Origin of the sequence: Thermosynechococcus sp. GLH187 (assembly GCF_031583395.1) — a bacterium.
Lineage (GTDB): Bacteria > Cyanobacteriota > Cyanobacteriia > Thermosynechococcales > Thermosynechococcaceae > Thermosynechococcus.
On record NZ_CP134175.1, the window covers coordinates 113,565 to 171,235 of the forward strand.

At 51.1% G+C, this 57,671-nt stretch carries 53 protein-coding genes, 1 tRNA gene, 1 pseudogene and 1 other annotated feature (2 of these 56 cut by a window edge); of the genes and pseudogenes, 22 read left to right on the forward strand and 33 right to left on the reverse strand.

Annotated elements, in window-relative coordinates:
- A protein-coding gene (locus RHI63_RS00545; RefSeq protein WP_206200612.1) for an HAD family phosphatase crosses the window boundary here: on the reverse strand, positions 1–4 show its 5' end (the start). The gene continues 689 nt to the left of window position 1, outside the view; 4 of the gene's 693 nt are visible here — the first part of the coding sequence; the start codon lies at positions 2–4; the stop codon falls past the left edge of the window.
- 263 nt (positions 5–267) lie between these two features.
- Here RHI63_RS00545 and RHI63_RS00550 point away from each other — a divergent pair, with 263 nt between their 5' ends.
- Positions 268–2,742 carry an ATP-dependent Clp protease ATP-binding subunit gene (locus RHI63_RS00550; protein ID WP_149817189.1) on the forward strand — a complete coding sequence of 825 codons (2,475 nt, stop codon included), beginning with the start codon at positions 268–270 and terminating at the stop codon, positions 2,740–2,742.
- A 14-nt stretch (positions 2,743–2,756) separates the two neighbouring features.
- Complete coding sequence (locus RHI63_RS00555) at positions 2,757–4,478, forward strand: transglutaminase domain-containing protein (RefSeq protein ID WP_310821700.1); 1,722 nt, start codon at positions 2,757–2,759, stop codon at positions 4,476–4,478.
- A 6-nt stretch (positions 4,479–4,484) separates the two neighbouring features.
- On the opposite strand, the gene RHI63_RS00560 is transcribed toward RHI63_RS00555, so the two are convergent.
- Together RHI63_RS00560 and lepA are read right to left on the reverse strand one after the other, a co-directional pair.
- Complete coding sequence (locus RHI63_RS00560; RefSeq protein WP_206201713.1) at positions 4,485–4,640, reverse strand: hypothetical protein; 156 nt, start codon at positions 4,638–4,640, stop codon at positions 4,485–4,487.
- 10 nt (positions 4,641–4,650) lie between these two features.
- On the reverse strand, positions 4,651–6,462 hold the full coding sequence (gene lepA / locus RHI63_RS00565; protein WP_310821701.1) for a translation elongation factor 4: 1,812 nt from the start codon (positions 6,460–6,462) through the stop codon (positions 4,651–4,653).
- A gap of 103 nt (positions 6,463–6,565) precedes the next feature.
- On the opposite strand from lepA, the gene RHI63_RS00570 reads away from it, so the two are divergent.
- Together RHI63_RS00570 and RHI63_RS00575 are read left to right on the forward strand one after the other, a co-directional pair.
- Positions 6,566–6,639 (forward strand) — tRNA-Pro (locus RHI63_RS00570).
- Between the two features lie 87 nt (positions 6,640–6,726).
- Positions 6,727–8,088: a TrkH family potassium uptake protein gene (locus RHI63_RS00575; RefSeq protein WP_315863476.1), complete on the forward strand. Its 1,362-nt coding sequence runs from the start codon at positions 6,727–6,729 to the stop codon at positions 8,086–8,088.
- Here the strand turns inward: RHI63_RS00575 and RHI63_RS00580 are convergent.
- Both RHI63_RS00580 and RHI63_RS00585 read right to left on the reverse strand, forming a co-directional pair.
- Positions 8,085–9,161, reverse strand: coding sequence for an isocitrate/isopropylmalate dehydrogenase family protein (locus tag RHI63_RS00580; RefSeq protein ID WP_206200615.1), 1,077 nt, complete (start codon positions 9,159–9,161; stop codon positions 8,085–8,087). The genes RHI63_RS00575 and RHI63_RS00580 overlap by 4 nt on opposite strands.
- A gap of 199 nt (positions 9,162–9,360) precedes the next feature.
- Complete coding sequence (locus RHI63_RS00585; RefSeq protein WP_149817201.1) at positions 9,361–9,660, reverse strand: 30S ribosomal protein PSRP-3; 300 nt, start codon at positions 9,658–9,660, stop codon at positions 9,361–9,363.
- Between the two features lie 91 nt (positions 9,661–9,751).
- Between RHI63_RS00585 and RHI63_RS00590 the strand changes: the two genes are divergently transcribed.
- Positions 9,752–10,549 carry a TIGR01548 family HAD-type hydrolase gene (locus tag RHI63_RS00590; RefSeq protein ID WP_206200616.1) on the forward strand — a complete coding sequence of 266 codons (798 nt, stop codon included), beginning with the start codon at positions 9,752–9,754 and terminating at the stop codon, positions 10,547–10,549.
- Here the strand turns inward: RHI63_RS00590 and rnhA are convergent.
- The 7 genes from rnhA to secE all read right to left on the reverse strand — a co-directional run bounded on the left by rnhA (position 10,482) and on the right by secE (position 14,396).
- Positions 10,482–10,961, reverse strand: a complete 480-nt coding sequence (rnhA, locus tag RHI63_RS00595) for a ribonuclease HI (protein WP_206200617.1) — start codon at positions 10,959–10,961, stop codon at positions 10,482–10,484. The genes RHI63_RS00590 and rnhA overlap by 68 nt on opposite strands.
- 79 nt (positions 10,962–11,040) lie before the next feature.
- Positions 11,041–11,439: a 50S ribosomal protein L7/L12 gene (gene rplL / locus RHI63_RS00600; protein WP_149817205.1), complete on the reverse strand. Its 399-nt coding sequence runs from the start codon at positions 11,437–11,439 to the stop codon at positions 11,041–11,043.
- 75 nt (positions 11,440–11,514) lie between these two features.
- A complete protein-coding gene (rplJ, locus tag RHI63_RS00605; protein ID WP_206200618.1) occupies positions 11,515–12,042 on the reverse strand; it encodes a 50S ribosomal protein L10 in 528 nt (175 codons plus the stop codon).
- Positions 12,043–12,060: 18 nt separating this feature from the next.
- Positions 12,061–12,193 (reverse strand) — a sequence feature (ribosomal protein L10 leader region).
- A gap of 32 nt (positions 12,194–12,225) precedes the next feature.
- Complete coding sequence (rplA, locus tag RHI63_RS00610) at positions 12,226–12,942, reverse strand: 50S ribosomal protein L1 (protein ID WP_190278287.1); 717 nt, start codon at positions 12,940–12,942, stop codon at positions 12,226–12,228.
- Between the two features lie 84 nt (positions 12,943–13,026).
- A complete protein-coding gene (rplK, locus tag RHI63_RS00615; RefSeq protein ID WP_206200619.1) occupies positions 13,027–13,452 on the reverse strand; it encodes a 50S ribosomal protein L11 in 426 nt (141 codons plus the stop codon).
- A 14-nt stretch (positions 13,453–13,466) separates the two neighbouring features.
- Positions 13,467–14,150 (reverse strand): transcription termination/antitermination protein NusG, encoded by a 684-nt coding sequence (nusG, locus tag RHI63_RS00620; RefSeq protein WP_149817215.1) that lies wholly within the window; start codon positions 14,148–14,150, stop codon positions 13,467–13,469.
- Between the two features lie 30 nt (positions 14,151–14,180).
- Positions 14,181–14,396 (reverse strand): preprotein translocase subunit SecE, encoded by a 216-nt coding sequence (gene secE, locus RHI63_RS00625; RefSeq protein WP_149817217.1) that lies wholly within the window; start codon positions 14,394–14,396, stop codon positions 14,181–14,183.
- Positions 14,397–14,491: 95 nt separating this feature from the next.
- Here secE and RHI63_RS00630 point away from each other — a divergent pair, with 95 nt between their 5' ends.
- Entirely contained in the window at positions 14,492–15,373 is an 882-nt protein-coding gene (locus RHI63_RS00630) for an alpha/beta hydrolase (protein WP_310743201.1), read from the forward strand.
- 6 nt (positions 15,374–15,379) lie between these two features.
- Here the strand turns inward: RHI63_RS00630 and RHI63_RS00635 are convergent, their stop codons facing one another.
- On the reverse strand, positions 15,380–16,174 hold the full coding sequence (locus RHI63_RS00635) for a hypothetical protein (protein ID WP_310800328.1): 795 nt from the start codon (positions 16,172–16,174) through the stop codon (positions 15,380–15,382).
- Positions 16,175–16,350: 176 nt separating this feature from the next.
- On the opposite strand from RHI63_RS00635, the gene RHI63_RS00640 reads away from it, so the two are divergent.
- Positions 16,351–19,359: a glycoside hydrolase family 38 C-terminal domain-containing protein gene (locus tag RHI63_RS00640; protein WP_310828263.1), complete on the forward strand. Its 3,009-nt coding sequence runs from the start codon at positions 16,351–16,353 to the stop codon at positions 19,357–19,359.
- Positions 19,360–19,516: 157 nt separating this feature from the next.
- Here RHI63_RS00640 and RHI63_RS00645 read toward each other — a convergent pair.
- The 7 genes and pseudogenes from RHI63_RS00645 to pseF all read right to left on the reverse strand — a co-directional run.
- Positions 19,517–19,855, reverse strand: a pseudogene (locus RHI63_RS00645) (transposase); the annotation flags it as partial.
- A 7-nt stretch (positions 19,856–19,862) separates the two neighbouring features.
- Positions 19,863–20,315, reverse strand: coding sequence for a hypothetical protein (locus RHI63_RS00650; protein WP_206200624.1), 453 nt, complete (start codon positions 20,313–20,315; stop codon positions 19,863–19,865).
- A gap of 36 nt (positions 20,316–20,351) precedes the next feature.
- The gene (locus RHI63_RS00655) at positions 20,352–21,506 is read right to left on the reverse strand and encodes a hypothetical protein (protein WP_206200625.1); all 1,155 of its coding nucleotides are present in this window, start codon (positions 21,504–21,506) and stop codon (positions 20,352–20,354) included.
- Between the two features lie 7 nt (positions 21,507–21,513).
- Positions 21,514–22,194, reverse strand: a complete 681-nt coding sequence (locus tag RHI63_RS00660; RefSeq protein WP_206200626.1) for a bifunctional 2-polyprenyl-6-hydroxyphenol methylase/3-demethylubiquinol 3-O-methyltransferase UbiG — start codon at positions 22,192–22,194, stop codon at positions 21,514–21,516.
- Between the two features lie 56 nt (positions 22,195–22,250).
- Positions 22,251–23,306, reverse strand: a complete 1,056-nt coding sequence (gene pseI / locus RHI63_RS00665) for a pseudaminic acid synthase (protein ID WP_149817230.1) — start codon at positions 23,304–23,306, stop codon at positions 22,251–22,253.
- A gap of 25 nt (positions 23,307–23,331) precedes the next feature.
- Positions 23,332–24,423, reverse strand: coding sequence for a UDP-2,4-diacetamido-2,4,6-trideoxy-beta-L-altropyranose hydrolase (gene pseG, locus RHI63_RS00670; protein WP_206200627.1), 1,092 nt, complete (start codon positions 24,421–24,423; stop codon positions 23,332–23,334).
- A 79-nt stretch (positions 24,424–24,502) separates the two neighbouring features.
- On the reverse strand, positions 24,503–25,210 hold the full coding sequence (gene pseF / locus RHI63_RS00675; RefSeq protein WP_206200628.1) for a pseudaminic acid cytidylyltransferase: 708 nt from the start codon (positions 25,208–25,210) through the stop codon (positions 24,503–24,505).
- Between the two features lie 151 nt (positions 25,211–25,361).
- Here pseF and RHI63_RS00680 point away from each other — a divergent pair, with 151 nt between their 5' ends.
- The gene (locus RHI63_RS00680) at positions 25,362–26,321 is read left to right on the forward strand and encodes a histone deacetylase (protein WP_310744684.1); all 960 of its coding nucleotides are present in this window, start codon (positions 25,362–25,364) and stop codon (positions 26,319–26,321) included.
- Here RHI63_RS00680 and RHI63_RS00685 read toward each other — a convergent pair.
- From RHI63_RS00685 to RHI63_RS00705, 5 genes are all read right to left on the reverse strand, one after another.
- A complete protein-coding gene (locus RHI63_RS00685) occupies positions 26,251–27,522 on the reverse strand; it encodes a glycosyltransferase family 4 protein (protein ID WP_310744685.1) in 1,272 nt (423 codons plus the stop codon). The genes RHI63_RS00680 and RHI63_RS00685 overlap by 71 nt on opposite strands.
- Positions 27,519–28,349 carry a class I SAM-dependent methyltransferase gene (locus RHI63_RS00690; protein ID WP_310744686.1) on the reverse strand — a complete coding sequence of 277 codons (831 nt, stop codon included), beginning with the start codon at positions 28,347–28,349 and terminating at the stop codon, positions 27,519–27,521. The genes RHI63_RS00685 and RHI63_RS00690 overlap by 4 nt, the downstream gene beginning before the upstream one ends.
- Positions 28,350–28,468: 119 nt before the next feature.
- Positions 28,469–29,425: a glycosyltransferase family 2 protein gene (locus RHI63_RS00695; RefSeq protein WP_310821704.1), complete on the reverse strand. Its 957-nt coding sequence runs from the start codon at positions 29,423–29,425 to the stop codon at positions 28,469–28,471.
- Positions 29,426–29,433: 8 nt separating this feature from the next.
- Positions 29,434–29,700, reverse strand: a complete 267-nt coding sequence (locus RHI63_RS00700; protein WP_310743216.1) for a hypothetical protein — start codon at positions 29,698–29,700, stop codon at positions 29,434–29,436.
- Between the two features lies 1 nt (position 29,701).
- On the reverse strand, positions 29,702–31,192 hold the full coding sequence (locus RHI63_RS00705; RefSeq protein WP_310821705.1) for a DUF354 domain-containing protein: 1,491 nt from the start codon (positions 31,190–31,192) through the stop codon (positions 29,702–29,704).
- 234 nt (positions 31,193–31,426) lie between these two features.
- Here RHI63_RS00705 and pseB point away from each other — a divergent pair, with 234 nt between their 5' ends.
- From pseB to RHI63_RS00735, 5 genes are all read left to right on the forward strand, one after another.
- Positions 31,427–32,464, forward strand: a complete 1,038-nt coding sequence (gene pseB, locus RHI63_RS00710) for a UDP-N-acetylglucosamine 4,6-dehydratase (inverting) (RefSeq protein WP_399378977.1) — start codon at positions 31,427–31,429, stop codon at positions 32,462–32,464.
- Positions 32,465–33,628: a UDP-4-amino-4,6-dideoxy-N-acetyl-beta-L-altrosamine transaminase gene (pseC, locus tag RHI63_RS00715; RefSeq protein WP_206200636.1), complete on the forward strand. Its 1,164-nt coding sequence runs from the start codon at positions 32,465–32,467 to the stop codon at positions 33,626–33,628.
- A gap of 370 nt (positions 33,629–33,998) precedes the next feature.
- Positions 33,999–35,741 carry a M48 family metalloprotease gene (locus RHI63_RS00725; protein ID WP_302678589.1) on the forward strand — a complete coding sequence of 581 codons (1,743 nt, stop codon included), beginning with the start codon at positions 33,999–34,001 and terminating at the stop codon, positions 35,739–35,741.
- A gap of 24 nt (positions 35,742–35,765) precedes the next feature.
- A complete protein-coding gene (locus RHI63_RS00730; RefSeq protein WP_206200638.1) occupies positions 35,766–37,193 on the forward strand; it encodes a YdiU family protein in 1,428 nt (475 codons plus the stop codon).
- Positions 37,190–38,380, forward strand: coding sequence for a lipid-A-disaccharide synthase-related protein (locus tag RHI63_RS00735; RefSeq protein WP_310821706.1), 1,191 nt, complete (start codon positions 37,190–37,192; stop codon positions 38,378–38,380). Before RHI63_RS00730 ends, RHI63_RS00735 begins: the two co-directional genes overlap by 4 nt.
- Before the next feature lie 77 nt (positions 38,381–38,457).
- On the opposite strand, the gene psbC is transcribed toward RHI63_RS00735, so the two are convergent.
- The 3 genes from psbC to RHI63_RS00750 all read right to left on the reverse strand — a co-directional run bounded on the left by psbC (position 38,458) and on the right by RHI63_RS00750 (position 41,420).
- Positions 38,458–39,843: a photosystem II reaction center protein CP43 gene (gene psbC, locus RHI63_RS00740; protein ID WP_310821707.1), complete on the reverse strand. Its 1,386-nt coding sequence runs from the start codon at positions 39,841–39,843 to the stop codon at positions 38,458–38,460.
- The gene (gene psbD, locus RHI63_RS00745; RefSeq protein WP_149818344.1) at positions 39,827–40,885 is read right to left on the reverse strand and encodes a photosystem II D2 protein (photosystem q(a) protein); all 1,059 of its coding nucleotides are present in this window, start codon (positions 40,883–40,885) and stop codon (positions 39,827–39,829) included. Before psbD ends, psbC begins: the two co-directional genes overlap by 17 nt.
- Positions 40,886–41,270: 385 nt before the next feature.
- On the reverse strand, positions 41,271–41,420 hold the full coding sequence (locus RHI63_RS00750; protein ID WP_310453105.1) for a hypothetical protein: 150 nt from the start codon (positions 41,418–41,420) through the stop codon (positions 41,271–41,273).
- Between RHI63_RS00750 and rbfA the strand changes: the two genes are divergently transcribed.
- Positions 41,419–41,805 (forward strand): 30S ribosome-binding factor RbfA, encoded by a 387-nt coding sequence (gene rbfA / locus RHI63_RS00755; RefSeq protein ID WP_149820016.1) that lies wholly within the window; start codon positions 41,419–41,421, stop codon positions 41,803–41,805. The genes RHI63_RS00750 and rbfA overlap by 2 nt on opposite strands.
- Here rbfA and RHI63_RS00760 read toward each other — a convergent pair.
- From RHI63_RS00760 to RHI63_RS00770, 3 genes are all read right to left on the reverse strand, one after another.
- The gene (locus RHI63_RS00760; RefSeq protein ID WP_302676999.1) at positions 41,802–42,689 is read right to left on the reverse strand and encodes a sulfite exporter TauE/SafE family protein; all 888 of its coding nucleotides are present in this window, start codon (positions 42,687–42,689) and stop codon (positions 41,802–41,804) included. The two genes, rbfA and RHI63_RS00760, sit on opposite strands and share 4 nt — an antisense overlap.
- 3 nt (positions 42,690–42,692) lie before the next feature.
- Positions 42,693–43,235, reverse strand: a complete 543-nt coding sequence (locus RHI63_RS00765; protein WP_310821708.1) for a rhodanese-like domain-containing protein — start codon at positions 43,233–43,235, stop codon at positions 42,693–42,695.
- Positions 43,236–43,298: 63 nt separating this feature from the next.
- Entirely contained in the window at positions 43,299–43,997 is a 699-nt protein-coding gene (locus RHI63_RS00770) for an MBL fold metallo-hydrolase (RefSeq protein WP_024124642.1), read from the reverse strand.
- 187 nt (positions 43,998–44,184) lie between these two features.
- Here RHI63_RS00770 and RHI63_RS00775 point away from each other — a divergent pair, with 187 nt between their 5' ends.
- From RHI63_RS00775 to RHI63_RS00795, 5 genes are all read left to right on the forward strand, one after another.
- Positions 44,185–45,648, forward strand: a complete 1,464-nt coding sequence (locus RHI63_RS00775) for an FAD-linked oxidase C-terminal domain-containing protein (RefSeq protein ID WP_206200643.1) — start codon at positions 44,185–44,187, stop codon at positions 45,646–45,648.
- Positions 45,649–45,652: 4 nt separating this feature from the next.
- A complete protein-coding gene (gene cobW, locus RHI63_RS00780; RefSeq protein ID WP_206200644.1) occupies positions 45,653–46,669 on the forward strand; it encodes a cobalamin biosynthesis protein CobW in 1,017 nt (338 codons plus the stop codon).
- 6 nt (positions 46,670–46,675) lie between these two features.
- Positions 46,676–49,000, forward strand: a complete 2,325-nt coding sequence (locus RHI63_RS00785; RefSeq protein WP_310821709.1) for an NAD-binding protein — start codon at positions 46,676–46,678, stop codon at positions 48,998–49,000.
- A gap of 288 nt (positions 49,001–49,288) precedes the next feature.
- A complete protein-coding gene (locus RHI63_RS00790; RefSeq protein WP_206200646.1) occupies positions 49,289–49,942 on the forward strand; it encodes an FHA domain-containing protein in 654 nt (217 codons plus the stop codon).
- Positions 49,942–50,844, forward strand: coding sequence for an MnmC family methyltransferase (locus RHI63_RS00795; RefSeq protein WP_310743224.1), 903 nt, complete (start codon positions 49,942–49,944; stop codon positions 50,842–50,844). Before RHI63_RS00790 ends, RHI63_RS00795 begins: the two co-directional genes overlap by 1 nt.
- Here the strand turns inward: RHI63_RS00795 and RHI63_RS00800 are convergent.
- Together RHI63_RS00800 and infC are read right to left on the reverse strand one after the other, a co-directional pair.
- Positions 50,837–51,580, reverse strand: coding sequence for a M50 family metallopeptidase (locus RHI63_RS00800; protein ID WP_302677006.1), 744 nt, complete (start codon positions 51,578–51,580; stop codon positions 50,837–50,839). The two genes, RHI63_RS00795 and RHI63_RS00800, sit on opposite strands and share 8 nt — an antisense overlap.
- A 17-nt stretch (positions 51,581–51,597) precedes the next feature.
- Positions 51,598–52,092, reverse strand: a complete 495-nt coding sequence (gene infC / locus RHI63_RS00805) for a translation initiation factor IF-3 (protein WP_225901679.1) — start codon at positions 52,090–52,092, stop codon at positions 51,598–51,600.
- Positions 52,093–52,368: 276 nt separating this feature from the next.
- On the opposite strand from infC, the gene RHI63_RS00810 reads away from it, so the two are divergent.
- From RHI63_RS00810 to RHI63_RS00820, 3 genes are all read left to right on the forward strand, one after another.
- Complete coding sequence (locus RHI63_RS00810) at positions 52,369–53,577, forward strand: efflux RND transporter periplasmic adaptor subunit (protein ID WP_310743225.1); 1,209 nt, start codon at positions 52,369–52,371, stop codon at positions 53,575–53,577.
- A 6-nt stretch (positions 53,578–53,583) separates the two neighbouring features.
- Positions 53,584–56,718, forward strand: a complete 3,135-nt coding sequence (locus tag RHI63_RS00815; RefSeq protein ID WP_310821710.1) for an efflux RND transporter permease subunit — start codon at positions 53,584–53,586, stop codon at positions 56,716–56,718.
- Positions 56,719–56,781: 63 nt separating this feature from the next.
- Positions 56,782–57,671 carry the 5' end (the start) of a DNA topoisomerase (ATP-hydrolyzing) gene (locus RHI63_RS00820; protein WP_310821711.1) on the forward strand. The gene runs 1,546 nt beyond the window's last position, so 890 of the gene's 2,436 nt are visible here — the first part of the coding sequence; the start codon lies at positions 56,782–56,784; its stop codon lies beyond the right edge, outside the window.

A 57,671-nucleotide genomic window follows, 5' to 3' on the forward strand; every position in this document is an offset into this window, starting at 1 on the left:
CCATTGAAGAAAAGCCAGCAGCCAGCAAGTGTAGTGTATCGTTTTTTCTCCCAAAGGGTGCTAGGAAGTTTTTTAGGAACCGCTGACCAGTCTATCGAAAGTGGTCACGGCACAGCCAAGGAAATTTCAACTAAAATACGGGCAACCGCACCTGCACAAAAATGAGTCAACATCTACAGTAATAGTAAGTTGGCAGACAAAAACACGCCAAAGTGAACATGTTAAGATGGGTGTTACCAGCACGCAGGAGCCATTAGGGGAAGGGTCATGTTTGAACGGTTTACAGAAAAAGCCATTAAAGTCATCATGCTGGCACAGGAAGAGGCTCGCCGCCTCGGCCACAACTTTGTCGGTACCGAACAAATTCTCCTCGGACTAATTGGCGAAGGTACCGGTGTGGCGGCAAAGGTGCTACGTTCCATGGGGGTGAACCTCAAGGATGCCCGCATCGAAGTGGAAAAAATTATTGGCCGTGGGTCTGGTTTTGTGGCGGTGGAGATTCCCTTTACCCCCCGTGCCAAGCGAGTGTTGGAACTCTCCCTCGAAGAAGCCCGCCAACTGGGACACAACTATATTGGTACTGAGCACCTTCTTTTAGGTCTGATTCGCGAAGGGGAAGGGGTAGCAGCACGGGTCCTTGAAAATCTCGGCGTTGACCTGTCGAAAGTGCGCACCCAAGTGATTCGCATGCTGGGTGAAACCGCAGAAGTGGCTGCCGGTGCCAGCCAAGGGCGTACCAAAACACCGACGCTGGACGAATTTGGTGCCAACCTCACCCAGATGGCCATTGATGGCAAGCTAGATCCCGTGGTGGGTCGGCAAAAAGAAATTGAGCGGGTGATTCAAATCCTTGGCCGCCGCACCAAAAATAATCCTGTGCTGATCGGTGAACCGGGGGTAGGTAAAACCGCTATTGCTGAAGGCCTTGCCCAACGCATTGCCAATAAAGATGTCCCCGATATTCTGGAAGACAAGCGGGTGGTCACCCTCGATATTGGCCTGTTGGTGGCGGGCACGAAGTACCGCGGTGAGTTTGAAGAGCGGCTGAAGAAGATCATGGATGAGATCCGCCAAGCCGGTAACGTGATCTTGGTGATTGACGAGGTACACACGTTGATTGGGGCTGGGGCCGCTGAGGGTGCCATTGATGCGGCGAATATCCTCAAACCCGCCCTAGCTCGTGGTGAGTTGCAGTGCATTGGTGCCACCACGTTGGATGAGTACCGCAAACACATTGAGCGGGATGCTGCCTTGGAGCGCCGCTTCCAACCGGTGATGGTGGGTGAACCCTCCGTTGAGGAAACCATTGAGATCCTCTACGGCCTGCGGGAACGCTACGAGAAGCACCACAAGCTGAAAATTTCCGATGAAGCCCTTGAGGCGGCAGCGAAGCTGTCTGATCGCTACATTAGCGATCGCTACCTGCCCGACAAAGCCATTGACCTCATTGACGAAGCTGGCTCACGGGTGCGCCTGATTAACTCGCAACTACCGCCTGCGGCCAAGGAACTGGATCGCGAATTGCGGCAAGTGCTCAAAGAAAAAGACGATGCCGTGCGTGCCCAAAACTTTGACAAAGCGGGTGAATTGCGCGATCGCGAGATGGAACTGAAAGCGCAAATCCGTGCCATTGCCCAGCAGAAAAAATCCGAAAGCGCCAATGGTGAAGAGGAAACCCCCGTCGTTACCGAAGAGGACATTGCCCACATTGTTGCCTCTTGGACAGGTGTGCCTGTCAGCAAGCTCACCGAAAGCGAATCGGAAAAACTGCTGCACATGGAGGAGACCCTGCACCAGCGGGTCATTGGCCAAGATGAAGCGGTGAAAGCCATCTCCCGTGCCATTCGCCGTGCCCGTGTCGGTCTAAAAAATCCCAACCGTCCCATTGCTAGCTTTATCTTCTCTGGGCCAACCGGTGTGGGTAAAACCGAGCTAACGAAAGCCTTGGCCGCCTACTTCTTTGGTTCTGAAGAGGCGATGATCCGCTTGGATATGTCCGAGTACATGGAGCGGCATACCGTCTCCAAGCTCATTGGTTCGCCCCCCGGCTATGTCGGCTACAACGAGGGCGGTCAACTGACCGAAGCCGTGCGGCGGCGTCCCTACACGGTGGTGCTCTTTGACGAAATCGAGAAAGCCCATCCCGATGTCTTTAACCTGCTGCTGCAAATCCTTGAGGATGGTCGCCTCACTGACTCTAAGGGGCGTACCGTTGACTTCAAGAACACCCTCTTGATCATGACCTCGAACATTGGCTCGAAGGTGATTGAGAAAGGCGCTGGCGGTCTTGGCTTTGAGTTTGGCACTGAGGATGCTGCTGAATCGCAATACAATCGCATTCGCTCCTTGGTGAATGAGGAACTGAAGCAGTACTTCCGTCCAGAGTTCCTCAACCGCGTGGATGAGATTATTGTCTTCCGCCAGCTGACCAAAGACGAGGTCAAGCAAATTGCTGACATCCTCTTGAAGGAGGTCTTCTCACGCCTGACCGAGAAAGGAATCACCCTAGAAGTGACGGATCGCTTCAAGGAGCGACTCATTGAAGAAGGCTACAATCCCAGCTACGGTGCGCGACCCCTGCGGCGGGCCATTATGCGCCTCTTAGAGGACACCTTGGCTGAGGAAATGCTCTCTGGCCGTATTCGTGAAGGGGATACTGCCCTCATTGATGTGGATGAATCAGGTCAAGTGAAGATCCAAGCTCAACCTCGGCGTGAGCTACTGCCCCAAGCGGTTGAGTAGGGTATTGACTTCCTATGCCAGACACACCGCAAGAGGTTTATGGGGACTCCCTCAGCTCCCGAGCGCTGGATCACGACTGGCACACCATTTATCCCTTGGGTGCTTACCAAATCCACGGTCTGGCATGGGTCGATCCCCAAGCCCTGTGGCTACGTCAATTGCCCCGTTTGCCCTTTTGCCAAGCAACCCTTGGCGCCAGTTTTTTGGCCTTGGACCGGGTACGGGGCTTTATTTTGCTCATCAATGGCGAAAATGACCACAGTGAGATTCTCAATCCCTACGATCTAGAGGCATTTCTCGATGCCGATGGCCTCTGTCTCCATCGCGAAACCCTCTGGTTTTGCCGGGACACATGGCTCTATCGCTGTCATCTGCCTGACTGGCATGTAGAAAAGGTGTTGGCGTGCCGCTATCCCATTTACGGTGTGGCGGTGGATGACACAGGCATCTATGTGGCCTGTCAAAAATCGGGTTACATTCACTGTTTTGACGAGACGGGTCGAGAGCAGTATCGCCTCAGTGCGCCGGGCATTGGCTGTGAAAATTTAGCCCTTAAGGATGGCTATCTGTGGGTGAGCGATCGCTTAGAGCAATCCATCTATTGTCTCGATCGCCAGAGTGGCCGTGTTGAATGGGTGGCCTTGACGCCCTTTGCCCAGCCAACGGCGTTTACCTTTGATGCGACGGGGCGACTGTGGGTAGCCTATGGCGGCGAAGAACCCTATTTGCGGGATAACCCCAACAACCGCGAAGCCCCCCTCGAAATTGATCATCGCGATATTTGCCTGATTCATCCTCTGCTCTATCAGACCCACAAAGAGCAGCATTACACGGTCTCCAATGGCTATCTGATTGAGATGGCCTACGTGGAGGAAATGTCTCCCCTTGAGGCGCTGCACCTAGATAACCTAGAGTGGCGAATTGCTCTGCCCGCCAATTCCCTGCGCCAAAAATTGCTGCGGGTTGAACCCGTCGGTACCCCCTTTCACTTGGAAACGGTGGGTGATCAGCAGGTGGCGGTGTTTGATTTTCCTGAAGTGCGTCCCTACGAAGCCCGTCTTTTTGGTTGGCGTGCTTGGCTAGAAGTGAGAGGTATCAAGTACCATCTCAGCTTTGACGACATTGATGAGACGCTACCGCTGCCACCAGAATTTGCAGCACAGTATCTAGTGGATAACGATGAGTTGGCGATGGATCAACCCATTGTCCAAGAGGCGGCACGGCAAGCTGTGGGCACAGAGACCAATATCCTGCGTAAGATGCTCAAGATTCGTAACTATGTGTACGATCGCCTGAGCTATGCCATGCGACCCACGATTGAAACCCCCGATTTGGTTTTGAAACGGGGAACGGGGTCCTGTGGTGAGTACGTGGGGGTGCTCCTTGCCTTGGCGCGATTAAATGGCATTGCCTGCCGTACGGTGGGTCGCTACAAATGTCCCCCCCATCCCCAAAAGCGGGGTATTCCCCTCCAACCCACCTATAACCACGTTTGGTTGGAGTTTTATGTGCCGGGGGTTGGCTGGTTGCCCATGGAGTCCAATCCCGATGATGTCGTAGAGCGCGGCCCTTATCCAACGCGGTTCTTTATGGCACTGCCTTGGTACCACGTGGAAGCGGGTAAAGGGATTCGCTTTGAGAGCATGAATTATCGCGATCGCGGACTACGCCTTGGAGATTTAGCCCTCAATCATGTGCGCTTTACCATTCATAGTGAGCTGCCCCCAATTGCCTAAACAGTTCTAAGACAGGAGCACTCGCAGTAATCCCAAAGGAGCCGGCTGCCAATCGCCGCGCCAATCCAAAAGCTGTACTAACACCAAGTAGCCAATTCCCAATAACAGGGAAATGACACCGGTGACGATCGCCACCCATTTGCCCGATGACCGTTGAGACACCCTGAGCCTCCTATTCATTCTTGAGTCGCAATACTGCCATAAAGGCCTCTTGGGGGACATCCACCCGCCCGATCGCCTTCATCCGTTTTTTACCCGCTTTTTGTTTTTCGAGGAGCTTGCGTTTACGGGTCACATCGCCGCCGTAGCACTTGGCCAAGACATCTTTGCGTAAGGCGGGAATACTTTCACTGGCAATCACCCGTGAGCCAATGGCCGCTTGAATGGGAATTTTGAACTGGTGGCGTGGGATCAAATCCTTGAGTTTGCTGACAAGGGCACGTCCCACATAGTAGGCCTTATCGCGGTGAACAATCGCTGCCAAGGAATCCACTGGGTCGTTATTGATCAGGATATCCAGTTTCACCAGATCATTAGGACGGTAGCCAATCAGGTGGTATTCCATACTGGCATAGCCCCGCGATCGCGACTTCATTTCATCGAAAAAGTCCGTCACAATTTCCGCCAAGGGCATTTCATAGACCAATGTGGTGCGCCCTTGGGTGAGGTAGCGCATATCCTTAAAGATGCCCCGCCGCGACTGCGCCAACTCCATCAGCGTTCCCACATAGGTTTCGGGGGTAATCATTTCCAGTTGAACGTAGGGTTCCTCAATTTTTTCGCGGTATTGGGGTTCCGGTAGCAGGCTGGGGTTATCAATCGTCAGCACCTCCCCTTTCACCGTGGTCACGCGATAGACCACCGAAGGGGCAGTAATGATTAAGTCCAGATTGTATTCCCGCTCTAGCCGCTCTTGGATAATTTCCATGTGCAGCAGCCCCAAAAAGCCACAGCGGAACCCAAAGCCCATGGCACTGGAGGTTTCCGGCTCGTAGTGGAGCGAAGCATCGTTGAGCTTCAATTTTTCAAGGGCTTCCCGCAGATCCTCAAACTGATCGGCATCGGTGGGAAAAAGACCACAAAAGACCATCGGTTTGGCCTCGGTGTAACCCGGAAGAGGTTCCTTGGCTGGGTTTTGTGCCAATGTAATCGTGTCGCCGACACGGGCATCGCCAACGGCTTTAATGGCGGCTGCGAGGTAGCCCACTTCCCCGGCATGGAGACTGTCCACGGGTTTTTGGTTGGGGGCGAGGACGCCGAGTTCATCAATTTCGTATTCTTTGCCAGAGGCCATCAAGCGAATGCGATCGCCCTTGCGAACCACACCATCCATGACCCGAAAATAGACAATCACCCCTCGGTAGGCATCGTAGTAGCTATCAAAAATCAATGCCCGCAGGGGTTGATCTACCGTATCCCGAGGCGGCGGCACCAAATGCACAATCGATTCCAGAATTTCCTCAATGCCAATCCCTTCCTTGGCGGACGCTAGAACCGCTTGGGAGCAATCGAGACCAATAATCTCTTCGATTTCGGCCTTGACGCGATCGGGTTCAGCACCGGGTAGGTCAATTTTGTTGAGGACCGGAATAATCTCTAAATTATGCTCCAATGCCAGATAGACATTGGCCAGTGTTTGCGCTTCTACCCCTTGGGAGGCATCCACAACGAGGAGTGCCCCTTCACAGGCAGCCAGCGATCGCGACACCTCATAGGAAAAATCCACGTGGCCGGGGGTGTCAATCAAATTCAAAATATACGTTTCGCCATCGCGACTGGTGTAGGTCATGCGGGCAGCTTGCAGCTTAATCGTAATTCCCCGCTCCCGCTCCAGCTCCATATTGTCAAGAAACTGTTCCTTCATTTCACGGGGATCCACCGTGCCTGTAAATTGCAGCAGGCGATCGGCAAGGGTCGATTTGCCGTGATCAATGTGGGCAATGATCGAGAAATTGCGAATGTGGGAAACGGGGACGTCGGTCATACCAGCGAGGACAACCTTAACAAAATGAAAAACTCCTTTCTTGATTCTAAGCGTCCCTGTCCGATTGTGCTGAGAATTCGGTGGTAGGATAGAAATTAACTGCCGGGATGTAGCGCAGCTTGGTAGCGCATCTGCTTTGGGAGCAGAGGGTCGCAGGTTCAAATCCTGTCATCCCGATTCGGAACCGTAAACCTAGAACGATTGTTGCCCATACAATCCTGCGGTAGATTAGCCTCAGGCCTTTTGGATACGTATTCATTGATGCTGACGGTTCCACGGACAATTTGCCTTGGATTTTTGGCGGTGATTACGCTGGGGACGCTGCTGTTGTGGCTGCCTTGGTCCACTAGTCATGGGGAATGGAACCCCTTTATCGTTGCGCTATTTACCGCAACATCGGCCGTTTGTGTGACCGGCCACATTATTGTCGATACGGGAACCCACTTTTCTCCCTTTGGTCAACTGGTGATTCTGCTGTTGATCCAGGTGGGTGGTCTGGGGTACATGACGGCGACCACCTTTTTGATTATTTTGCTGGGACGCAAGTTTAACCTGCGGCAGAAGATAGCGGTACAGCAAGCCTTGGATCGGCGGGGCATGCAGGGGGCACGGCAATTGGTGCGCTCGATTTTGGGTCTCACGTTTCTCTTTGAACTGACGGGTGCCTTGTTGCTGTGGCTGATTTTTCGCCAAGACGTTAGTGATCCACAGGCACTGTGGCTGGCGGTGTTTCACAGTATCAGTGCTTGGAATAATGCCGGGTTTAGTCTGTTTAGTGACAGCTTGATGGGGTATCAAACCTCTGTGCCCCTGAATTTCGTGATTTCACTGCTGATTATTTTTGGCGGCATTGGCTATGAGGTGATCTTTGAATTTTATCTTTGGCTGCGGGAGCATCTGCGCCACTGGGGTAAACCCGCCTATCTAATCCGCAAGGCGAGCCAGATGACGTTTAGCCTCAATTTCAAAATTGTGACGAGTACAACGGCGATTCTCCTCATCTTGGGAACGGCGATGCTGTTTGCGACGGAGATGCGATCGCCAGAACGATTTGGTCTTTTTTCCTTTGATCAGAAGCTCCTCTTGGCCTGGTTTCAGTCGGTGACAGCGCGGACGGCGGGCTTTAATACCGTCAACATTGGTGAATTCAATAATGGCGGGCTATTTATTATGATTGCCCTGATGTTTATTGGTGGTAGCCCCGGTGGCACGGCAGGGGGCATTAAAACAACCACGTTGCGGATTTTGGCAGGGATTACCAAGTCAGCTCTGCAAGGGAAAGAGGTGGTGCTGCTCTACCGCCGTCAGGTGCCCCCCTCGCTGATCATGAAAGCGGTCGCTGTTGCCTTTGGCTCAATGTTTACGGTGCTGGTTTCCACTACCCTCATCGCGATCGCTGACCCCGAAGAGAATTTCATTAACATTCTCTTTGAAACCGTTTCCGCCTTTGCCACCGTTGGTCTCTCCACCGGTATTACCAGTGGGCTAACCGCCTTTTCCAAGTTGGTCTTGATTGTAACGATGTATGCCGGACGGGTGGGTATCCTGCTGCTGATGGCGGCAATTATCGGTGACCCCCAGCCTTCTAGTGTCCAATATCCTGAGGAAAACCTGCTGGTGGGTTAGGGGGCGGCGTACTCGGCAATGGCGGCAGCCATCTCTTGGGTACCCACGGGTTCTTTGCCCGCTGCAGCCAAATCATAGGTGACAAAGCGCCCCTCAGCAATGACTTTTTCCACAGCTGCCTGAAGACGCCGTGCCGCTTCCATTTCACCCAAGTGTTGCAACATCAACACACCAGAGAGAATCAATGCCGTAGGATTGGCTTTATTTTGGCCGGCATATTTAGGTGCTGAACCATGAATCGCCTCAAAAACGGCATATTCATCGCCAATATTGGCGCCGGGAGCCACCCCAAGGCCACCAATCATGCCTGCACAAAGGTCAGAAAGAATATCGCCGTAGAGGTTGGGCATCACCATCACATCATAGAGTTCAGGCTTCTGCATCAACTGCATGCACATGTTATCGACGATGCGATCCTCAAATTCAATTTCCGGATAGCGGCGGGCAATCTCACGGGCGCGCTCTAGGAAGAGGCCATCGGTAAATTTCATGATGTTGGCCTTGTGAACGGCGGTCACTTTCTGGCGATGGTTGGCCTTGGCATATTTGAAGGCAAACTCAATGATGCGATCGCTCCCCAGCACAGAAATCGGCTTGACACCAATGGCAGCATCCTCACGGATCGGCTTACCCGCTAGATCACTCAAAAAGGCACGGGCTTTGGCCGCCTCGGGACTGGTGTATTCAAACTCAATCCCGGCGTAGAGGTCTTCGGTATTCTCGCGAACAATGACAAGGTCAATGTTTTGAAAATAGCTTTTCACCCCAACAATGGATTTAGCCGGCCGTAGGTTCGCATAGAGATTGAGCCGCTTGCGGATCTCGACATTCACAGAACGAAAGCCGGTACCCACGGGGGTGGTAATCGGCCCTTTGATGGCAGTTTTCGTGCTTTTGATGGCATCGAGAACGTGTTCGGGCAAGGGGGTACCATAGCGTTCCATCATGTCCACGCCGGCATCCACCACCACCCAATCAATTTTGACGCCCGTAGCATCAATGGCCGTGCGAGTGGCAGCGGCAACCTCAGGACCAATACCGTCGCCGCGAATTAAGGTAACAGCGTGGGACACGAGTTCTCTCTCCCTATGCAGAACTGAAAGACAAAGGTATTAGGAGGGTATGATGCCGCTAAATGAGCTTCACCGTACGTAGCGTGTGAAACAAAATTGTCGCCAAGGCGATCGCGCCTGCAACAATGACAAAGTACAAAACAATTCCCATCATGTTTCTCCTCAACAGGTAGTGATTTACCTCGGAATTCAGAATACCCTAGGCTGTGCCTACAAAACTAACATCACTAAAGCGCTTTTGTGCCTCGCTGACGGGACGATTTTTGCCTTCCTCTTGCCAGTAGTTAATGATTTCGGTGGCACGGTTGAGGAGTTCAATCCGCTCGGCTTCCGTAATCCAAGATTTCTTCTCTAACTCCGCCTTCAGGAGTTCCCAAGCATCGGTGCGCGGCCAAAAGAAGTAGGAGGTGAGGGGGCTTGTCCCTTTGCCAACAATTTGATCGACAGCGATCGCCACGTCTTTTTCTAACCAAAGTACTCTCAGGGTAAAGCGGGACAATTCTAACCTCCTAAAACTCGTTTTTCACAAAAAGCCATCCTTTATAATAACCAATCAGGCCAACTGCATACAAGTTTCTGGAGAGCTGCCGTTGAGTACCCCCTACGCCTGTGTCTTTTTTGATATTGATGGGGTGATTCGCGATGTCAGTCGTTCCTATCGCCGTGCCCTAGCGGATACCGTCGAGCATTTTACGGGGGGTGCCTATCGTCCCAGTCAAAAGGAAATTGACAACCTCAAGGCGGAAGGCTGCTGGAATAACGACTGGGAAGGGTCGCGTGAACTCATTTATCGCTACTTTGAACGCCAAGGGAAACCCCGCTGCCAAGTGCCCTTGGACTATGAACGCCTAGTGATCTTTTTTGAGGAGCGCTATAGTGGCGAAAATTGGTGCGGCTATATTCAAGATGAGCCACTGCTGGTGGATGTTGCCTATTTTCAGGCTCTTGATCAGGCACAAATCCGCTGGGGGTTTGTCAGTGGTGCGACGCGGGACTCGGCAGAATATGTTCTGAAACACCGCTTGGGTCTCGATCAGCCCCTTTTGATCGCCATGGAAGATGCCCCCGGCAAACCCGACCCCACAGGACTCCGCATGGCCTACCGTCAGGCCGCGGCTCAGGAAACCATTCCTGCCTTTTATGTGGGGGATACAGTGGCGGATATGCAGACCGTTGTCAATGCCCGCAAAGAACAAGCAACAACGCCGTGGATTGCCTTAGGGGTGATTCCTCCCCATGTCAAGCCCGAAGATCGGCAACGCTATGGCGATCGCTTGCGCTCAGCGGGAGCCAGTGCAGTTTTTGAACACACGCGCGACATTACCCCAGCGATGGTGGCAGCGTTCTTAGGGCAATTGGCTGCCCACGACTCAAACTGCGGGCAATAAGATCACAGCGTTCATTGCCGACATCGCCACTATGGCCACGCACATGGTGCCACTGGACTAAGGGATCATTGAGGGCATCTAACTCCTGCCACAGGTCTTGGTTGAGAACAGGCTTTTTGGCGGCTGTTTTCCAGCCCCGCCGTTTCCAGTTGTGGATCCACTCCGTAATTCCCTTGAGGACATATTCGCTGTCGGTGTAAAGGGCGATCGCGCTCCCCGGAGCCAGTTGGCGCCATGCCTTGAGGGCTTCAATGGCCGCCTGCAATTCCATGCGATTATTTGTGGTCGCGGGGTGATGTCCCCCCCGTTCCTGCACAGAGCCGTCGGCAAAGTAAATGACCACGCCCCAGCCCCCCGGTCCCGGATTGCCTTCGCAGGCACCATCGGTATAAATGGCACGAATCTCGGTCATGAGTCTCTATGCCCTCCAAAGGTTGCAAATAAAAAAGGGTGGCCACAAGACCACCCCCGAAACAAATGGATACCAAAGACTACTTGATGCTGACTTTGGCGCCGGCTTCCTCGAGTTCTTTCTTAGCGGCTTCGGCGTCTTCTTTGGTGGCACCTTCTTTCACGGGTTTGGGCGTGGATTCCACCACTTCCTTAGCTTCCTTGAGACCCAAGCCGGTCAAAGAGCGCACCACTTTGAGCACGGCAATCTTCTTGTCGGCGGGGACTTCTTCGAGAATGACATCGAAGGCGGTTTTCTCTTCGACTTCTTCTGCGGGAGCAGCAGCCCCACCACCCACAGGAGCGGCGACCATCATGCCACCGACCGGCGCAGCGGCACTGACACCAAAGGCCTCTTCAATTTGCTTGACCAGCTCAGCGGCTTCCAGCAGGGTCAAGGATTTCAACTTTTCGAGAATTTCATCGGTTGCAGCAGACATTGTCAACTCCTATCGTTTCAAGGTTGGAAAACAAGAACAGGTGGCTTCCCAAGGGAAACCGAAAACAGGATCGATCTATGCCGCACCTTTGTCGGCGATCGCCTGGGTTGCCCGCGCCAAGGAAGCAGGAACCTCCTTGATGCCAATGGCAATCTTCGCTGTGACGGCATTGAGGGCACCAGCAATCTGCGCCATGAGTTGTTCTTTTGAGGGCAGATCACCAATGGTCTTCACTTGCGCTTCATCAAGGGCCCGTCCCTCCATGACCCCACCGCGTAGGGTGGTTTTTTTCGTGGCCTTTTGGAATTCTTGGTAGGCCTTGATCGTGCCGCCAATGTCATCCTTGACCAAGAGGAACGCCGAAGGTCCCTTAAGGAATTGGGTCATGGGTTGCCAAGTGTCACTTTCTTTAACCGCCAATTCCATCAGCGTATTTTTAGTGACCTTGCAACTGGCATTACACTTGCGCAAGCGTTGCCGCAAATCCTTCATCTCAGCATCGGTGAGACCTTGGTAGTCAATCACCAGTGCCATTTGTGACTCGCTCAGGCGTTCCTTTAGCTCCGCCACAATTTCTTTTTTGTTTGCTAGCGTGCGTCCCACGCGCATCACCTCCTGTAGTCAGTGAAAGAAAAACCCCAGCAGTGGTGCCGGGGCGATCGCCCAATCCCAACGGATGGACTTCGCAAACCTCGGCAGGAAGATTATGTCTGAGCCAGACCCCTGCGGTCTTCGGTTTCAGTCTTGAGTTGTCCTGTCCAGTATTGGGCAATAGGCAAGTCCTCCTTAGGCGGCTTCGGCCAGTTTTAGCTCCCGCAGGGCGTTGATGTCCACTTGAATGCTCGGCCCCATGGTGGCGGCCACATAGACACTGCGCCAGTAGCGACCCTTGGCACCACTCGGGCGGTTGCGGTCAATACTCTCTTGTAGTGCCTTGAGGTTAACGAGCAAGTCTTCGGCGCTGAAGCTAGCTTTGCCAAAGAGCACATGGACAATCCCAGTGCGATCGGCGCGGAATTCCACTTTCCCCGCCTTGAACTCTTGAATCGCTTGGGGCAAGTCAAAGGTCACCGTACCGGCTTTGGGCGATGGCATGAGCCCCCGCGGACCCAAAATCCGACCCACTTTGGCCACTTGGGGCATCATATCGGGGGTGGCAATGAGGAGATCAAAGTCCATCCGCCCCTTTTGAATTTCGTCAATGAGTTCCTCTGAACCCACAACATCGGCACCGGCGGCACTGGCTTCAGTCACTTTTTCACCCCGGGCAATGACCGCGACGCGAATCGTTTGACCGGTGCCTTTGGGGAGCGCCACAGTGGTTCGCAATTGTTGGTCGGTATATTTGGGATCAATGCCCAAGCGGATGTGGGCTTCTGCCGATTCAGGAAATTTGGCTGTGGCCGTTTCCTTCAGCAGTTGCAAGGCCTCGAGGGGAGCGTAGGGACGATCCTCCACCTTGGCATAGAGTTCGCGCAGTCGTCGCGAGAGTTTACGCATCAGAATTTACCTCCACGGGGTACTAACGAAACGCAGTTTCTCCCCCAACACAACAACGGACTCAACAGGAACACACGAAGGAAAGCTTTAGTCGGCAATGGTCACGCCCATATTGCGAGCGGTGCCTTCGATAATCCGCATGGCCGCTTCAATATCGTTGGCGTTGAGATCTGGCATTTTCTTCTCAGCAATTTCCCGCAGTTGGGCACGGGTGATCCTGCCCACTTTTTTCTTGTTGGGTTCGCCGGAGCCTTTTTCAATGCCCGCAGCTTTTTGAATCAGCACGGAAGCGGGCGGCGTTTTCAGAACAAAGGTGAAACTGCGATCTTCATAGACCGAAATTTCAACGGGAACCACCATCCCCACTTGATCGGCGGTGCGAGCATTGTACTCTTTGCAGAACATCATGATGTTCACACCGTGCTGACCAAGGGCCGGACCAATGGGGGGAGCAGGGTTGGCTTTACCCGCTTGAATGGCAAGTTTAATAACTGCGACGACCTTTTTCGCCATAGTGAGTTAGCGTCCTAATCTACTTTTTCCACTTGAGTCACTTCGAGTTCGACCGGCGTTTCGCGGCCAAAAATCGAGAGTAATGCTTTCAGTTTGCTGCGCTCAGCACTGACTTCAATCACCTCTCCTTCAAAGTCCTTAAAGGGACCATTGAGAACTTTGATCTTATCACCACTATTGAGATCAATGCGGTGAACCGGTTCTTGTTCTTGGGCTTTGCGGAAGATGCGATCCACTTCGGCCGGACTCAGGGGCATGGGCTTGACGTGACCGCGGCCGCGGCCTGTACTGCGGCGTTGCTCGGCACCCACAAAGTTAATCACATTGGGGGTGTTTTTAATCACCTGCCAAGCTTCATCATCAATTTGCCATTCACCCGTTTCGGGGGACTGCTGTGCCCGCACTTGGACAAGAACATAACCGGGAAAAACTTTTTCCTCAATGGTTTGCCGCGAGCCATCTTTTTTGATTTTGATGACGGGGGTTTGGGGAATTTCAATGCGAAAGATGCGATCGGCCACATCCAGCGTATGGAGCCGCTGCTCGATGGTGCTTTTCACTTTTTTTTCGCAGCCAGAGGCCACCTGCACGGCATACCAAAACCGTTTGACCTTACCCGCTTGATCCCCTTCGGCCACTTCAACGGTGTCGTCAAGAGGATCGTTCAGATCAGAATGATCAGTAAATTCACTCACCATAGGCGCGTACTCGTAGGAATCTTTGGCTGTCTAGAAAATCAGTGTGGCCAGCCAACGAAAGAGTTCATCCACTAGGTAGATGACCGCAGCCGAAAGGGAAACGATGAGAATGACTGCCGCAGATTCGCCAATCAGACGCTGGCGATCGGGCCACACCACTTTGCTGAGTTCTTCCTTGGTTTCGCGGAAAAACTCGGTTAGATTAAAGCCACTAGTGGGCTTTTCGCCTTCGGTACTCTTGGTCACGGCGGCACTCCTTAGGGCGGGGGCAGCCCGTTGCTACCCGTTTAATTCAGCGCGATTTATTATCATAGCAGGTTTCTTCTTTTTAGGAAATCCCGATGTTTGATTGCTTGCGATCGCGCACCCTCACGACGGCTATGGGTGAGGTGGCCTACGTTACCAATGATCTCGGCAATGTTAACCCTGCTCGGCCGCCTTTATTTTTTTGGCATGGCTTTGGCGGTGGCTCGAGCCGCTATGAATGGTCGGTAGTTTACCCGGCCTTTTCAGCCGAGTATCCCCTTTTTGCTTTGGATTTGCCCGGTTGGGGCGCCTCTGAGCATCGCGATCAACCCTATACGGTGGCGGCTTATGTGGATCATTTGCTAGAGTGCCTTGGTCAATTGACGGCAGAACCAGCGGTGGTGATCACGTCGTCACTGACGGCAGCCTTTGCCATCCAAGGGGCGATCGCCCATCCCCAACGCTTCCGTGGCCTGATTCTCACCTGCCCAACGGGGTTGAGTGATTTTGGTCAAGATTACCGCCAGACCCCCCTTGCCCAGATTGCCCGCCAGCCCTATGTGGATATCGCCTTTTATCGCCTCGGCGTGGCCAATTCCCTGAGTGTGCAGTCCTTTATGGCCAATCAACAGTTTGCCCGACCTAGCCGCATCAGCCCGGAAATGATTGCCACCTATACCCAAGTAGCGCAGTCGGCGGGGGCAGAATTTGCCGCGTTGGCCTTTGTGCGGGGTGATCTCTGCTGCGACCTCAGTCGCTTCTTGCCCCATTTGACGGTGCCGACCTACATCGTTTGGGGAGAGCAGGCAAAACTCCCTCCTGTGGCCGTGGGTCAACGCTTGGCACAGTTAAACCCCGACGCGATTCGTGCCTTTGATGTGATGCCAGAGGTGGGACTAACGCCGCAGTTGGAGTGCCCTGCGGTGATGATTGGCTGGATTGATCGCTACCTTGGCCAGTTGCTGGCCTCCCCTTGAGGTGATCTAACGCTGGGCATTGGCAGTGGCGGGTAGGGTTGTGCCATAGACACGGGGGCGATCGCCCTGGGCCAATTGGGTGCTGCCTTGAGTATCCACTGCCCAAATTGTGGCTTTGGGGTTCCCCATGGTTTGGGTTTGAAAGAGTACCCGTTGCGGATCCGTTGTGCTCCAGCCCAAAAGGGTGGCAAAGTCGTATTCATCAGCGGTGGGATAAACCGTGGCCACATGACCCACCCCCGCCTGCCAAATCCATGCGCCATCGCTAATTAAATCAGTAGCAAACAAGCCGCCAAGCTGGCGCACCAAGAGACGATTGCCCGTTTCTGACCAGCCAACTGGAACTAGTACTGCAATCAGACCTTGGCCTTGGGGCACCTCTGCCAAAAACTCAGGCGGCATTTCCTTGAGGCTTTCAATGCGCTGCTGACTGCCGCTCTGGCGATCGCGAATTTCAAGAACGCTCACCAGTTGTTGCCGTTGCGCCTCGGGATCAGCCGTGAAGTAGAGGGTGGCCTGTGCCACATAGCGGCCATCGGGAGAGAGATATTGGGGCGTCTGCTGAGTCAAGCGGAGAGATTTCTTAGCCTTTAGAGCAGCGGCGTGGCCGTCGTCAATCCATTTCCAAGGGAGGGGGAAAGGACTCTGAAGCGGATCTGTGACTACTGTTTCTACGGGTTGATCGGGGGCTGAGGGTCGCTGGGCTTGGGCAGGCGTTACTGGGGCGATCGCAAGGGCTGTCAGTACCCCACAGATTGAGGAGATGAAAAAGCCCCGCCACGGCGCAAATCGGGTTACCATGAGGTCACTCCTCTGAAATAAAGTTTGCTTATTTTATTGACAGTTTGGTTAAACGAGTGACGACGGCTCCTCACACCTCTAGCATAGCAATTGGCCTAGGCCGATCGCAGGAAAATTAACGAAGTTTTATGCTCTTGACAGAATTAGTCAAAAAATCTTGTGGCTATTTGCAATCATTGGCAGTCATTGAGATTCATTCCCAGTGGTTTCCCCTCAGTTCCCCCTCGCTCAAAGATGCGGGGACGAGCCCCTATGCAGTGAATGCTAAAGGGCATTTGGCGTGGCCCAAGGGTCGGCACTCCCTCTGGTTGGGGCAGCGAATCACGGTACCCGCGACGGTTCAAGGCTATAGTGTGGCGGGTTTAACTCTACGCCTTGATCTCACGTGGTGGGCGGATCGGGCAACGGTGTATGTCAATGGTCAGGTGGTGCATCAGGGGGATTTATTTGATCATTCGGTGAGTCTGTGCCTAGGGGAGGCGGTGACCCCCGGCCAAGCGTGGGAGGTGGTGTTGCATCTTGTGAGTCCCGGCCACGATGACGGTGCTTTGGTGAGATCAGGCCTGCGGTTTGAATCGCCAACGGGAGTGGATCCCGACTTTATTGCCACTGAGTTGGACATTTTGGCGATCTTTGGTGAAACCCTCAACCTGCAACCCCTTGAACCCCTGCTGAAGGACGTTTTAGAAAGTCATGGACAGCGCCCCATCTTAGATCCGTTACTGGCGGAGATCCACGAGAAAATGCAGGCGATCGCCACCCCCTTGCGGGACTTCACCATGCACCTGTGTGGCCATGCCCATCTGGACTTGGCGTGGCTCTGGCCGATCGCTGAAACGTGGCAAGTGGCACAGTCCACTTTTCGATCTGTATTACAGCTGAAGGAACGCTATCCCGAACTCACCTTTACCCACTCCACTCCCGCCCTCTATGCCTATTTGCAGATCCATGCCCCAGAACTTTTTGGGCGGATTCAGGAAGCCGTGGCAGCGGGTTGGTGGGATGTAGCGGCAGGCCTTTGGGTCGAACCGGAACTCAATCTCATTCATGCTGAGTCCATTGCCCGTCAGATTCTCTATGGTCAGCGGTACGTGCAGGAGGCCTTTGGTGGCATTAGCCCCATTGCTTGGTTGCCCGATACCTTTGGCTTTCCGGAACGGCTCCCCAGTTTCTTGGCTCAGGGGGGCATTCGCTACTTTGTCACTCAAAAATTGCGCTGGAATGACACCACGCGCTTTCCCCACGGTTGGTTTGTCTGGCGGGATGTGGCGGGGGCGGCGGTGAATGCCCTGATGTCAGCACCCATTGGCGAGGGGATTGCTCCTGTGAAAATGGCTGCCTATGCCCAAGAGTGGTGGCAACAAACGGGAGCGCGGCGCAGTCTCTGGCTCCCCGGTGTCGGCGATCATGGCGGTGGACCAACGGCAGACATGTTAGAACGGGTGCGACGCTGGCAACACCTCGGTGGTATTGGGCCGCAGTGGCAATGGACAACCGTGCAGCAGTATCTGGAACAATTAACCCAAGAAACACCCCCTACAACCGCTTGGCAAGGGGAACTCTACTTGGAATTCCATCGCGGCTGCTACACCAGCCATGGCGATCAAAAGGCTGCCCACGATTGCGCCCAACGCCAACTGCAAGAGGCGGAACGCTGGTGTGCCCTCGCGGCAATCACAACTTCTTTTCCCTACCCCAAAGAAGAACTCAAAGCCTGTTGGCAACAACTTCTCTTTAACCAGTTCCACGACATTCTCCCCGGCTCCTCGATTCCAGAGGTTTATGCTGAGGTGGCGCCAACGTGGCAGCAACTCCTGACCACGACAGAGACAGTCCTAAGGGAAGCACAAACAGCGCTGTGCCAGTCCATTGACGGCGGTGAACCGCCGGTGACAGAGGCAATTCCCGTTGTGATTTTCAATGGATTGGTGGGCGATCGCGCCGGGGTTGTCCACATTGACTTGGCGCAGCTACCGCAGGAGGTTCCCTCTTGGCGGGTTTATTGTCCACGGGGCGACTACGATTTACCAGCGCAGTTGAATGCTCCCCAAGGTTGCTTGACGTTTCGTACCCCTGAGGTGACGGGAATTGGCTACACGCTGCTGTGGCTCTGCCCGCGATCGCGCCCTGATACGTTACCAACCCCACCCTTGGGCTATGTCTTAGAAAATAACTATCTCCACGTTGAAATTGATCCGGCAACAGGGGAAATCACTAACCTGTATGACAAGTTGAATCATCGTCCCTGCTTGGGCGATCGCGGTAATCAACTGCAATTTTTCCGTGATCAGGGGCAATACTGGGATGCTTGGAACATTGACCCCAACTATGGGCAGCATCGACTGCCGGGGGCGACCCTAGAGGCTATTGAATGGGTGACGTGGCATCAACTGGAGCAGCGACTACGGGTCAGATGGCGCTTTCAGTCCTCGCAGATTCAGCAGGAGTATGTGTTGCAGTATCAAACCCCATGGCTGCGCATTGATACGGTGATTGACTGGCAGGAGGAACATATTCTCCTCAAGGCGGCTTTTCCCTTGGCAATCAGTGCTGAGCAGATCACCTGTGAAACTCCCGGCGGCGTTACGCTGCGCCCGACCCTTCCCAATCCCCACCTCAGCGCCCATGAGCAAACAAAATGGGAGGTGCCCTTTTTAACGTGGGTGGATCTGAGTACCCCAGAGTATGGGGTGAGTCTTTTCAGCGACTGCAAACATGGCCTTGATGCCCAAGCGAATCAACTGCGATTGACCCTGTTGCGATCGCCCACTTGGCCAGATCCGACGAGCGATCGCTGTCAGCACCGCTTTAGCTATGGTGTGTTTCCCCACAGTGACTCGTGGCAAGTGGGCGGTGTCCCGCAGCAGGCGGCTCAGTTTAATCAACCTCTGAGGGGAGAAATTGCCCCCGCCAACCCATCAGGATCATTACCGCCCCACGCTCAGCTTCTCCATTGGTCGGATGCCCGCATTCAATGCCTTGCCCTCAAACAACCAGAGGATGGACAGGGTTGGCAATTGCGAGTAGCAGAAGTGGCTGGGGAAGGGGGCACCTTGGAACTGCACTCAACGCTAATCCCATGGCAGATCAAAGCACCGCAAACACTCTTGGAGACGCCCACAGAGAATACCAACACAGTGACCCTCAGCCCATGGCAAATTCAAACCTTCCGACTACACCCTTGACCTACAATTGCGCCTTGAGGATTCTTGGCGATTCTCAGACAAATCTCCCTCACTCAAGCAGGGCAGCTTGTTGACATTACAGCACATCAATCGTCGGGAAAGCTGTTGAAACATGACTCAAGTCTAAACTATAGCTATTCCAATAAAGAATGAGATATCATCCAGCACAATACTTGCGAATCACCTCATCAATCGAACTGTTTGACCCTGCATACATCCGCGCTCGCTTCAGCGCACTAAAGTCGTGCTCAATCACATTCAAATCAGGAGAGTATTTCGGTAAAAATAACACCTCGTGACCCGCCGCTTTGACCGCTTCCTGAATCACCCCTTTTGGATGAATCGGTACATTATCCATCATCAACAGCGAACGTTTCTCTAACGCCGGCAAACAGTACTGACTCAGCCAGTTCACAAACCCTACCGCATTCAAATATCCGCAAAACAGCATTGGGGCGATGAAGTCTTTCTGGTGTCTATACCCTCCTGCTACTAATACCAATTCAATTTGAAGATAGGGTTAATAAAGGCTGTGTAATGAATGACCAGCCCGTCAAAAAACGAATCACTCCCGCCATCAGTTGTGACACGACAGCTTGCAGCTTTTGATGCAGGGCTTCCAGCGTCTCGAAGGACTGCCGTGCTAATGCTGCTCGCAGATGTTGCCACAACCGCTCAATGGGATTGACCTCGGGGGCAAACACAGGCACAACATTGCGCACAGTGCGATGCACCGTCGGGTAGGCGACCTCAAGCTGATGCTCCTGTCGCAGCCACTGCACAATGGCCTTGTAACTGTCAAACCCGCTGGGGTCTTGTAGGCGTTCCTGCAACTGTGCCATCACTGCTGGGGGGATGATGCGGGCGGCGCCGGGGAGCGTCTTGACTGCCAATAACTGCTTAGGAGGCAACCCATACCTAGGGCGAATCGAACGAATACACTCTGGCGTAATCACTTCCCCTGCCGCCTCTTTAATAGCTTGTTTTACCCACTACCTGTGGTCTCTTTCAAGGTCTAGAGTGGTGCAATGCAAACCACCTAGCATTGTGTAGCAATGACGCATTCTGACAGGAATAACAGTAAACCTTTTGGTTTCGAGGGCTTTAATTAGGGGGAGTTGCTGGTCATGAACCAAGACTGTATCAGGAGCGATGGAAAACACATTCAATCCTGCCCAAGGAGAACTCATGGTATTTAAATGAGAAATAACACCCATGGATAATAATTCTTCATATATAGGAAGGCGCACCTCATTATGAAAGGAGACTTCAGTTTCAGGCACGGGTACAACCTCTGTAAAGTATATTTTTTCCCACTTACTAAATACTTCAGGACATGTAGACTCTTTTACTCTGAAACCATTTAAGAGAACCACTCCTTCACAAAGAGGTAGTATAGTTGAATCTAAGTGAGAGGATCGATAGGTATACGTCAGATGAACTTTATACTCATTACCTAACACATCAGCAAGCCATTTGGCTCCTTTATGATTTCCAGTCGAAGAAACTAAGTATAAGATATCTTTTCCGAGTCTAATTATGTTAGCAGCATCAAAAATAATTTCATCCTCAGACAGGCGGTGAAATGTTTCATTTATTCCACCGCTTAGCTGCTGGTGTACTTGATCTTCCACGCTTTCTAGATCAGTTAAAGGACGTTGCAATAGCTGACGATATCCCCCTCTTAACTTTGGTGGTGGTGCAAATATCCATCTAAATCCTTCATCAAAACAATACTTGTAGAGTAGGTCTTGAAAGGCATAAAACTCAAATAATCTAAATCTAGATGATGGAGCACTGACAATTAAAGTATTTCCAAAAACAATGTGAATGTCTCTAACATTATATATATCAAAACCAGATGCCGACCAATTCGGAGTGCTAAAGGTGTGGTATTCTTCATGCCATGAAGGACGTAAAACCAGAGCTCCAGCTTCTCGTAGAATACTACACAATACCTCTAAATCTTCAGCTACTTCATCTAAATACCATTGGGGGTAGGCTTTACGGGCAATAGTTTCAGCCTTTGTCAAAAGCTCAAATGATCTTGAACCATCTATAACTTCTAATCCCGGAGAGAAATTTTCAACTGTGCCAACGACGACTGTCCTAAGTTTATCCCATTCATTATTAGATTTTATTTTCATTGCTAATTCACTCCTTTACACCAAAGAAAGTATATCTCAACTCGCTCCCTTCTTCACGAAAGGAGTAGTCATAGTAATCTAGATACACAGGCCTAAACAAGGAAAATTTCTTCGCCATTTCTTCTTTATCTCTCACAAAATTAAGGTAAAGATCATAGTCTAAACGGTCAGTCTTAAATTGGACATGCCACAAACCGTCCCCAACATAAGTTGCGTGATTTCTATAGTAGTGCGCCCATCCATTCATAGAAGCATAAATTTTGGAACCAACTTTCATATTGTTATAAAGACACTTAATTGCTAAATCAAAATCTGTATTCGACAAAAAGTCTAAGGTCTGAATCGATATAACTATATCAAAGTTACCTCCAAAGAAAATTTGCTCTGGATTAGGTTTAGGATCAATAACAGCAAAGTGGGAAGCAATATGTGGCATTCTGCTACGAGCAACGGCAATATCGTTAGCCGCAATATCAACTCCGAAACAATCAAATCCTAAATTATCGAAAAAGGCCAAGGCAGCACCTTGTCCACAACCAAAATCTAGTAAACGTTCATGTCCTGAGCCGTCAATACCGTAGTCAAACTTCAGGATTCTGCCATAAAACCTAAAAATAAAGCTCTCTACGTTTGGAGCGTTGTAAGTTCCTGACCAATAACGAGCATTTGTTTGAAGATAGTCGTTCATCGATATTTCCTCTTGAGAATTATTTATGCTCTTAAGATTTAAACAGTTGGCTGAAGTTAGTCAATTATATCCCAAGATAGAGGAGTGCCTGCTTCCATCGTAACTTTGGCTTTTCTTCCGATTACTTGGTCGTAGAACTCAGGTAGTAATCCCCCTGAAGGTCGTATAATACGGACGTTTTCATGCGTAAATGTTTCTCCGCTTTTAATAGATTTCACAACATAGATCGAGGGACGTTCTTTCAGTGAAGTTTTTTCTGATGATAACGGCTCATAACAGACTTTGCCTAAACTTTCCCAAACCATCTCCGTACCTAGTCGAAGCTGGTGCAATTCTGCGGGCTCAATTGAAAAACTTGAGTCCACTCCTCTTTCAGAACGGGATAAAGTAAAGTGCTTTTCAATCATCACTGCTCCATGAGCAACGGCAGCAAACGCAGCATAAGGACTCAAAGTGTGATCAGATAATCCTACATAACAATTATAGCGACTTCTCAGGTCTGGTATTGTTAAGATGTTAGCATCTTTTTCAGTTGAAGGATAGGCACTAGTGCATTTTAGTAGAATAAAGTTTTCACAGCCTCTTTTTCTGATTGTTTCTACAGCTTTTTGTATTTCATCTAATGTTGCCATGCCAATAGAAAGGAGCAATGGTTTACCGCAACAGGATGCTTCTGACAGTAGAGGGATGTGAATAAGCTCAAATGATGCAATTTTTATAGCATCGACTCCGATAGATAGGAGAAATTCTAATGAAGAAATATCGAATATAGTACTGATGCAAGCCAAACCTTTATTGCGAGCAAATTTAAATAACTCCTCCTGCCATTCCCAAGGCATGTAAGCCTCAGAGTATAAATCCCAGAGATACTTACCAAACCATGGACTCTCAGAATCATCTATAAGAAACTCATGACGTTTGCTATCAATAGTTAAAGTATCAGGTGTAAAAGTTTGTAACTTTATAGCATCTGCACCATTTTTAGCCGCAGCATCGACAATAGCAAATGCTCTATCTATATTACCATGATGATTACCAGACATTTCGGCAATAATTAAGGGACGATAACTTTGTCCAATAATTTTAGAACCGATTGAAATAGATGTGTTCATACTATTACTTCAAATTTTTATGGATTTACTTGCTCATGATTAACTGTAGCATATGGCTTACTCGGCTAGCCCCTAGATGATCGCATACCGGATTGTGGTTGATCTTAAAACCTGAATAATTTTTTATAGCCTTTAACAAGAAGTCACATATAATATGAGAAGTTACCTTATTGTAATGACCCAAGTAGTTAATAAGGTTTTGTTTAAGTAAGCACATAACAGAGAGAATTTGATTTTCAGCTGTTGTTGTAATTAAACAAATTTTTTGCATAAATAAACCTTCTATCATAGAGTTGCCTCCCGAAGTTAAAAAAATATCAGCATTCTTAAGCAGACTTGCTAAGCTCTCGGGAGCATAATGAATTTTTACTTCATCTAAGTCCTTACTGATTTTTTTAATTGTTTTTAGCTGTGAATTGAAACAACCAACTACTACATCAGTACTAACTTCTTGTTTAAAGCTAGGATGACTTTTCATTAGTAACTTTATTGATTTTAGCACTTTAATTGTCTCTCCTGTAGGATCACTTCCACCATAGGAAATCAGAATTTTCTTTCTATTATCTTGTACAGTACAGTCTTGATCACTATTCTTTACAGCAATAAAATGTGAATCAATTAGTGCATATCTTAAGCCTACTAATTGATGACAATTAGTTGATTTCTTTAGCAGATTTTTATCAAAAGGAATATCAATATCACTCAATACTATATCTGCATAGTGTTCTTTATTACGAAAATCATCAATCACAAGTATTTTGTATCCAGATTCAGCAACTCGTTGTTCCCACGAAATCCCCAAATTATAGCTATCTAGTACTACCCAATCAATTGACAAGTTTCTAATTGCTATTAATGTACATTCAGCATCAAGTAATTCTTTATTAAAGTTATTAGCAAATATATTACTTTTGGCCAGATTCCTATAAATGTTTCTCATACAAATATGATGAAAACCCTGTAAAAGATCGTGGCTAATTGACGAAAGAGAAACAATGTAGACACAAAAGCCATCTTCAAATAACTGTTTTGCTAAGGTTAAACAACGTCGTAAGTGTCCTAGGCCGATCTCTGAATTAGCCTCTACCCTAATCGCAATATTACCTAACCTTCGCATATAAATAATGTTTCCTGAACAATGGTATTAGTTCTGTTTTTCAAACAGCCTAGATAAGAAAAGCCCCAGTAGAAAACGACTACCATGAATCCTGCACCACTTCGGTAGAGTACAGTACTTTATACAGAAGTTCGGCACGCTGCCAATCCTCAAGGGTATCGACATCCACAACCCGCCACTGGGGAATGACAAGACCAATACCTTGCTGATGAATACTGATGTCTGCAAGCCATGCTTCAGTTTTGCCCCAGTAGAACTGACCTGCATCATAATAAGCAGGCTCTAAATCCTGAGTACGTTCTTGCTCATACTCTGGATAAAAAGGCTCCATCTGACCAGATGGATGTCGTCGTAAAGCTCGCTGTATGGGAGAAGGAAAGATCGTCACGGGAAAAACATAGGGAGCATTAGAACTCAGTAGCATGTTTAAGGCAGCTTTGAGATCATCAGCCTGTAGCAAAGGAACAGCGGGGTAAATACAGCACACTAGTTCAGGATGATAACCCTGCTCTTGCAATACTTGAATACCATGAGCAATGACTTGTGTGGTGCCTGCATAGTCATCAGCTAGGGAAGCTGGCCGCACAAAAGGAACCTCTGCACCCCATTGAGAAGCAATAATAGCAATCTCTGGGTCTTCAGTAGAAACAACGATGCGATCAAATAAGCAGGAGTCTTGAGCGATCGCGATCGCGTAAGCAATCATCGGCTTTCCACAGAAGTTACGGATGTTTTTGCGAGGAATTCGCTTGCTTCCTCCCCGCGCAGGAATAATCGCGACTTTCATTATGTTAGGGTTGCGGTATAGTTTGTCAGTAGTTTACTGGTTCTCTTTATGAGTCATCCTGCGCTCTACAATACCGATTTTTATGCGTGAACGCAAGAGCAGTGTCAAGCTCTTGTCAATAAGGCATGGGCAGATCTGGATGGATTAAATTATGTTTTCCCCTGTCTTTATCTATAGCGATCGCTTCCTCGAACACCGCTGCCGCCAGTTTCACTTTGAGCGACCCGAACGGTTAGTGGCCATCCGTCAGCACTTAGAGGCAGCATTTCCAGCAGCAGAATGGCGTGAACCTACACCTGTCGGAGAAGGATTAACTCCTTGGTTGGAAAAGGTACATAGTCGGGTGTATTTAGACCAATTAACGCGGATTGCAGCACAAGGGGGCGGCTGGCTAGATCCCGATACCTACCTCAATGACCAGAGCGATCGCGTGGCGCGGTTAGCAGTACAGGCGTGGCTCGATGGGGTAGATTTAGCTGTACAGCGGCAGCAACCGATTTTTGTTTTGGCACGCCCCCCCGGCCACCATGCGTTGCGGGAGCGGGGAATGGGCTTTTGCCTACTAGCGAATGCAGCCATTGCTGCCCACTATGCCCTCAGTCTGCCAAGGATAAGACGAGTCGCAATTCTCGATTGGGATGTCCACCACGGCAATGGTACCCAAGCACTGGTTCAAGATCATCCTCAGATTGCCTATTGTTCACTTCATGAGTTTCCTGCCTATCCCTATACAGGAGAGGGGAGCGATCGCGGGCACCACAACAATGTCCTCAACTTACCCATGCCCACAGGCTCCACTGGAGCGGCCTATCGCACTGCTTTTCAAGATCAAGTCATGCCCTTTTTGCAGCAATTTGGCGCAGATGTGCTCATCATCAGTGCGGGCTACGATGCCCACCGCGATGATCCCCTTTCTAGCATTGAATTACAGGAGGCAGACTATGGCTGGATGATGCACCAGTGCTTGCAGATCACTCACTGTATTGTCATTGGCTTGGAGGGAGGGTACAACCTTAATGCCTTGGGGCGATCGCTGGTTGCTACTGTACAGGCGACGGTTGTTGACGATGCCGCTCGAGAACTTCCTCATAAAGCGCAAGATACTGCTTAGCCACCACAGGATAGGCAAATTTTCTCATCGCATCAGCACGGGCTTGCGCACATAGTTGAGCATGACGCTGAGAATCCGCTAACACCCAGTGAATACCATTCGCAAGATCAGTTGTATCAAAAGGTTGAGCCAAGTACCCTGTTTGTTGATGAGTAATAATATCGGGTAATCCGCCAATACGAAAGGCAACTACTGGCGTTCCACAGGCCTGCGCTTCAATAGCGGTATTGGGAAGATTATCCTGCCGAGAGGGCACAATCATCACATCTGCTGCGCTGTACAGCTTACAAAGATACTCTTCATTATCAATATGACCCGTGTATTGAACTGGAAACTTCAAATCTAGTTTCTTACGAGGCTCAGATTCGCCAAAAACAACTATTTGAAACTGTTGACCTCTATTTTTTAGATAACCCAAGGCTTCTTCGAGTAAGTCAAACCCTTTGCGCACATCTCGGCCACCCCCCATTGCACCAAACAGAACAATTGGCACTTCTGTTGGTAGGCCTAGGTTTTGGCGTGTTTGTTTTTTATGATAGGGGTACCACTGCTCAGTATTAATTGGATTAGGAATTACGCTAACAGGCCAATGATACATCAGTGCACTTTGTCGAACACAGTCTGCTAACCAGTGACTTGGTGCAACGATATGTATGGGCTGTTGCCAATATTTTCGCTTACGCTCCCAAGTCCAGCGATTGAGATCAAATCCCCTTTCATAGGCAGGTCGATTATGGGGATAGTAGCCCTCTTTCCAGCGCAAGTCATCTGTGTAGTGCTCCGCACCACAAAATGCCCACATATCATGCAATGTCCAAACAAGTGGCTGCGTTAACTTGGCAACTTCCTCAATACTTAACAGATTCGCTGCGATCCAGTGGAGATGGATAATATCAGGTAGCAGTGATTCGAGAAATGCCGTGGAATAGCAGGAAAATAGATTAGGGCTATGAAGAATTTTATTCTCTGTTCTAAAACCAGATAGCTTAATAAAAATTTTGGACAAACCATTAAGGAAACTATATTTAATCGATCCAAGTGGATTCTTATCAGAAAAGATGTAAGTCTCTTTCATTTGAGAGGAAGCAACAACCATCGAGGTATTACAGTTGATATCTCGCAGAGATTGACAAATTCTTAAAGCAGCTTTTGCAGCGCCACCTGTATCCGCGTACGTATTTAAGTGAAGCGCTTTCATCATGCCTTTTTAGTTAAGACAGCTAGTAAAGTATGTCCTGGAAGCATTTTACTTATTCCTAACTTCAAGAGAAGACTTATTGGACTTAGAGTAACATAGTTTGCAAGTAATCGGCATCCTAAATTGGGTAGTCTCAGTTTAGTTTTAAGAAAACTTCGACAATAGCCAACAACAAATCCTTCCACATGATAACTTTGTAGAGGCTCTTCTAATAGGTTAGTAACCTCTAGGGGCAGAATGTTAGGTAAGTAATTAAAAACACTTTTACACCAGTGAGACATATGATGAGGAGGCTGATCAAGGAGGTTTTCATAGCTTGGATCAATTTTACGTAAGACTTCAGAATTAGGTACAGAGAGAATTAATTTGCCGTTTGGCTGCAAAATATTGATTAATTTAGTTAGAAATGAGATAGGGTCGGGGATATGTTCAATCACCTGAAAAGCACAAATAGCGTCATACTTTTGATCTGGATATTGGTTTAGAAATTCATCGATTGAGACTGGGTAAATTATGAAACCTAGTTTCTGGGCATTTTGAATTGCTTCAGGATTAATTTCCATTCCTTCAATATCAACACCATTTCGGCGTGCCAGTTGTAAAAAGCCTGCACCACCAATACCTACTTCAAGAACTTTTGATGATGGTTGAATATAGTCTAGAGCAGCATGGAACTCCCACTTATCAGACATATAGTACCATGGAAATTTTTGTAGTTGCTGATAAAGAGAACCATCACCAGCGGCTTCAGCAGGAGTGTACCATTCAAAATCAGTCTCTGGACACTTCCAATGGTAGATTGTTTCAATCCTAGTAAGCTGATTAGACACGTCAATACCGAATACCTTCCTCCATTGATCACAGACTTTCTTGACAGGTAATTTCCTAAGATGTACAGTATTCGATTGGCCTGTTAGAGGTGAATTGGGAATTGACAGATTCATAAAATTTAGATTTTGCTCAAACGTTTACTCAAACTTTGGAATTTTTTTACAACCCTGCTAGGTAGATTAAATAAAGCATTAGGAAAACGCATATACTTACCACCAAATTGCTCATTAAAGGTATACTTATCTGCTTCTACATCAACAGCCACTTCACTTGGATGTTGAATCTCTCCTATTGGAAAAACGGGCAAGTTTGCATGAATATGACTTGCAGTCTTTGTATGAGTTGCATCAGAACCAAAACCAATATTACTTACAAGATTAACATTGGGTGTTGCCGTTAACCCGCCATGATACCAGACACAGGCCGTCCATTGATAGTCCCATGTATTAATCTCACTTGAATACACTCGATTAAAAATCTTACGCCAGTATCCCTCCTCAACAGAGTTAAAGTGAAGATTTTGCCACGCTGATGATTTGCTCCACGCCGGCCAAAATGAGATGTCTACGTCGTATTTAGACCATGCCCGTTTCCACGTACCCCAACCCCAGCAGTGATTATATTTAGAGAAATAATAGCTGGCTTTTCCACGCCACTGCCCATCCTGAAAGTTGTTTCCCGTGATAACCCAAACCCGTTCGTCTTGTTCGTAGTATTCAAGCAATTCATCACAAAACCTAAAAAAGTCAGGATGGGGCAAACAGTCATCTTCTAGAATAATCCCCTTTTCTTCGTGCTCAAAAAACCAAGTAATAGCACTACTGACCGCTACCTTGCATCCTAGGTTCTTCTCTCTAAAAAGAGTTTTAACTTCACAAGGCCAATCTACTTGGGTTGCAATTCTTCTCACCTCAGCAACTTTTTCTGCTTCCCCTTCTCGATCTGCCCTAGGTCCATCAGCAGCCACATAGAGCCTTGGTGGCCGAACCTGACGAATCGCCTCAAAAACTCGTTGTGTCGTATGAGGACGATTGAAAATGAGAAAAAGAACTCCTTTACCTAGCTGATATTTCATAACGAATACTACCTTAAATATTTCGATCTTGCCTTAAAAAATGGTTCATAATGTATTAAATTAGCTTGATAATAGTTATAGAATTGGGGCAAAATTTTGCTTTCATCAATACCTTTATAATTTTGTCCAAATTTACTTAAAGAAAACTGAATTTGCAACAAAAGACGAAATCCTTTTTCTAAAGGTTTTCCCTTATGAAAGCCAATTGTGTCAGCAGCTATAATTGTTCCTTTTGCTCCGCAAATTTCTACTATCTTTTTCAGAAAATATCGCATTTTAACTCCTTTTCATAAATTGAAACAATCGAGTCAATTTTAGCTTTATTTCATGTAATCTCGAAAAGATTTGATTCTCATAGAACAAATAATCGTTCACAAATTTACCCTGAAATAAGCTATAAGGCTTGTAGTACGAAAATAAGTTTCCATAAAGCATATAGTAATATCCAAATGGAAGTGAATTTTTAGCCTCTTTAGGTTCAAGTTTCTTCAAAGATAAGTAGTCCTTTAGCTCTTGCAACGATGATGGCTCGTAAGTACAGTCTAATCCTTTGTAAGTAGCATCACCAATAGTAATCACAGGTTTACCAAGATAGGCTGCTTCTACTCCCATAGTTGAGCCATAAACAATAATCAGATCAGAGTTTTTAGCTAGGGCATAGGAATCAATAGGAGAGTGGCTAGGAATTACTGATACATTCTTACCACCAAGATTATTCCAAAAATTTCGGAGTCTTTGACTCTTTTGTTCTTTATGAGGATGAACACGTATAACTAGCTCTACGTCATCTAGTTGTGCTGCATAATTTATAAGCCAACGAATTGCTTCAATTTGTGACTTAAAAATAGGATGTTCTATTGAGTCTTCAACATAGATATATTCATCATCACTGGAACTATAATACGTCCATCTATACTTTTTACTTTTTTCAGGAACCATCCCTTTTATCTGTTTTTCTATGAAAGAAACCCAGCCGATTCCTTCACCTTTTATTTTTCTTAAAAAATAAGATTCTGCTATTTCTTCTTTATTTTGATCTTGAGAAAGCTCCCACATTTTCTTTATTGATGCCCTAATAGCCTTAAAGTCATGGGGAGGCTTATCCGATAGATAGTATCGCTCTTTTGTTGCACCTCGTTCATGATAAAAAACAGGTATTGAGTATTTCTTGCATAAATAGATAATTGGCTTTGAACAAGCAAATCTACCATTGTAAGTTACAACTTGAGAAGGCTTAAAATATTGAATTAATTTTTCTACTTCTACATAGGTGGCGATCGCTGATTTGAAATAGCGCTCAATTAAGGCTTTATCTATATCTGGCTCAATATCCTTCATATACGACACATATGAACTTGCAACTCCCATACCAATTTTTATATTATTTAGTTCTATTTTTCTCAAGCAATCGACATTATTACAAGACCTTATTTGATCTTTGATTTTTTCAAACAATAGATCGACTAATGATTGATCAGGAGTTTTTACTAAGCAGTTAATGCCAAACTTAGAAAGAATTCTAAAAAGAGCCTCAACACGATTTCGGCGACTTCTAGATATCACAAAGACCCTTTTTGGAATATAGTCATCAGGATTATCTACATCAATAAACACAATTCCAGCTCTAACGCCTTCTTTTCTGTATTTAATTGCAATCTCTCCAGCAGTTTCTAAGTGAGGACAGTAGGCAAATGTTTCAATTATTAAAACATCAGGCTTTTGGAAATTAAATCTAGTTTCCTTATGATTATCGCTTTTGTCTTTCATGTTTTCCTACTAGTAGCAGGCCTTCTATATAACTCCAGAAACTGGTAAATTGCATAATTTCTGTAGTTGGTTACTTACAAGCTGTGTTTTTATTTATACATCTCTGCTACCCTTTCAAGAAAATACACTAAAGCTAGTATTTATGTCAAGTGCTAGCTACAGTTCTTCACTATGGCACTGAGAGTTAAAATTTAAATATTTATGTTTAATTTGTAGGTACTACAGCGGTGAGGACTGACTAGAGTGAACCAAGGATTAACGAAAGAGAGCGGCGTACTTGTGACGGGGGGCACAGGGTCGTTTGGCCGTGCGTTTGTCAAGGAGGTGTTGCGGCAGTTCCCTGATATTCGACGTCTTGTCATTTTCAGCCGTGACGAGCTAAAGCAGTTCGAGATGGCTCAGGAGTTCCCCTACCAAAAGTATCCAGGTATCCGCTACTTCATTGGCGATGTTAGGGATCGCGATCGCCTACGCCGGGCTCTGAACAAGGTCGATATTGTGGTTCATGCGGCTGCCCTGAAGCAAGTGCCGGCGGCTGAATATAACCCCATTGAGTTTATTCGCACCAATGTCATGGGGGCCGAAAACGTCATTCAAGCCTGCCTCGACACCGGTGTCAAGCAAGTCATTGCCCTCTCCACCGACAAGGCGGCTGCCCCCATCAACCTCTACGGGGCAACAAAGCTCTGTAGTGACAAACTCTTCATTGCTGCCAATAACTTTGCGGGTCGTGATCTGCGGTTCAGTGTGGTTCGCTACGGCAACGTTATGGGGTCACGGGGGTCAGTGATTCCTCTTTTCTTGAAAAAGCGCTGTGAGGGCTGCCTACCAATTACGGATCCAGCCATGACTCGCTTTAATATCTCCCTCCAAGAGGGGGTAGAAATGGTACTGTGGGCACTGCAGCACAGTTGGGGGGGCGAAATCTTTGTGCCGAAAATTCCCTCCTACCGCATTCTCGATGTTGCAGAGGCGATTTGCCCGGAATGTGAGCAACAGTTTGTGGGTATCCGTCCAGGGGAAAAGATCCACGAAGAGATGATTACCACTTCCGATTCTTACACCACGGTTGATTTAGGCCAGTACTATGCCATTTTGCCCATTCAAGGGCGGTTCACGCTAGAAGAGTACTGTGCCCAAACAGGGGCAACACGGGTTAAACCGGGCTTCAGCTATAATTCTGGCACCAACGATCGCTTCCTTAGTGTCGAGGAGCTGCGCACTCTGATTCGCCAACACGTTGACCCGAACTTTATCCCAGGCAGGGGCTAAATGGGCACAATTCCCTACGGTCGCCAAGACATTACGCCAGAGGATATTGCGGCTGTCGTTGACGTCCTGCAATCGGACTGGCTGACCCAAGGCCCCAAGGTTCCCGAGTTTGAAGCAGCACTGGCCAGTTGTTGTGGTGCACGGTATGCCGTTGTGGTTAGTAGTGCCACAGCAGCGCTTCACCTCGCCTGTATTGCAGCGGGGCTACAAGGGGGCGATCGCCTGTGGACCTCGCCGATTACCTTTGTTGCCTCGGCGAATTGTGGCCGCTACTGTGGTGCTACGGTGGATTTTGTTGATATTGACCCCCACACCTATAACCTGAGTGTTTCTGCCCTTGCCGACAAGCTAGCAATTGCCAAAAAGCAAGGGACGCTTCCCAAGGTTGTCATTCCTGTTCACCTCGCCGGACAATCCTGTGAGATGGCTGCCCTTGCTGAACTTGCACAGACCTATGGCTTTACCCTCATCGAAGATGCCTCCCATGCCCTTGGGGGTCACTACCGTGGCCGACCCATTGGCTGCTGTGAATTCTCGACGATGGCGGTTTTTAGCTTTCATCCCGTCAAGATTATCACCACGGGTGAGGGCGGTGCCATTCTCACCAATGATCCAGACCTCTACCAGCGCCTTATCCGTCTGCGCAGCCACGGGATTACCCGCGATCCCCAACACATGGTGAGCGACTCCCACGGCCCTTGGTATTACCAACAACTGGAACTGGGCTTTAACTACCGCATGAGTGACCTGCAAGCGGCCCTCGGCCTACAGCAACTGCAACGCCTCGATCAGTTTGTCGAGCGGCGGCGTTTTTTAGCCCAACGCTACCATCAATCTCTTGCGGATTTGCCCCTCACGCTCCCCTTTCAGCATCCTGATACCCGCTCCAGTTGGCATCTCTACATCATTCGCCTGAAGCGAGACCAAATTCAAGCTTCCCATCGCGAAGTCTTTGAAGCCCTTCGTTCCCTTGGAATTGGGGTGAATCTCCACTACATTCCTGTGCATACCCAACCCTACTATCAGCAATTGGGCTTTCAATGGGGAGACTTTCCCAACGCCGAGGCCTACTACCAAGAAGCGATTAGCTTGCCTCTGTACTATGGCCTGACCCTTGCCCAACAGGATCAAGTCATTCAGGCGCTCAAGCAAGTCTTGGCTTAAGACCGCAACGCCAACAGCCCCTCCCCTATGCGAAAGTAAGCCTGCATCAACCGCTCAAAGCGATCGCCCAAGTCCCGTTTTGACTCTGCTGGCGATCATCTCGCCCTAGGGGCTTTTAAGGTTTGAGGCCTCTTGCCTTCAAGAATTGTAGGAGGTCACTCCTTTGAATGTGATTGAGCACGAGTTCAGTGCGTTGAAGCGAGCATGGATGTATGCAGGGTCAAACAATTCTATTGATGAAGTGATTCGCAATTATTGTGCCGAATAGCGTCTCATTCTTTATTGGAATAGCTATAATTCTAACGAAGACCCAATTCACCCATGCCTAGTGATTAGACTATAAAGCATCAGGTGGCTTGAGGACAGTTTCATGGTGCAAGATGGGTTACGCTACTGGCCGCTGGGTATTGTTCTTCTTTTAGGGGTGGCTCTTGAACCGGTTAGAGCAGCAGAGATGTCCCTACCCCAAACGGGTGTAGCAGAGGAGGAGTTGATTGCTCTCATTAAAGAAGACCCCTTTGCCCAAGCTCGCCTGCCGCAATCTGAAGGCTCTGCTGTCGATCTATTGCCGCTGCCACCCCAGCCCCCCCCAGCAGTCGTTCCGCCTGTAGAATCCCCTGCTCCCCTACCCACGAGCACTGAGATCAAGGATGATTCAGCAGCCCCCTCTGTGGAACCTGCACCAAGAACGACTGACAATTCTTCAGGAGCTCCAACAACAGTGGAACTGACCGCAGAGCAAGCCGCACAGGAGGCGCGGTTAGCACTTCTACGGGAGGGCGATCGCCACTGGCAATTAGGAGACACCGTCACAGCCCAAACCTATTACCAAAAGGCCAAGGCTGACCTAGATTTGCCACCCCCCCGTGTCACCCCCCCCGCTGTACTGGAAATTAGTCAACTGCCCCCCGCTGCCCAAGTCTATTGGCGAGAAGTTCAAGGGGGTTCCCAACTCTACAGTGCCCAAGCCGTGCCCCTGCGGCTGTTGGTGGAGCAATTCCCAGAGTTTATCCCCGGCCAAGTGCGCTTCGCTGAGTTTCTAGCGCAGCAGGGTTCCCTCAAAGAGGCCTATGCCCATCTCGAAAAAGCCGCCAGCCTCTATCCTGATCAACCCGATATTCAACGTAGCCTCGTCACCCTCTACGATCGCCAGCAACAGTGGCTAGAAGCGGCTCTTGCCGCCCAACGTTTTGCCCTACTGAATCCTGACCACCCCGCCACACCCGAATTTCAGCAACTAGCCGCAGAGCGAATGCAACGGTTCCGTCGTCGCCTTCAGGGACAACTGCGCGAAGGCATGATTGTCGGCGCCCTCACTGGACTGGTGGGTGTGGCACTCACGGGCAATCCCTTACTATCCTTGGACTCGATTCAAATGATGGCCTTGATGATGCAGGGAGAATCTGCCCTAGGCCGTTCAGCAGCACAGCAAATTAGCCGCCAAGTCAAGCTCCTTGAGGATCCTGAGGTTCAAGCCTATGTCAATGAAGTGGGGCAACGCCTCGCCAAAGTGGCCGGTCGCAATGAGTTTGAGTATGAGTTTTTTGTGATAAAAGATAATGATCTCAATGCCTTTGCCCTGCCAGGAGGCAAGATTTTTATCAATTCCGGTGCAATTCTCAAAGCCAATACCGAGGCAGAACTTGCTGGCTTACTGGCTCACGAAATTGCCCACGCGGTGCTCTCCCACGGTTTTCGCTTGGTCACCCAAGGCACGGCCACTGCCAACTTGACGCGGTTATTACCTGCTGGTGGCTATGTGACAGGGATTCTCGTGACTAGCTATAGTCGAGAAATGGAGCGAGAGGCGGATATTTTGGGCACACGGATTCTGGCGAGGGCAGGCTATGCCGCTGATGGCCTACTTAACCTCATGCACACCCTCAAGAAGGAATACCGTCATCAGGAGCCACCGTTACCATGGTTTTCTACCCACCCGCCGACCAATGAGCGCATTCGCTATATCCGTGGTTTGATGCGCGATCGCGGGTACACCCCCTTTGCCTTTGAGGGGGTCGAACGCCATCAACAAATTCAAGCGCGCTTGCGTACCCTTGTGGATCCCCCCAATCCCAAAAAGTCCAAACGGGAAACTGCCAAGACGCCGCAATAGCTGAGTCCGCTTTGAATGTTCTGAATGTCTCGACATTGCTTTCAAACCCTTGAGTACGAACCCGCATTTCTCTCCCTAGGGGAAGAGTACTGGGACGAGGTACAGGCGGCAACCTTTCCGCAGCATATTCTGCGTTTTCGCAATGATGCCCTCTTACCCCTGATGGGTCTGAATCCCGCCAAGGTAACCGATGCTGACTTTATTGCGGCCTTTGGCCAGTTTCAGGGGCGTGAACCTTTTTTAGCGATGCGTTACCACGGCTACCAATTTGGGGAATACAATGCTCGCTTGGGGGATGGCCGAGGGTTTCTCTATGGTCAGTTTCGCGGTGTGGATGGTCAACTGTATGACCTTGGCACGAAAGGATCCGGCATCACACCCTATTCGCGGGGGGGAGATGGTCGGCTGACGCTCAAAGGCGGTGTCCGTGAGGTTTTGGCCAGTGAACTGCTGCATCGCTTGGGGGTGAGCACCTTTCGCAGTCTCAGTTTGGTGGAAACGGGAGAATCCCTCTGGCGGGGGGATGAGCCATCGCCGACGCGATCGAGTGTCTTAGTGCGCCTTGGCCGTTCCCATATTCGCTTTGGTACCTTTGAGCGGCTCCACTATCTGCGGCGACCGGACTTGATTCGACGGTTACTCGACCACGTCATTTACTACTACTACCCCCACTTGCTAGAGATCCCAGACCCCAAGGAACGGGATTGTACCTTTTATCGTGAGCTAGTGGCACGCACAGCGGATCTGGCGGCGCAGTGGTTGGTGGCGGGGTTTTGTCATGGGGTTTTGAACACCGATAATATGGCCATTACGGGCGAGAGCTTCGACTATGGTCCCTATGTCTTTTTGGAGCACTATGATTTGGGGTTTACAGCCGCCTACTTTGACTACTATGGCCGCTACGCCTACGGCAATCAACCAGCAATTTGTGCTTGGAATTTGGAGAAGCTGCAAATCCCTCTGTCTTCAGTAATGCCCCTTGAGGAAATGCAAGCTGCCCTAAAGACCTTTGGCGATCGCTGCCAAACCACCTACTTGAAACTCATGCTCAAACGCCTCGGTTGGGCAGACCTTCCTCTAGAAATTGGCCATCCCTTGGTGGCAGAAACCCAAGCTTTTCTCAGCCGCAGCACCATCAGTTATCCCCAATTCTTTGTCAGCCTACGGCAGGAATTCTCCCCTGAGTGGGCTGTAGATCCCAGTCATATCTTTCGTAACAGCTCAACCCTCACGCCAGCAGATCAGAAATTGCTAGAGGTTTGGAAAAGAACCTATTTTGAGCTACTTCAGCAAGCCAGCCCACGGCAGCGGGCGGCAATTCCCCAAACCCTACAGGCAGCCAATCCCCTTGTCATCCTCACTCGTTCCCAGATCGAACACATTTGGCAGGCCATTGATCAGGCGGATGATTGGTCACGATTTACTACAGCTCTTGAGTTGATGCAGGCATGAAGCGACTCCTTTGCCTGAGTAATGGCCACGGTGAGGATGCGATCGCTAGCTCGATTTTGCAGGCCTTGCGGCAGCGGTGTCCACACTTAGACCTAATGGCGTTGCCCTTGGTGGGCTTAGGGTCTGCCTATACGCGGCTGGGAATTCCTGTATTGCAGCCTAGAAAAATACTCCCCTCTGGGGGCTTTATCTACATGGATCTGCGACAGCTATGGCGAGATCTCAAGGCAGGTTTGCTGGGACTCTTGGGATCACAGATTCGCGCCATTCAAGCTTGGCAGCAATCGGGAGGACATCTGTTGGCGGTGGGGGATATTGTGCCCCTATTGCTGGCCTATGGCACAGGGGGAACCTATAGTTTTATCGGCACTGCTAAGTCTGACTACTACCTATATGACGCGACGGGGCGTCCCTATCGTTGGGGCATGGGCTGGGCGGGGAGTGACTACCTGCCTTGGGAGCGATGGTTGTGGCGATCGCCCCGCTGTCGAGGCATTTTTGTCCGTGATGAGTTAACCGCTAAAGGGTTGCGGCAATTCGGTTACACGGTTCACTACTGTGGCAATCCCATGATGGACTTAGTGATGCCACCCCCTGAGCGATCGCCTTTTACGACTAGAACCATTGTGCTACTGCCGGGGTCTCGTGCCCCTGAGGCCTACCGCAATTGGCAACAGATCCTACGGGTACTGGCGCCCTATCCCGATCAGCCGCTGACCTGTCTTGCCGCTGTCAGTCCCAGCCTTGATTTACGGATGCTTGAGCAAAGCCTTGAGGGCTGGCAACCCATCGCCAGTGCATTACCCCAGACCAGCGCATGGCAGTTGGGTCAGCAACAACTGATTTTAAGTTCACATCACTTTCGTGAATTTCTGCATTGGGCAGAAGGGGGCATTGCCCTCGCCGGCACAGCCACAGAGCAGTGTGTGGGCTTAGGGAAACCCGTGATCACCTTTGCGGGTGCAGGCCCCCAGTTTACCCGTGAGTTTGCTAGTCGCCAAAAACGCCTTCTCGGAGACTCGATTTTCCTACTCGATGATCCTCAAGAGGCCATCCCGACCCTTTGGCAGATTTGGGAAGATGCGACTTTACTTGCGCGAATTGCCGCCAATGGCAAAGAACGCATGGGCGACCCCGGAGCGAGCGATCGCATTGCTGAGCAACTGTTAAAAATACTCGGCAATTGAGTCCTGCTAAAAAAAAGACCCCCATCCGTAGATGGGAGCCAAGGAGGATTGAGTTTGGTTAGATGAAGTCAGTGACTCTAATCAAGGCTCGGCATCGAGAGTACAGGTTCAGACTCACGGTCAATCCCCTTCTCAAAACCAGCCGCCGCCGCACGGGCACGACCAGCATGCCACAGGTGACCCACTAGGAAGAAGAAGGCCAAGACAAAGTGGGATGTAGCCAGCCAAGAGCGGGGTGACACAAAGTTCACCGAGTTGATTTCAGTGGCCACACCACCCACGGAGTTCAAAGAACCCAGAGGGGCATGGGTCATGTACTCAGCGGCACGACGCTCTTGCCAAGGCTGAATGTCATTTTTGATCTTGTTCAGGTCAAGACCATTGGGACCGCGCAACGGCTCCAACCAAGGACCACGGAAATCCCAGAAGCGCATGGTTTCACCACCGAAGATGATTTCCCCTGTGGGAGAGCGCATCAGGTATTTACCAAGACCCGTAGGACCTTGAGCAGAAGCAACGTTCGCACCCAATTTTTGGTCACGGATCAAGAAGGTCATTGCCTGAGCCTGAGAGGCCTCTGGACCCGTAGGACCATAGAATTCACTGGGATAGACCGTGTTGTTGAACCAGACAAAGCAGGTGGCAATGAAGCCCATCATGGACAGGGCGCCCAAGCTATAGGACAGATAGGCTTCCCCAGACCAGATAAAGGCACGGCGTGCCCAACCAAAGGGCGTCGTCAGAATGTGCCAGATACCACCAGCAATGCAGATCAAACCGATCCAAATGTGACCACCGACAACGTCCTCAAGGTTGTTGACGCTGACGATCCAGCCCTCACCGCCAAAGGGAGACTTCAGCAGGTAGCCAAAGATCACCGTGGGGTCAAGGGTGGGGTTGGTAATGACGCGGACATCGCCACCGCCGGGTGCCCAAGTGTCATAGAGGCCACCAAAGAACATGGCTTTGGCCACCAACAGCAGGGCACCAATACCGAGGACGATCAGGTGGAAACCGAGGATCGTCGTCATTTTGTTTTTATCTTTCCAGTCGTAGCCAAAGAAGGAGGAGTATTCCTCAAGGGTTTCAGGGCCACGAATGGCATGGTAAACCCCACCAAAGCCGAGAACAGCAGAGGAAATCAGGTGCACCACCCCGACCACAAAGAAGGGGAAGGTGTCCACGACTTCCCCCCCAGGGCCAACGCCCCAACCAAGGGTGGCAATGTGGGGAATGAGAATCAGCCCTTGCTCGTACATTGGCTTCTCAGGAATGAAGTGAGCCAACTCGAACAGGGTCATGGCACCGGCCCAGAAAACGATCAGGCCAGCGTGGGCGACGTGAGCACCCAAGAGTTTGCCGGAGAGATTAATCAGACGAGCATTACCGGCCCACCACGCGAAACCGGAGGATTCTTGGTCGCGATTGGTGGCAAAAATCGAGTTACTAGAGAGCGTTACCACGGGGGAGTACCTCTTCTGGGAAGACAAAGTTTTCATGGGGTTGGTCTTGGGGCGCCATCCAAGCGCGAATGCCCTCGTTCAAGAGCAGGTTCTTCGTGTAGAAGGTCTCAAACTCAGGGTCTTCCGCTGCCCGAATCTCCTGCGAAATAAAGTCGTAAGACCGCAGGTTCAACGCCAGACCCACCACGCCAATCGCACTCATCCACAGCCCCGTCACGGGCACAAACAACATGAAAAAGTGCAACCAGCGCTTGTTCGAGAAGGCAATGCCAAAAATTTGGCTCCAGAACCGGTTGGCCGTCACCATCGAGTAGGTCTCTTCCGATTGGGTGGGGCTAAAGGCACGGAAAGTGCTGGCGCCTTCGCCATCTTGGAAGAGGGTGTTCTCCACTGTGGCACCGTGGATGGCACACAACAGGGCACCGCCGAGCACACCGGCCACCCCCATCATGTGGAAGGGGTTCAAAGTCCAGTTGTGGAACCCTTGGAAGAACAGCAGGAAGCGGAAGATGGCAGCCACGCCAAAGCTGGGGGCAAAGAACCAACTGGATTGCCCCAAGGGATAGATCAAAAAGACGCTGACAAAGACGGCAATGGGGGCACTGAAGGCAATGGCGTTGTAGGGACGGATGCCCACCAAGCGAGCAATTTCAAATTGCCGCAGCATGAAGCCAATGAGGCCAAAGGCGCCGTGGAGGGCGATAAAGGTCCACAGACCGCCCAGTTGGCACCAGCGGGTGAAGTCCCCTTGGGCTTCGGGACCCCAGAGGAGCAGGAGGGAGTGCCCCATGCTGTTGGCGGGGGTGGAAACGGCAACGGTGAGGAAGTTGCAGCCTTCGAGGTAGCTGGAGGCGAGGCCGTGGGTGTACCAAGAGGTCACAAAGGTGGTACCGGTCAGCCAGCCCCCGAGGGCAAGGTAGGCGCAGGGAAACAGTAGGATGCCTGACCAGCCGACAAAGACAAATCTGTCACGCTTGAGCCAGTCGTCGAGGATGTCAAACCACCCCCGTTCTGCTGGCGCTCGTCCAATTGCGATCGTCATGGAATTAAATCCTCTTGCAGATATAGATGCCAGATTTAGAACCTTACAGTTGCTGGTAGGGTGTGATCGGCTCTCTAAAACTTAGGAGCGATCGCTCCAGCATCCTGTTAATTTGGCTTCATAAATAAGAAACCCATCCCTCGCTAACGCTTGAGCTAGTAGGTGGTTTTACCTAGTTGCTGTTGGCGTTCACCAAGGGTAGGTTAAGCTTCCCATCAGCATTTGCTGCGGGAGAACTATATTAACGTGATAGCGGAATTCTTACGAAATATCAAGGTGATTGTTGCCTAGCTTCTCAGCTTTCTCATTTTTGAGCAGGGGTCGCAATCTGGCAAGAGAGCAAGAAATTCAGGCCTCAACTTGCAGAGAACGTCAGCAAGAAATGTTAACTTTTGTAACACTGCTGCCAGCGGTTGCTGCCATAAAAGTCTTGGGCGATCGCCCACCCGCCAGAAACAGAGGGATAGCTGTCTTGATAAGATAGGAGACGTGCAGGATAGTCTTTGCCAACAACCGAGAAAAGGAGGCCCGCCATGGCGACCGAACGACGGGTGGCACGGGTAGCAGAATTAATCAAACGGGAAGTGAGCCAGTTGTTAATGTATGAAATCCGCGATGAGCGCGTGGGGGCGGGCATGGTCAGTGTCACCGATGTGGAAGTTTCCGGTGATTTGCAGCACGCCAAGATCTTCGTCAGTATCTACAGCACCGATGAGGTACGGCGCTCAACCATGGCCGGCTTGAAAGCGGCTTCAGGCTTTGTGCGACGGGAATTGGGGCAGCGCATTCGCCTGCGGCGGACACCGGAGGTCGTCTTTATTGAGGATCGATCGCTGGAACGGGGCAGTCGCGTTCTTTCGCTACTGAATCAAATTGGGCAACAGCAGAGTGCTGCAGAGACTCCTGAAACAGCGTCTTAGGTGCGGCTTGGTCTTGCGGGAACCGATGCAGTAAGGTAGTGCCTCGGCGGTAGGGAGGAGCTTTTGCTGCGCTGGGGAGGTGCCAGTAGGGTTTTCAGGATCACAAAGGCCGCAATGCCAATTAAGAAGTAACCAAAGCCCTGCTGCAGTCGCTTGGCAGAAATGCCGTGACTGAGATAGCTACCGATAACAGAACCGCTAGCGGCGGCTAAGGTGAGGGTCAGGGTTAAGCGGGGATCCAAGCTAACCGTGCCCAGATAGCCCCAAACCGCAGCTACGGAATTGGCGGTGATAATCAGCAGTGAGGTGCCGATCGCCTGCCGCATTGGAATTTTGCCCAATAAAACAAGGGCAGGCACAATGGCAAAGCCCCCACCAACCCCCACCAACCCCGTCAGAATACCCACACCAATGCCTTCGGTGGGTAGCCACAGCCAACAGTACTTACAGACTGGAGGAGCATAGAGCTGGCTCTCAAGGGAACGTTCCGGCGGGGTGAGTTCAGGGGCAGGGGGACGCTGTTGCCGCCGAATCATTAAAATAGCCGCCACCATCATGGCAACGGCAAAAAGTAAGAGTTGCACCGTATCGGTAATCCAAGGCAAGGCTGCCAGTCGTGCCCCAAGATAGGCACCCATCATGGTTGCCGAACCAAAAATCAGTGCCAGACGCAAATTAACGTAGCCGCGCCGCCACTGGGGAATGACTGCCAGTAAACTGACGCTGCCGACAATCACAAGCGTCATCGGGATCGCGACCTTGGTTTCAATGCCCATGACATAGACCAGCACTGGCAGGGCAAGGACAGAACCGCCGCCCCCCAATAGACCCAGACTCAAGCCGATGGCGATCGCCAGCCCATGCCCTATCCAGTAGCTCAGCATGGGTTATTTCACCTGTGGGCGATTGAAGGGCAGCAGTGCCAAAACCCGCGCTAGGGCACAGGTACCGGTGACACCGGCAAAGACCAAACCGGCACCGACAAAGCCCGACAGGAAGAAGAATCCCGGATTGACGGTAAAGCCCAAGATCACTCCCGTGAGAATCAGACTGCCGGCCACAATTTGCACCTGCCGCATCAGGCTGATGGGCGCACTAACCGCACCCGTGATCGGATAGCCCCCCTGTTTCCAGCGTTGAATGCCCCCTTCAAGGTTTTTCAGGTTTTTGAAGCCCCGACTGGCAAGGGTTTCGTAGGCCATGCGCGATCGCCGGCCAGATTCACAGTAGAGTACCACCGGGGTGTCAGAATTACAGGCGGGTTCAAGTTCCTTCACATTAGCCAAAGGACAGAGCAGCGCTCCCGGAATGTGGGCATTGTTGTATTCGCTTGGCTCCCGCACATCAATGAGCAGTACCTGCTGGCGTTGCAGGGCATCGTGCAGTTCAGCCGCAGAAATGAGGGGAGACTCAGTCGTTGCTGTGGTCATCGTCGTTGGTTCTCCAGTGGTTACTCAGGGTTGGCTAGACAGGGGCGATCAGGGGTCAAAGGACTAGACGGCGGCGGCAACCATGCCACACTGTTGGTTAGCGGGCACCGCTTCCATAATTTTCTTGGGATCCGGCAGGTTCAGGTTGGCCATGAACTCAATGAACTGCTGGCGATCGCGACCGACAAAGCGGGGATTAAAGCGTTTTTCTTCACCAATGGTGGAAACGGTGTGACCGCGATAGTCATGGCCGGGATAGACCAATGTGGTGTCTGGGAGCGTAAAGAGCCGCTGTGTTACCGCATCGTACATTGCGCCTGCATCGCCACTTTGGAAATCAGTGCGCCCACAGCCACGGATAAACAGGGAATCCCCCGTCAGCAGGTGGGTACCATTCACGAGGAAGGCCATGTGGCTATCGGTGTGCCCCAAGGTGGCGATCGCCTGAATCGGAATGCTACCGACGTGAATCACTTCACCGTCTTTAATATAGCCATCGGCGCAGTCCACATGGGCATTTTCGGGCACAAGGGTTTTGCAGCCTGTGCGTTCGCGGACTTTGCCCGCCCCGGTAATGTGGTCGGCGTGGACATGGGTTTCGAGGCAGTAGCGCAGTTTCAACCCCAATTGCTCAATTAACTGCACATCCCGATCCACCTGTTCAAGGACGCTATCCACCAAGGCGGCCTCACCCGTGGCTTCATCGGCAATCAGGTAAGAATAGGTCCAAGTGTCGTAGTCAAAAAGTTGGCGAAACAGCATAACGGACTCCTTTATGGGGTATCGCGTGAGGGGAATCGTGCAGACTTAAAACGGTGACGACTTTAGCCTAGTCAATCTAAATATAATTTTATAACTATCTAGTAAATAAATGTCAAATGCCCCCTAGTCCCATTCCTGAGGCAACAGACCCATTTACGATAGGAGAAGGCGGTTTAGAGCACTGGGGATGTCCACACTACAGCAAATTACCCCTTGGCAGCGGGTTACAGAGGAGCTAACAGCCATTGTCGGCAAGGGGAGCGTCATCAGTGATGCAGCAGAAGCCCTTGTGTATGAGTGCGATGGGCTATCCATGTATCGGCAACGACCCAAACTGGTCGTGCTACCGCAAACCACTGCCCAAGTCTCTGCCATCCTCAAAGTGTGCGATCGCTACCGTATTCCCTTTGTTGCCCGCGGTTCAGGGACGGGGCTATCGGGGGGAGCCTTACCCCACACCGAGGGGATTCTCGTCGTCACCTCCCGCATGAACCAGATTCTAGAGATTGATCTGGCCAACCAGCAGGTGGTTGTGCAGCCAGGGGTAATCAATGCTTGGGTAACGCAAGCCGTTGCCGATCAGGGCTTTTACTATGCCCCGGATCCCTCCAGTCAAATTATTTGTTCCATTGGCGGCAATGTCGCTGAAAACTCTGGGGGCGTCCACTGCCTGAAGTATGGCGTGACCACGAATCATGTGCTGGGACTGACGGTGGTGTTGCCCAATGGTGAGATTGTTGAACTGGGGGGTGCGGCCCCAGAAATGCCCGGCTACGATCTCATGGGTGTCTTTGTTGGCTCCGAAGGGACGCTGGGAATTGCCACAGAAATTCGGCTGCGGATTCTCAAACAGGCGGAGGCGATCGCCGTGCTATTGGCGGACTTCACCACGATTGAAGCAGCGGGAGAAACGGTTTCCGCGATTATTCGGGCGGGGATTATTCCCGCTGGCATGGAAATCATGGACAACCTCAGTATCAATGCCGTTGAGGATGTGGTGGCCACCAATTGCTACCCCCGCGATGCTGGCGCCGTACTCCTAGTGGAAGTGGATGGCCTAGATGCCGAAGTGCCCATTTTGCAGGAGCGCGTCACACGCATTTGCTATGAACAGGGAGCACGCCATGTAACGGTTGCTACAGAGGCTGAAGATCGCCTCCGCCTTTGGAAAGGGCGCAAAGCGGCTTTTGCGGCTGCGGGTCGCCTCAGTCCTAATTATTTTGTCCAAGATGGGGTGATTCCTCGCAGTCAACTGGCCACCGTCCTCAAGGAAATTGAACAACTGAGTCAGCGCAGTGGCTATCGCATTGCCAATGTCTTCCACGCTGGGGATGGCAATCTGCATCCCTTGATTCTCTACGATCAGGCAGTGCCGGGCGCCCTTGCCGAGGTGGAGGCTCTAGGCGGTGAAATCCTCAAGCTCTGTGTGCGCTTGGGGGGCAGCATTTCCGGTGAACACGGGATTGGTAGCGATAAGGCCTGTTTCATGGGTGAGATGTTTAGCCCAGCAGATTTAGAAACGATGCAGCAGGTGCGCTGCGCCTTTGATCCCAAACGCCTTGCCAACCCCGAAAAGGTGTTTCCCACACCCCGCACCTGTGGCGAAGCCGCCCATCAACTTCAAGATTTTCCCAGTATTGAGGCCTTTTAGCAGAATGAGTGCAAAAATTCCAGTCACGATTATCACGGGTTTTCTTGGGAGCGGTAAAACGACCCTAATTCGGCAGTTGCTCCAGAAGGCAGCGGGCAGGCGCATTGCCGTGATTGTGAATGAATTTGGTGATGTCGGTATTGATGGCGAACTTTTGCAGTCCTGTTGCGATCGCACAGCGGGCATCTGGGAACTCACCAATGGGTGCCTCTGTTGCACAGTGCAGGAGGAATTTTTGCCCACCATGCAAACCCTCTTGGCACAACAGCAGGAGATTGATCACATTGTCATTGAAACCTCTGGACTCGCCTTACCCAAGCCGCTCGTGATGGCTTTTCGTTGGCCGCAGGTGCGCCATGCCGCAACCGTCGATGGGGTGGTGACAGTGGTAGATGGCGTTGCCTTGGCAGCCGGTCAAGTGAGTGCTGATCTGGAGGCGCTCTTTGCCCAAAAGGCAGCCGATCCTAGCTTGGAGCATGAGGACACCCCCCTTGAGGAACTCTTTAACGATCAACTGGCCTGTGCCGACTTGGTCATCCTCAGCAAGGCGGATCAACTGACTCCCGATCAGGTAGAGCTGCTCATCGCTGAACTGCGCACTCAATTGCCCCCACGGATTAAGCTGCTGGCGGCTCACCAAGGACAGGTGCCGGCGGATCTGCTGCTGGGATTTAATGCAGCGGTGGAGGAAGACTTGGGGCAGCGACCCAGTCACCATGATTTTGAGGAGGATCACGAGCACGATGCAGAGATTCAAGCCATTTGTTTAGAGATGGGCAGTTGCGATCTTCAGCGCCTGCGGCAATCCCTCGAGCGCTTGCTGCAAGTACCTGACATTTACCGCATTAAGGGATTTGCGGCCATTGAGGGCAAACCCATGCGTCTGGTGGTGCAAGGGGTGGGTCAACGGTTAGACTTGTTTTACGATCGCCTGTGGCAAGTGGCAGAGCCACGCCAAACCCGTGTGGTGGTGATTGGTCGTCAGTTGGATCAACAGGAGCTGCTGTCCCATTTTGCCTAGGAAGCTATGGCCAGCCTTCAGGACATCATTGACCGCCAACTGCGCCAACTGTTGGGTAGCAGGGCAACGTGGTTCATTGATATCGGCGATCGCCACCTCAGCATCTGGGTTGAATCGACCACTTTAGAGCCAACAGATTTAGATCGCCTATCTAGGTGGGGCAAGACCCTTTGGCAGCAGTGGCAGCGGGGCAGTCTCCAACTCTTTGCGGCAGAACCCCATCAGCCCTTTCCCTATTGGTGGAAATCTTGGTCTGTTGCCTCAGCCACACCGCAGGCCACTCAAATAGGTGAAACGACTGCGGGCGATCGCTTTATTATCTGCGGCCTTGGCAGTTTGGGGCAATTTTGTATCCAAAGTCTGCGCCGCTTTGCCGGTGAGCATTTGGCCCTAGAGATTCGTGCCATTGAACGCCACGCCAACATTGAGTGGGAAATTCCGCAGTTGACGGAGTTGCTCAGTGAACCTGTGATCATCGGTGATTGCCGGCAGGAGGCGGTTCTGAAAGCGGCTGGGATTGATCGCTGTCGTACCTTACTGGCGGTGACCAGTGATGAGGCCACCAATATTGCGACGGCGATTGTGGCTCGGCGCTTAAATCCCGATGTCCATCTTGTGGTGCGCTCTAGTCGCGATAATCTCAACGCCCTTCTAGAGAAAAAACTGGGGAGCTTTGTGGCGCTCAATCCCACGGAACTACCAGCTCCTGCCTTCGCCCTTGCAGCCCTTGAGGAAAATATCCTTGCTGCGTTTACGATTGAGGGTCAGCAGTTTCGGGTGTTGCAACAAACGATTACCGCTGAGAGTCCCCTCGTGGGTACCCCTGCCCACCGCTGGCAGCGCCGTCACCAACGCCTCATTAGTGTGCGCTCGTGCCATGCCCAATCCTCAATCTTCCAGCCAACGCGCCCCCACCGCCTCTTTAACCATTGGCCGCCGGATTTGTGCTTTGCGGTGGGCGATCGCCCGATTTGGATTGAACGGGTAGAAGTGGTGAAATCCTTGCCCATCCCTGACCCCAATCCCATCCAGCGCCTCATTCAGCAGGTGCGCCAACTGCCTGAGCAGGTAGAACAATTCTGGCAGTGGATCCATGGCGATCGCTCTCGTGAGTTGATCTTCAATGGCCTTTGGATGGGCAGTGGTCTGTGGCTTGTGACCGCGATCCTGCTGCGCTACAACGTCCCCGAACTCACATGGCAAAAGGCCTTTGCTGCCGGCTTTATTCTCCTTTTGGGGGGCTTTGGCGATGTCTTTGGCGGGCTAGAAAACGATCCGATTCCCCCTTGGCTGCTGGTGGTCTGTATTTTGGTGGCGATCGTTAGTCTCCTCTTTATTGTCGGTGTCTTGGGACTTTTGGCGGAAAAGCTGCTGCAAGCGCGGTTTGACTTTCTCAAGAAACGTCCCCCCCTGCCCACGGCGGATCACGTGATTGTTGTTGGCTTAGATCGCATTGGTCAACAGGTGGTGCAAATCCTACGTGCCTTCCGTCAACCCCTTGTGCTACTGGTGGACAACCCAGAGCAAACTCAGCTTTTTGAAGACCTGCCCATGCTCCTTGGCAACATTCCAGAAAAGCTCCCCCAAGCCCATTTGGAGACCGCCAAAAGTGTGGTTCTCACCACTGCCGATGAAATGTTGAACCTAGAGGCAGCCCTCATTGCTCGTCAAGCCACGGAGCAGCGGGAATCCCCCATTGGGTTGGTCATTGGCATCTATGATCCCAGCCTCACTAATGATCTGCGGGATCTCCTACCCCGTGCCCGCCCCCTCTGTGCCTATGCCCTTGCTGCTGAGGCCTTTGCCGGTGCCGCCTTTGGCGAAACAATGTTGGGTCTGTTTCAAATTGACCAGCAGACGGTACTGATTGCCGATTACACCGTTACTGCCGGCGACACCCTTGAGGGCAAGTTGATTGGTGAGGTGGCCTATGGTTATGCAGTCATCCCCATTTTCTACAATCGCCATGAGCAGTTTCTCGGCGGTGAGATCAGTCATCAGTTTTTGCCCAGTGATACGCTGCAACTCACGGTGGGCGATCGCCTGATTGTTTTAGCAACCATTGATGGCCTACGGCGCATTGAACAGGGCAAAATGGCGCCCCGCCGTCTCTGGCGGCTTTGGGTCGGTCATCCTCGCAACGCGGAAGCTGCCCTAGAAATTGGCAATCTGATCACCAAGATTACGGGTCTGCCCCTGCCGCGATCGCGCACCTTTATCCAGCAACTGCCTGCGACATTGACCCTCGCACTTTACGAACCCCAAGCCTTTCGCCTCGGTCAACAATTGCAAGCCCTCGCCCCCGTGCGCCTCTTTCCCTTAGTGGATTAGGAAACTGCGTAGGTGAAAATCGGCTTCACCTTTTCACCCCAACCGATGCCATGGGGGAGGGCTCATGCGTTTGTTGTATTGGTTAGGACACTATGCGCCGTCAGCCCCTCTATCTTGAAGGCACAACCATTGGCACAGCGGCGTTAATGCCACACCGTAGGTTCTAGTTCCTGAGCCTCTTATTGATACGGGATGATCGTTGCCCTTAGCTTTTGTAGTATCTTTGGGAATTCTAGCCCTCAGGCTAAGATATTGATTAACAATCGTCAATTAATCTAAGTTGTTCCCATGAGTGGTAACCGTCAGCACCATCTACTCAACATTGAGGACGAAACGGGTAAGCGCACGATCCCTTTGGAGGCGGCAACCTACTCCATTGGCCGCGATGTCACCAATGCGATCGTGATTCATGGTCACGGTGTCTCACGGCAACACGCGCTGCTGCTGCGGATTCCCTCACCAAATGGCTATCGCTACCGCGTCGTGGATGGCAATGCTGATGGTAAGCCCAGTGCCAACGGTATCCTAGTGAATGGCCAGCGGGTGCAAAGTCATGAGCTAAAAGATGGAGATGAGATTAACTTTGGCGGTTCCGTTAAGGCGCACTATGCTACTGTGTCCATGGGGGAGGCGGAGTTTATTAAGTATTTGAAGAGCGTTAACTATCACAGCATTAAGGCCGTGCCCATGACCTCAACGATTACCCAAGCTGAGGAAGGTGCAGACGATAAAAAATCAGAAGAAGAAACAGAATTTAATGCCACGCCCCCATCGCTGCCAGCCAATGCTACCCCAGCGTCAGCACCCGCCCCTAAATCCTCTCCCCCTTGGTTACTGATTGTTGGCGGCATCGTCGTTGTTCTTTTGATCGCGGGAATTGGCGTTGTGATCATGAATCGACCACCTGCTCACCAACCGGAAACTCCCACGCAAATGCAGTGATGGCCTATTCCCAAAACTTAGCTCCTGCCCTAAACTCAATCTGGCAGCCGCAACCAACGGCGGATGGCTCTTTTACGTTTTTTTCGCCAGAATTTCAGGAAACGTTCCATAGCCTTGGGGGAGCGCGTCAAGAAGCCTTTGAAAAGTTCGCGATCGCCACCGATTTGCCCCGCAAAGCCCAAGCGTCTCATCTGCGCCTTTTGGACATCTGCTATGGTTTGGGTTACAACACCGCCGCTGCGTTAGAGGTGATTTGGCAGCACAATCCCACCTGTCAAGTTACAGTTATTGGCTTAGAACTGGATCTGGGCGTTCCCCAAGCAGCCTTAGCAGTCATGCCCCCTTGGCCAGCATCGGTTCAAACGATTCTTGAAGGACTCGCTCAGCAACAGCAGGTGAGCACCCCCCACTGTGAGGCACAGCTTTTAATTGGGGATGCTCGCCAAACCATTCAAGAGCTTGTTCGCCAAGGATTCCAAGCAGATGCCATTTTTCTTGATCCCTTTTCACCCCAGCGCTGTCCGCAACTCTGGACAGTGGAATTTCTGCGTCTGGTGGCTCAGTGTCTGGCACCAACGGGGCATTTGGCCACCTATTGTCGTGCTGCTGCCGTTCGTGCCGCTTTGCAGGCGGCGGGTTTACACCTTGGAACGCTACCACTTGTTGCCCCCCAGCACCGCCATGAATGGGCACAGGGCACCGTAGCTCGCTGGCAAGCCGATCAGCTTATTCCGCTGTCGCTGATGGAGCAGGAACATTTGCAAACCCGTGCGGGTATTCCCTACCGCGATCCGCACCTGCGGGATAGTGCGGAGATGATTCGATCGCGCCGCCAAGCGGAGCAACAAACCGCTAACCGTGAATCCACCAGTCGTTGGCGACACCGCTGGGGCATTACTTAGGGCGGGTATAGGCCACCTTGAGACTCCACAGCAGCAACCCCAAGGTCATCACAGAAATCAGCGCCCCCCACAGCCAATAGGGGAGCCAGAGGTACCGTTGGAGAAGCCCTGTATCGGAAAGCTGCCCCCCCGGCATGGCATAGGTAAAGAGGTAGTCCACCTGCTGAAATGTGCTAATACAGGCTTGCACCCCAAGGAATTGAATCGAAATCCCCTTGAGCCAGCGATTGCCGCGATAGGCCACCAGCAGAATGGCAATCCCCACCAATGTCATGAAGACAATGCCAAAGAGCGATCGCACCCACAGCAGCACTGAGGCGAGAATAATGATTCCTAGGGCTTTGAGGCAAATATCTGTGGCGCGATGAGAGCGGCTCGACAAAATAAAGACACTGCCAGCGATCGCGGGTCCTAGAGGTCCGCCAATGGCGACTAAGCCATGTCCCAAATTGCCCAGCAGCACCTCGCCCCCATAGCGCGCAAATCCTGAACCACTGGGATAGATGACTAATTCGCGAAAGTAGCCCCCCAACAGAATCGCCGTGAGGCCATGCCCCATCTCGTGGAACCATGTGGCCAAGATTGTAAAGGGATACAGCAGATAGTTCCCCAAGGGAATCTGCCAAAGAAGAATCGTGACAAGGGCGGCGATCGCTAGCAGCAGTGCCGAACGAGGTTTCTCAGGGTCTGAAATATCCAGCGGGGTAGATTTGGGGTCTGGACGATAGCCAAACATACGCTCCCCAGCATGGATTACCGCTTCGGTGCCAAAAACATGATCATATTGCGCCCCTCTTGCTTGGGTGCCTGCTGCACTTCGGCCACCGCTTGCAGGTCATTGGCCATACGGTTGAGGAGTTCTTCGGCTAGGTGGGCGTGTTGAATTTCCCGCCCGCGAAAGGTCACAGTGGCCTTCACCTTGTCTCCAGCCTTAAGGAAACGCTCGGCGCGGTTGATGCAAACGTTGTAATCGTGTTCTTCGATTTTGTAGCGCATCTTCACCTCTTTGACATCGGAGGTGTGCTGCTTTTTGCGGGCTTCCCGCGCCTTCTTCTCCTGCTCAAAGCGAAACTTGCCGTAGTCAATAATTTTGCAAACGGGTGGATCTGCCTTGTCACTGACGAGAACAAGGTCAAGTTCCTTTTCACGGGCGATCGCGATCGCCTCTTGGGACGACATAATCCCCAATTGGGAACCATCACTATCCACCACCCGCACCCGAGGAAAACGGATGCGCTCATTAATCATGGGTTGTTCTTGCTGTGTTTTCTTGGTAAGAGCCACTGGTACCTGTACTGTCGTTGATAAAGGTTAGCGCAAGGACTGTTCTAGCCTCTAAGGTGAGCTAGAAATGACCCCCTGCCCCTTGCTCTACATCTTAGCGGAGGATTGCCAATAGGGGCTATTCTCGATTTCGCCTAGATACACAGAAACTTTATTAAAGCAGCACTCGCCATAGGCGCCTCTAGGATAGACTGAGGATATTTATTGCCCACTTTGGGTGACATTATTAAGGTCTGAGGTATGGTGCAACGGCAACTGTTCACGTCAGCTCTCCTAGGCAGTCTTTGTTTCTTTGCTACCGCCTGTGGCCAACCAAAGGCAACGGCTCCCCCACCAGCGGCACGGGTGAAACTTGCGGCGGTTCAAACGGAAACCCTTTCGCAAACTGCTGTTTACAATGCCTCTTTGCAATCCCGTGAGTCCATCACCCTCCAACCCCAAGTTTCGGGTCGAATTGCGCAAATCAATGTTCAAAATGGCCAGTTTGTTACTCAAGGTCAGCCCCTCATTCTCCTTGACCCCTCAGAACAGCAAGCCGTTGTGGCCAGCAACTTAGCTGCGATTCAATCCGCCCAAGCCAATGTAGAGAATGCCCGCTCGATCCTCCGCGCCCTTGAAGCCCAGCGCCGCTCCAATCTGGCCACCGTAGAGTTCAATCGGATTCAAGCGGAACGCTATACAGCACTCTTTGAAGAAGGGGCTGTTTCCAAAGAACAAGCGCAATCCTTCATCACCAGCTTTCGCACTGCCCAAGCAGCACTCCAACAAACCGAGGCGGATATTCGTGCCCAACAGGCTACCATTGCCCAGTTAGAAAAAGCCCTCTTGGCTGCCCAAGCCAATGCCCAGCAGCAGGCCGTTGTCCTGAATTGGTTTCAGGTGCGTGCTCCCTTTAGTGGTGTTGTCGGCAATATTCCCCCCAAAGTGGGCGATTTTGTAACGCCCCAAACCGACCTCCTCACCCTGACCTCAAATCAACCCCTAGAAGTCTATATCCAAGTGCCCATTGAGCAAATCCCCCGCATTCGGATGGGGACGCCGGTGGAATTAATAGACATGAATGGCAATGTCGTCGGTACGAGTTCCGTCTTTTTCATTGCCCCCAATACCACAAATAATACCCAAACCATTTTAGTGAAAGCGCTCTACGACAATACGCGGAATAATCTCCGTGCCGATCAACAAATTCAAGCCCGCATTATTCTCGATCAGCAACCGGGGATTTTGGTGCCGACTACGGCGGTATCCAATCTTGCCGGGCAAAACTTTGTCTTTGTGGCCGAAAAAGACGCCGAGGGCAAAATGATTGCCAAACAAAAGCCCATTCAAGTGGGGGCAATCCAAGGAAATAGATATCAAGTTTTTGAAGGCCTCAAACCGGGAGAGCAAATTGTTGTCTCGGGAATTCAGCGCCTGCGCGATGGTGTGCCCATTACTCCTGAGTCCTAAAAGAGCATGATTAGCGATTTTTTTATTAAGCGCCCGGTTTTTGCCACGGTTTGTTCTCTGCTGATTATTTTGGTGGGGACGATCGCGCTGCCAACGCTGCCCATTGAGTATTACCCTAACGTTACACCGCCAACAATTCAGGTGTCTGCCAACTATGCAGGTGCCAACGCTGAAACCGTTGAAACGAATGTCACCACGATCTTAGAAACGCAAATTAATGGCGTGGAGGGGATGGATTACATTGACTCCAGCAGTAACAGCTTTGGCAACAGCAATATCACGATCACCTTCACTGAGGGCTACGACGAAAACATTGCAGCGGTGGATGTGAATAACTTAGTGGCATCAGTCACCTCCCAACTGCCACCAGAGGTCATCAACACTGGGGTAAATGTCAGGAAATCCACAAATCAGATTGTTTTGGCCTTAGCCCTATACCCAAGGGAGGGATACAACTACGACGCCACATTCATTAGTAACTACGCGACCCTCTACGTGGTGCAACCCCTGCAACGTCTGAACGGGGTAGGGCAGGTTCAGGTCTTTGGTCAACGCACCTATGCCATGCGGATTTGGCTTGATCCCAATCGCTTAGCCAGTCGCGGTCTGACGGCTCAGGATGTGGTGCGTGCCCTCTCCGATCAAAATGTCCAGGTGGGAGCCGGGATTATTGGTGCCCCCCCAGCACCAGAGGGACAGGAGTTTCAAATTTCTATTCAAGCCCAAAGTCGCTTGGCCTCAGAGGAAGAGTTTGCCGACATTATTATTCAGCGCGGCGACGATGGTTCCGTGATTCGCATTCGCGATGTCGGTCGCACCGAGCTAGGGGCACAAAACTACAACACCAACTTTCAGTTTGATGGCCGTGACGCCGTTGGGATTGGTATCTATCAACTCAGTGGTGCCAATGCCCTCGACATTGCCCGCGCTGTCGAAGCGGAGATGGCTGTTTTAGCTGAGAAATTTCCCCCCGGTCTGAAATGGAGTGTGGGCTTTAGCACCACCGACGCAGTGCAGGAGTCGATCAAAGAGGTGGTCATTACGCTGATTGTGGCCATCATCCTTGTGATTGCCGTGATCTTTTTATTCCTGCAGGATTGGCGTGCCACGATTATTCCGTCGGTAACGATCCCTGTCTCCTTGGTGGGCACCTTTGCCTTTATGAAGGCTTTTGACTTCTCAATCAATAGCTTGACCATGTTTGGTCTGGTGCTGGCCACGGGGCTGGTGGTGGATGATGCCATTGTGGTCGTGGAAAATGTCACCCGTCTCATGGAAGACGAGGGCATGACCCCCCAAGAAGCTGCCAGTCGCTCGATGGAGGAAGTGACAGGGGCATTGATTGCCACCTCGTTGGTAATGATGGCGGTCTTTATCCCTGTGGCCTTTTTTCCGGGGGTCACTGGGCGGCTCTATCAGCAGTTTGCTTTGACGATTGTTTTTGCGATCGCCCTTTCTACGTTTAATGCTTTAACCCTCTCTCCCCCTTTGTGCGCCCTGCTCCTGCGGCGGGAACGCCCCCCGATGGCGAACTTTATTTTGTTTCGCTGGATTAACCGCTTTCTCGATACAATGCGACGGGGCTATGAACGCAACCTCAATGGGATTGTGCGATTAAAATACTGGGTGCTGGCGGGGTTCGTAGCGCTGCTCGGGTTTACCTACTGGCTATTTCAGATTGTTCCCGGTGGCTTTGTCCCCCAAGAGGATCAAGGTTATTTTGTTACCCTTGTGCAATCGCCTCAGGGGGTGTCCCTCGAATACACGAGCAATATTGTCTTCAAAGCAGCGGACGCGATCGCCCAAAATCCAGCGGTCGAACATACCTTTGCCATTGGCGGCTTTAGCTTCTTCGGCACAGGTTCAGACAAGGGAATTATCTTTACGAGTCTCAAGCCCTGGTCACAACGGCCAACCCTTGATCAGTTGCTGCCCCAGTTTCAGAAGGCCGTCGTGGGTGAACTCGGAGCAGTGGTGTTTTCATCCAATGTGCCGACCATTAACCTTGGTGGCAGCGGCCTTGGCGGCTTTGATATGCAGGTGATGGATCAGCAGGGTCTCGGCCTTGAAGCCCTTGCGAGTTCAGTGAACGAGCTAATCCTCAAAGCCAATGCAACCCCCGGCCTTGTGTCAGTGAATACCCCCTTTGCCATTAATGCCCCCCAGTTAAATGTAACGGTCGATCGCACCCGCGCCCTTGCCTTGGGGATTCCCCTCAAGGACATTTTTAATGCCATGCAGATTTACTTGGGGTCGTTATACGTTAACCAATTCACGATTTTTGCCCGCAGTTACCAAGTGATTGTGCAGGCGGATAAGCAGTTTCGCTCGAATCCCGATGACATCAACCGCATCTATGTACGCTCGGAGCAAAATGCCCTCATTCCCCTCAGTAATCTCGTCACGATTGAACAGGTCTCGGCACCGCCGATTATTTATCACCATAACTTGTTCCGTTCGGCGGAGGTGACTGGTCAAAATGTGCCACCCCTCAGTGATAGTCAAGCGATGATGACAATGGCATCCTTGGCTCAGGAGGTTCTCCCCAATGGCATCGGCTATAGCTGGACGGGGTTATCCCTAGAGTCCACCCGCTCCGCAGGCCAAGCACCGTTGATTTTTGGCCTTGGTCTCGTGTTTGTGTTCCTCGTGCTCTCGGCGCAGTACGAAAGCTATATTGACCCCTTGATCATTATCCTTTCGGTGCCTTTGGCGATCATGGGCGCTTTGTTGGCACAGTGGTTGCGGGGGCTGAGTAATGATGTATTTTGCCAAATTGGTTTGGTGATGCTGATTGGCCTCGCCAGTAAGAATGCGATTCTGATTGTGGAGTTTGCCAACCAAATTCGCGAAAGCAAGGGCACCTCCATTGTCAAGTCGGTGATCCATGCCGCCGAGGAACGGCTGCGCCCCATTTTGATGACGGCCATCTCCTTTATTCTGGGCATCTTCCCGCTGGTCATTGCTACGGGTGCTGGGGCAAAATCCCGTCACTCCTTGGGAACAAGTGTCACAGGTGGCATGCTTGCGGCCACATTTCTCAGTTTCTTTGTGGTGCCGATCATTTACATCCTCATTAAGGAACTAGTGGCGCGGCTGACCAAGGAGAAGCTTGAGGAAGCAACCCCAACGGAGTCTTAACTTACTTTACAATTCGCAAAACTCTTGTATCGTGGGGAATGATCCTTTGGCTCGCTCGTGATCATGCCCAAACAACTGGATTTGCTGACCTCTGGACAGGTGATCCCAACACCACTGCACAGTGAAATGCAACGCTCCTATCTGGAGTACGCCATGAGTGTGATTGTGGGGCGGGCACTACCAGATGTGCGGGATGGGCTAAAACCAGTGCATCGGCGGATTCTCTATGCCATGTATGAGTTGGGGTTGACGCCCGATCGCCCCTTTCGCAAGTGTGCACGGGTGGTGGGGGATGTGCTGGGGAAATATCATCCCCACGGGGATCAAGCGGTCTATGAGGCACTGGTGCGCTTGGTGCAGCCCTTTAGCAGTCGCTATCCCCTCTTGGCAGGGCATGGCAATTTTGGCTCCATTGATGATGATCCTGCGGCGGCAATGCGCTACACGGAAACGCGCTTGGCAGCGATCGCCCACCGCACGCTACTGGAGAATATCAGCGACGCCATTGTGGATTTTGTCCCCAACTTTGACAGTTCCCAAGAGGAGCCATTGGTGCTGCCGGCGCAACTGCCGATTTTGCTGTTGAATGGCGCAACGGGAATTGCTGTGGGCATGGCCACAAACATTCCACCCCACAATCTGGGGGAAGTGGTGGATGCTCTGATTGCGCTTATTGACCGTCCCCATCTCTCCCTAGAGGAACTGCTCACCCACCTGCCGGGACCGGACTTTCCCACGGGGGGTGTGATTGTGGATGGGGCAGCATTGCTGCGCGCCTACGCCACGGGTCGAGGGACGATCACCCTGCGGGGGGTGGCCACCCTTGAGGATATTCAGCCCGGACGCGGCCGCCACCGTCGCCAAGCCATTGTGGTGACAGAGCTACCCTATCAGGTGAATAAGGCGGCATGGATTGAGAAGGTGGCGGATTTGGTGAATCAAGGTCGCCTTGA

Coding starts and splice junctions, on each gene's coding strand:
- psbD (WP_149818344.1), bottom strand. CDS start 40,885: ATGACGATCGCAATTGGACGAGCGCCAGCAGAACGGGGGTGGTTTGAC.
- pseC (WP_206200636.1), top strand. CDS start 32,465: ATGGGCACAATTCCCTACGGTCGCCAAGACATTACGCCAGAGGATATT.
- pseF (WP_206200628.1), bottom strand. CDS start 25,210: ATGAAAGTCGCGATTATTCCTGCGCGGGGAGGAAGCAAGCGAATTCCT.
- RHI63_RS00760 (WP_302676999.1), bottom strand. CDS start 42,689: ATGCTGAGCTACTGGATAGGGCATGGGCTGGCGATCGCCATCGGCTTG.
- RHI63_RS00555 (WP_310821700.1), top strand. CDS start 2,757: ATGCCAGACACACCGCAAGAGGTTTATGGGGACTCCCTCAGCTCCCGA.
- RHI63_RS00730 (WP_206200638.1), top strand. CDS start 35,766: ATGTCTCGACATTGCTTTCAAACCCTTGAGTACGAACCCGCATTTCTC.
- pseG (WP_206200627.1), bottom strand. CDS start 24,423: ATGCGAAGGTTAGGTAATATTGCGATTAGGGTAGAGGCTAATTCAGAG.
- RHI63_RS00735 (WP_310821706.1), top strand. CDS start 37,190: ATGAAGCGACTCCTTTGCCTGAGTAATGGCCACGGTGAGGATGCGATC.
- RHI63_RS00790 (WP_206200646.1), top strand. CDS start 49,289: ATGAGTGGTAACCGTCAGCACCATCTACTCAACATTGAGGACGAAACG.
- RHI63_RS00815 (WP_310821710.1), top strand. CDS start 53,584: ATGATTAGCGATTTTTTTATTAAGCGCCCGGTTTTTGCCACGGTTTGT.
- RHI63_RS00750 (WP_310453105.1), bottom strand. CDS start 41,420: ATGGCGGGCCTCCTTTTCTCGGTTGTTGGCAAAGACTATCCTGCACGT.
- lepA (WP_310821701.1), bottom strand. CDS start 6,462: ATGACCGACGTCCCCGTTTCCCACATTCGCAATTTCTCGATCATTGCC.
- RHI63_RS00685 (WP_310744685.1), bottom strand. CDS start 27,522: ATGATGAAAGCGCTTCACTTAAATACGTACGCGGATACAGGTGGCGCT.
- RHI63_RS00550 (WP_149817189.1), top strand. CDS start 268: ATGTTTGAACGGTTTACAGAAAAAGCCATTAAAGTCATCATGCTGGCA.
- RHI63_RS00700 (WP_310743216.1), bottom strand. CDS start 29,700: ATGCGATATTTTCTGAAAAAGATAGTAGAAATTTGCGGAGCAAAAGGA.
- RHI63_RS00680 (WP_310744684.1), top strand. CDS start 25,362: ATGTTTTCCCCTGTCTTTATCTATAGCGATCGCTTCCTCGAACACCGC.
- RHI63_RS00660 (WP_206200626.1), bottom strand. CDS start 22,194: ATGAACGACTATCTTCAAACAAATGCTCGTTATTGGTCAGGAACTTAC.
- RHI63_RS00785 (WP_310821709.1), top strand. CDS start 46,676: ATGGCCAGCCTTCAGGACATCATTGACCGCCAACTGCGCCAACTGTTG.
- rplL (WP_149817205.1), bottom strand. CDS start 11,439: ATGTCTGCTGCAACCGATGAAATTCTCGAAAAGTTGAAATCCTTGACC.
- RHI63_RS00695 (WP_310821704.1), bottom strand. CDS start 29,425: ATGAAATATCAGCTAGGTAAAGGAGTTCTTTTTCTCATTTTCAATCGT.
- RHI63_RS00800 (WP_302677006.1), bottom strand. CDS start 51,580: ATGTTTGGCTATCGTCCAGACCCCAAATCTACCCCGCTGGATATTTCA.
- RHI63_RS00655 (WP_206200625.1), bottom strand. CDS start 21,506: ATGAAAATAAAATCTAATAATGAATGGGATAAACTTAGGACAGTCGTC.
- RHI63_RS00635 (WP_310800328.1), bottom strand. CDS start 16,174: ATGGTAACCCGATTTGCGCCGTGGCGGGGCTTTTTCATCTCCTCAATC.
- RHI63_RS00775 (WP_206200643.1), top strand. CDS start 44,185: ATGTCCACACTACAGCAAATTACCCCTTGGCAGCGGGTTACAGAGGAG.
- RHI63_RS00765 (WP_310821708.1), bottom strand. CDS start 43,235: ATGACCACAGCAACGACTGAGTCTCCCCTCATTTCTGCGGCTGAACTG.
- RHI63_RS00810 (WP_310743225.1), top strand. CDS start 52,369: ATGGTGCAACGGCAACTGTTCACGTCAGCTCTCCTAGGCAGTCTTTGT.
- infC (WP_225901679.1), bottom strand. CDS start 52,092: ATGATTAATGAGCGCATCCGTTTTCCTCGGGTGCGGGTGGTGGATAGT.
- RHI63_RS00705 (WP_310821705.1), bottom strand. CDS start 31,192: ATGAAAGACAAAAGCGATAATCATAAGGAAACTAGATTTAATTTCCAA.
- rbfA (WP_149820016.1), top strand. CDS start 41,419: ATGGCGACCGAACGACGGGTGGCACGGGTAGCAGAATTAATCAAACGG.
- RHI63_RS00725 (WP_302678589.1), top strand. CDS start 33,999: ATGGTGCAAGATGGGTTACGCTACTGGCCGCTGGGTATTGTTCTTCTT.
- RHI63_RS00770 (WP_024124642.1), bottom strand. CDS start 43,997: ATGCTGTTTCGCCAACTTTTTGACTACGACACTTGGACCTATTCTTAC.
- rplK (WP_206200619.1), bottom strand. CDS start 13,452: ATGGCGAAAAAGGTCGTCGCAGTTATTAAACTTGCCATTCAAGCGGGT.
- nusG (WP_149817215.1), bottom strand. CDS start 14,150: ATGGTGAGTGAATTTACTGATCATTCTGATCTGAACGATCCTCTTGAC.
- cobW (WP_206200644.1), top strand. CDS start 45,653: ATGAGTGCAAAAATTCCAGTCACGATTATCACGGGTTTTCTTGGGAGC.
- rnhA (WP_206200617.1), bottom strand. CDS start 10,961: ATGACCGAGATTCGTGCCATTTATACCGATGGTGCCTGCGAAGGCAAT.
- RHI63_RS00795 (WP_310743224.1), top strand. CDS start 49,942: ATGGCCTATTCCCAAAACTTAGCTCCTGCCCTAAACTCAATCTGGCAG.
- pseI (WP_149817230.1), bottom strand. CDS start 23,306: ATGAACACATCTATTTCAATCGGTTCTAAAATTATTGGACAAAGTTAT.
- RHI63_RS00630 (WP_310743201.1), top strand. CDS start 14,492: ATGTTTGATTGCTTGCGATCGCGCACCCTCACGACGGCTATGGGTGAG.